Source organism: Scandinavium sp. M-37, from assembly GCF_043558715.1.
Classification (GTDB): Bacteria; Pseudomonadota; Gammaproteobacteria; order Enterobacterales; family Enterobacteriaceae; genus Scandinavium; species Scandinavium vulneris_A.
In genome coordinates, this window is sequence record NZ_JBIGIN010000016.1 from 57504 (window position 1) to 109149 (window position 51646).

72 protein-coding genes (2 of these 72 only partly in view) are annotated in these 51646 nt (G+C 51.2%); 50 read left to right on the top strand and 22 right to left on the bottom strand.

Translation table 11 applies throughout. The features are described 5' to 3' along the window. On the bottom strand, positions 1–93 hold the start of the coding sequence (locus ACG0Z5_RS13205; protein WP_394448002.1) for a YccS/YhfK family putative transporter. It extends 1980 nt beyond the left edge of the window; the window shows 93 of its 2073 coding nt (coding positions 1–93); it begins with the start codon at positions 91–93; the stop codon falls past the left edge of the window. Between the two features lie 55 nt (positions 94–148). Next, a complete protein-coding gene (gene crp / locus ACG0Z5_RS13210; RefSeq protein ID WP_000242758.1) occupies positions 149–781 on the bottom strand; it encodes a cAMP-activated global transcriptional regulator CRP in 633 nt (210 codons plus the stop codon). Positions 782–1087: 306 nt separating this feature from the next. Between crp and ACG0Z5_RS13215 the strand changes: the two genes are divergently transcribed. After that, on the top strand, positions 1088–1492 hold the full coding sequence (locus ACG0Z5_RS13215) for an OsmC family protein (protein WP_394448004.1): 405 nt from the start codon (positions 1088–1090) through the stop codon (positions 1490–1492). 53 nt (positions 1493–1545) lie between these two features. Here the strand turns inward: ACG0Z5_RS13215 and ACG0Z5_RS13220 are convergent, their stop codons facing one another. Genes ACG0Z5_RS13220 through ACG0Z5_RS13235 form a run of 4 tightly spaced genes read right to left on the bottom strand, consistent with a single transcriptional unit; the run spans position 1546 to position 5596 of the window. Continuing rightward, the gene (locus ACG0Z5_RS13220) at positions 1546–2415 is read right to left on the bottom strand and encodes a phosphoribulokinase (protein WP_394448006.1); all 870 of its coding nucleotides are present in this window, start codon (positions 2413–2415) and stop codon (positions 1546–1548) included. Between the two features lie 36 nt (positions 2416–2451). Then, positions 2452–2670 (bottom strand): YheU family protein, encoded by a 219-nt coding sequence (locus tag ACG0Z5_RS13225; protein ID WP_394448008.1) that lies wholly within the window; start codon positions 2668–2670, stop codon positions 2452–2454. Next, positions 2667–3689: a hydrolase gene (locus tag ACG0Z5_RS13230; RefSeq protein WP_394448010.1), complete on the bottom strand. Its 1023-nt coding sequence runs from the start codon at positions 3687–3689 to the stop codon at positions 2667–2669. The genes ACG0Z5_RS13225 and ACG0Z5_RS13230 overlap by 4 nt, the downstream gene beginning before the upstream one ends. A gap of 2 nt (positions 3690–3691) precedes the next feature. Next, positions 3692–5596 carry an ABC transporter ATP-binding protein gene (locus ACG0Z5_RS13235; protein WP_394448011.1) on the bottom strand — a complete coding sequence of 635 codons (1905 nt, stop codon included), beginning with the start codon at positions 5594–5596 and terminating at the stop codon, positions 3692–3694. 181 nt (positions 5597–5777) lie between these two features. On the opposite strand from ACG0Z5_RS13235, the gene kefG reads away from it, so the two are divergent. The 4 genes from kefG (at position 5778) to slyD (ending at position 9027) form a co-directional block, all read left to right on the top strand. Then, complete coding sequence (kefG, locus tag ACG0Z5_RS13240) at positions 5778–6329, top strand: glutathione-regulated potassium-efflux system ancillary protein KefG (RefSeq protein WP_394448102.1); 552 nt, start codon at positions 5778–5780, stop codon at positions 6327–6329. Further along, positions 6329–8134, top strand: coding sequence for a glutathione-regulated potassium-efflux system protein KefB (gene kefB / locus ACG0Z5_RS13245; protein ID WP_394448013.1), 1806 nt, complete (start codon positions 6329–6331; stop codon positions 8132–8134). The genes kefG and kefB overlap by 1 nt, the downstream gene beginning before the upstream one ends. A gap of 10 nt (positions 8135–8144) precedes the next feature. Next, positions 8145–8345, top strand: coding sequence for a YheV family putative zinc ribbon protein (locus tag ACG0Z5_RS13250; protein ID WP_319626989.1), 201 nt, complete (start codon positions 8145–8147; stop codon positions 8343–8345). Between the two features lie 94 nt (positions 8346–8439). Further along, the gene (slyD, locus tag ACG0Z5_RS13255) at positions 8440–9027 is read left to right on the top strand and encodes a peptidylprolyl isomerase (RefSeq protein WP_319626988.1); all 588 of its coding nucleotides are present in this window, start codon (positions 8440–8442) and stop codon (positions 9025–9027) included. A gap of 67 nt (positions 9028–9094) precedes the next feature. On the opposite strand, the gene ACG0Z5_RS13260 is transcribed toward slyD, so the two are convergent. Continuing rightward, positions 9095–9313 (bottom strand): protein SlyX, encoded by a 219-nt coding sequence (locus ACG0Z5_RS13260; RefSeq protein ID WP_319626987.1) that lies wholly within the window; start codon positions 9311–9313, stop codon positions 9095–9097. Positions 9314–9529: 216 nt separating this feature from the next. Here ACG0Z5_RS13260 and fkpA point away from each other — a divergent pair, with 216 nt between their 5' ends. The 12 genes from fkpA (at position 9530) to bfr (ending at position 20463) form a co-directional block, all read left to right on the top strand. Beyond that, on the top strand, positions 9530–10381 hold the full coding sequence (gene fkpA, locus ACG0Z5_RS13265; protein ID WP_394448016.1) for an FKBP-type peptidyl-prolyl cis-trans isomerase: 852 nt from the start codon (positions 9530–9532) through the stop codon (positions 10379–10381). Between the two features lie 170 nt (positions 10382–10551). Then, positions 10552–11274, top strand: a complete 723-nt coding sequence (locus ACG0Z5_RS13270) for a transcriptional regulator (protein WP_013364437.1) — start codon at positions 10552–10554, stop codon at positions 11272–11274. Then, positions 11274–11660: a sulfurtransferase complex subunit TusD gene (tusD, locus tag ACG0Z5_RS13275; protein ID WP_394448019.1), complete on the top strand. Its 387-nt coding sequence runs from the start codon at positions 11274–11276 to the stop codon at positions 11658–11660. The genes ACG0Z5_RS13270 and tusD overlap by 1 nt, the downstream gene beginning before the upstream one ends. Further along, the gene (gene tusC, locus ACG0Z5_RS13280) at positions 11660–12019 is read left to right on the top strand and encodes a sulfurtransferase complex subunit TusC (RefSeq protein ID WP_394448021.1); all 360 of its coding nucleotides are present in this window, start codon (positions 11660–11662) and stop codon (positions 12017–12019) included. Before tusD ends, tusC begins: the two co-directional genes overlap by 1 nt. Before the next feature lie 7 nt (positions 12020–12026). Next, positions 12027–12314, top strand: coding sequence for a sulfurtransferase complex subunit TusB (gene tusB / locus ACG0Z5_RS13285; protein ID WP_319785587.1), 288 nt, complete (start codon positions 12027–12029; stop codon positions 12312–12314). A 122-nt stretch (positions 12315–12436) separates the two neighbouring features. Next, complete coding sequence (gene rpsL / locus ACG0Z5_RS13290) at positions 12437–12811, top strand: 30S ribosomal protein S12 (protein WP_297196705.1); 375 nt, start codon at positions 12437–12439, stop codon at positions 12809–12811. A gap of 90 nt (positions 12812–12901) precedes the next feature. Beyond that, a complete protein-coding gene (rpsG, locus tag ACG0Z5_RS13295; protein WP_004106370.1) occupies positions 12902–13372 on the top strand; it encodes a 30S ribosomal protein S7 in 471 nt (156 codons plus the stop codon). Between the two features lie 97 nt (positions 13373–13469). Then, a complete protein-coding gene (gene fusA, locus ACG0Z5_RS13300) occupies positions 13470–15584 on the top strand; it encodes an elongation factor G (RefSeq protein ID WP_319626982.1) in 2115 nt (704 codons plus the stop codon). A 70-nt stretch (positions 15585–15654) separates the two neighbouring features. Then, entirely contained in the window at positions 15655–16839 is a 1185-nt protein-coding gene (gene tuf, locus ACG0Z5_RS13305) for an elongation factor Tu (RefSeq protein WP_319633072.1), read from the top strand. Positions 16840–17325: 486 nt separating this feature from the next. After that, the gene (locus tag ACG0Z5_RS13310) at positions 17326–19560 is read left to right on the top strand and encodes a glycosyl hydrolase family 18 protein (protein ID WP_394448025.1); all 2235 of its coding nucleotides are present in this window, start codon (positions 17326–17328) and stop codon (positions 19558–19560) included. A 157-nt stretch (positions 19561–19717) separates the two neighbouring features. Continuing rightward, on the top strand, positions 19718–19912 hold the full coding sequence (gene bfd / locus ACG0Z5_RS13315) for a bacterioferritin-associated ferredoxin (protein WP_319629250.1): 195 nt from the start codon (positions 19718–19720) through the stop codon (positions 19910–19912). Positions 19913–19986: 74 nt separating this feature from the next. Continuing rightward, positions 19987–20463 (top strand): bacterioferritin, encoded by a 477-nt coding sequence (gene bfr, locus ACG0Z5_RS13320; protein ID WP_319629249.1) that lies wholly within the window; start codon positions 19987–19989, stop codon positions 20461–20463. Between the two features lie 63 nt (positions 20464–20526). Here bfr and ACG0Z5_RS13325 read toward each other — a convergent pair whose 3' ends face one another. From ACG0Z5_RS13325 to ACG0Z5_RS13380, 12 genes are read right to left on the bottom strand one after another with little or no spacing between them, the layout of a single operon-like run. After that, positions 20527–21297 carry a prepilin peptidase gene (locus ACG0Z5_RS13325; protein ID WP_394448028.1) on the bottom strand — a complete coding sequence of 257 codons (771 nt, stop codon included), beginning with the start codon at positions 21295–21297 and terminating at the stop codon, positions 20527–20529. Beyond that, positions 21290–21760, bottom strand: coding sequence for a type II secretion system protein GspM (gene gspM / locus ACG0Z5_RS13330; RefSeq protein ID WP_394448030.1), 471 nt, complete (start codon positions 21758–21760; stop codon positions 21290–21292). Before gspM ends, ACG0Z5_RS13325 begins: the two co-directional genes overlap by 8 nt. Continuing rightward, positions 21757–22905: a type II secretion system protein GspL gene (gene gspL / locus ACG0Z5_RS13335; RefSeq protein ID WP_394448032.1), complete on the bottom strand. Its 1149-nt coding sequence runs from the start codon at positions 22903–22905 to the stop codon at positions 21757–21759. Before gspL ends, gspM begins: the two co-directional genes overlap by 4 nt. Beyond that, on the bottom strand, positions 22902–23906 hold the full coding sequence (gene gspK, locus ACG0Z5_RS13340) for a type II secretion system minor pseudopilin GspK (RefSeq protein ID WP_394448034.1): 1005 nt from the start codon (positions 23904–23906) through the stop codon (positions 22902–22904). The genes gspL and gspK overlap by 4 nt, the downstream gene beginning before the upstream one ends. After that, positions 23903–24520 (bottom strand): type II secretion system minor pseudopilin GspJ, encoded by a 618-nt coding sequence (gene gspJ, locus ACG0Z5_RS13345; RefSeq protein ID WP_394448036.1) that lies wholly within the window; start codon positions 24518–24520, stop codon positions 23903–23905. The genes gspK and gspJ overlap by 4 nt, the downstream gene beginning before the upstream one ends. After that, positions 24504–24878 carry a type II secretion system minor pseudopilin GspI gene (gspI, locus tag ACG0Z5_RS13350; protein WP_394448038.1) on the bottom strand — a complete coding sequence of 125 codons (375 nt, stop codon included), beginning with the start codon at positions 24876–24878 and terminating at the stop codon, positions 24504–24506. The genes gspJ and gspI overlap by 17 nt, the downstream gene beginning before the upstream one ends. Next, a complete protein-coding gene (gene gspH / locus ACG0Z5_RS13355; RefSeq protein ID WP_394448040.1) occupies positions 24875–25372 on the bottom strand; it encodes a type II secretion system minor pseudopilin GspH in 498 nt (165 codons plus the stop codon). Before gspH ends, gspI begins: the two co-directional genes overlap by 4 nt. 2 nt (positions 25373–25374) lie before the next feature. Beyond that, positions 25375–25818 (bottom strand): type II secretion system major pseudopilin GspG, encoded by a 444-nt coding sequence (gspG, locus tag ACG0Z5_RS13360; protein WP_319629241.1) that lies wholly within the window; start codon positions 25816–25818, stop codon positions 25375–25377. 10 nt (positions 25819–25828) lie between these two features. After that, entirely contained in the window at positions 25829–27040 is a 1212-nt protein-coding gene (gene gspF / locus ACG0Z5_RS13365) for a type II secretion system inner membrane protein GspF (protein WP_394448042.1), read from the bottom strand. Further along, positions 27037–28548, bottom strand: coding sequence for a type II secretion system ATPase GspE (gene gspE / locus ACG0Z5_RS13370; protein WP_394448044.1), 1512 nt, complete (start codon positions 28546–28548; stop codon positions 27037–27039). The genes gspF and gspE overlap by 4 nt, the downstream gene beginning before the upstream one ends. An 18-nt stretch (positions 28549–28566) precedes the next feature. Continuing rightward, positions 28567–30576, bottom strand: coding sequence for a type II secretion system secretin GspD (gspD, locus tag ACG0Z5_RS13375; protein WP_394448046.1), 2010 nt, complete (start codon positions 30574–30576; stop codon positions 28567–28569). A gap of 18 nt (positions 30577–30594) precedes the next feature. Next, a complete protein-coding gene (locus ACG0Z5_RS13380) occupies positions 30595–31395 on the bottom strand; it encodes a type II secretion system protein N (protein WP_394448048.1) in 801 nt (266 codons plus the stop codon). A 195-nt stretch (positions 31396–31590) separates the two neighbouring features. On the opposite strand from ACG0Z5_RS13380, the gene ACG0Z5_RS13385 reads away from it, so the two are divergent. From ACG0Z5_RS13385 to ACG0Z5_RS13545, 33 genes are all read left to right on the top strand, one after another. After that, positions 31591–33129, top strand: a complete 1539-nt coding sequence (locus ACG0Z5_RS13385) for a peptidoglycan-binding protein (protein ID WP_394448050.1) — start codon at positions 31591–31593, stop codon at positions 33127–33129. Continuing rightward, positions 33126–33587 carry a hypothetical protein gene (locus tag ACG0Z5_RS13390; RefSeq protein WP_394448052.1) on the top strand — a complete coding sequence of 154 codons (462 nt, stop codon included), beginning with the start codon at positions 33126–33128 and terminating at the stop codon, positions 33585–33587. The genes ACG0Z5_RS13385 and ACG0Z5_RS13390 overlap by 4 nt, the downstream gene beginning before the upstream one ends. A 249-nt stretch (positions 33588–33836) precedes the next feature. Then, positions 33837–34148, top strand: coding sequence for a 30S ribosomal protein S10 (gene rpsJ / locus ACG0Z5_RS13395; RefSeq protein WP_001181005.1), 312 nt, complete (start codon positions 33837–33839; stop codon positions 34146–34148). A 32-nt stretch (positions 34149–34180) separates the two neighbouring features. Then, the gene (rplC, locus tag ACG0Z5_RS13400) at positions 34181–34810 is read left to right on the top strand and encodes a 50S ribosomal protein L3 (RefSeq protein WP_016538466.1); all 630 of its coding nucleotides are present in this window, start codon (positions 34181–34183) and stop codon (positions 34808–34810) included. Between the two features lie 10 nt (positions 34811–34820). Next, positions 34821–35426 (top strand): 50S ribosomal protein L4, encoded by a 606-nt coding sequence (gene rplD / locus ACG0Z5_RS13405; protein ID WP_319629234.1) that lies wholly within the window; start codon positions 34821–34823, stop codon positions 35424–35426. Next, positions 35423–35725 (top strand): 50S ribosomal protein L23, encoded by a 303-nt coding sequence (rplW, locus tag ACG0Z5_RS13410; protein ID WP_038158532.1) that lies wholly within the window; start codon positions 35423–35425, stop codon positions 35723–35725. Before rplD ends, rplW begins: the two co-directional genes overlap by 4 nt. A gap of 17 nt (positions 35726–35742) precedes the next feature. Then, positions 35743–36564 carry a 50S ribosomal protein L2 gene (rplB, locus tag ACG0Z5_RS13415; RefSeq protein WP_248239223.1) on the top strand — a complete coding sequence of 274 codons (822 nt, stop codon included), beginning with the start codon at positions 35743–35745 and terminating at the stop codon, positions 36562–36564. A 16-nt stretch (positions 36565–36580) separates the two neighbouring features. After that, on the top strand, positions 36581–36859 hold the full coding sequence (gene rpsS / locus ACG0Z5_RS13420; RefSeq protein WP_001138115.1) for a 30S ribosomal protein S19: 279 nt from the start codon (positions 36581–36583) through the stop codon (positions 36857–36859). A 14-nt stretch (positions 36860–36873) separates the two neighbouring features. Further along, the gene (rplV, locus tag ACG0Z5_RS13425; protein ID WP_000448832.1) at positions 36874–37206 is read left to right on the top strand and encodes a 50S ribosomal protein L22; all 333 of its coding nucleotides are present in this window, start codon (positions 36874–36876) and stop codon (positions 37204–37206) included. A 17-nt stretch (positions 37207–37223) separates the two neighbouring features. Continuing rightward, positions 37224–37922: a 30S ribosomal protein S3 gene (gene rpsC, locus ACG0Z5_RS13430; RefSeq protein ID WP_006817277.1), complete on the top strand. Its 699-nt coding sequence runs from the start codon at positions 37224–37226 to the stop codon at positions 37920–37922. Between the two features lie 12 nt (positions 37923–37934). After that, on the top strand, positions 37935–38345 hold the full coding sequence (gene rplP, locus ACG0Z5_RS13435; protein WP_002919759.1) for a 50S ribosomal protein L16: 411 nt from the start codon (positions 37935–37937) through the stop codon (positions 38343–38345). Continuing rightward, complete coding sequence (rpmC, locus tag ACG0Z5_RS13440) at positions 38345–38536, top strand: 50S ribosomal protein L29 (protein WP_097164997.1); 192 nt, start codon at positions 38345–38347, stop codon at positions 38534–38536. Before rplP ends, rpmC begins: the two co-directional genes overlap by 1 nt. Then, a complete protein-coding gene (rpsQ, locus tag ACG0Z5_RS13445; protein ID WP_097164998.1) occupies positions 38536–38790 on the top strand; it encodes a 30S ribosomal protein S17 in 255 nt (84 codons plus the stop codon). The genes rpmC and rpsQ overlap by 1 nt, the downstream gene beginning before the upstream one ends. Positions 38791–38954: 164 nt before the next feature. Further along, positions 38955–39326, top strand: coding sequence for a 50S ribosomal protein L14 (rplN, locus tag ACG0Z5_RS13450; protein ID WP_000613954.1), 372 nt, complete (start codon positions 38955–38957; stop codon positions 39324–39326). A gap of 10 nt (positions 39327–39336) precedes the next feature. Then, on the top strand, positions 39337–39651 hold the full coding sequence (rplX, locus tag ACG0Z5_RS13455; protein WP_159776919.1) for a 50S ribosomal protein L24: 315 nt from the start codon (positions 39337–39339) through the stop codon (positions 39649–39651). A 14-nt stretch (positions 39652–39665) separates the two neighbouring features. Continuing rightward, complete coding sequence (rplE, locus tag ACG0Z5_RS13460) at positions 39666–40205, top strand: 50S ribosomal protein L5 (RefSeq protein WP_110512466.1); 540 nt, start codon at positions 39666–39668, stop codon at positions 40203–40205. Between the two features lie 14 nt (positions 40206–40219). Then, complete coding sequence (gene rpsN / locus ACG0Z5_RS13465; protein WP_074780832.1) at positions 40220–40525, top strand: 30S ribosomal protein S14; 306 nt, start codon at positions 40220–40222, stop codon at positions 40523–40525. Positions 40526–40558: 33 nt separating this feature from the next. Further along, positions 40559–40951 (top strand): 30S ribosomal protein S8, encoded by a 393-nt coding sequence (gene rpsH / locus ACG0Z5_RS13470; protein ID WP_042396027.1) that lies wholly within the window; start codon positions 40559–40561, stop codon positions 40949–40951. Positions 40952–40963: 12 nt separating this feature from the next. Next, positions 40964–41497 (top strand): 50S ribosomal protein L6, encoded by a 534-nt coding sequence (gene rplF / locus ACG0Z5_RS13475; RefSeq protein ID WP_319629233.1) that lies wholly within the window; start codon positions 40964–40966, stop codon positions 41495–41497. 9 nt (positions 41498–41506) lie between these two features. Beyond that, entirely contained in the window at positions 41507–41860 is a 354-nt protein-coding gene (rplR, locus tag ACG0Z5_RS13480) for a 50S ribosomal protein L18 (RefSeq protein WP_006817270.1), read from the top strand. Between the two features lie 14 nt (positions 41861–41874). Further along, on the top strand, positions 41875–42375 hold the full coding sequence (gene rpsE / locus ACG0Z5_RS13485) for a 30S ribosomal protein S5 (protein ID WP_002438697.1): 501 nt from the start codon (positions 41875–41877) through the stop codon (positions 42373–42375). Between the two features lie 6 nt (positions 42376–42381). Then, a complete protein-coding gene (rpmD, locus tag ACG0Z5_RS13490; protein WP_319629232.1) occupies positions 42382–42561 on the top strand; it encodes a 50S ribosomal protein L30 in 180 nt (59 codons plus the stop codon). Positions 42562–42564: 3 nt separating this feature from the next. Beyond that, positions 42565–42999: a 50S ribosomal protein L15 gene (rplO, locus tag ACG0Z5_RS13495; RefSeq protein WP_319629231.1), complete on the top strand. Its 435-nt coding sequence runs from the start codon at positions 42565–42567 to the stop codon at positions 42997–42999. A gap of 7 nt (positions 43000–43006) precedes the next feature. Then, a complete protein-coding gene (gene secY, locus ACG0Z5_RS13500; RefSeq protein ID WP_319629230.1) occupies positions 43007–44338 on the top strand; it encodes a preprotein translocase subunit SecY in 1332 nt (443 codons plus the stop codon). A 30-nt stretch (positions 44339–44368) separates the two neighbouring features. Continuing rightward, on the top strand, positions 44369–44485 hold the full coding sequence (rpmJ, locus tag ACG0Z5_RS13505) for a 50S ribosomal protein L36 (protein WP_000868187.1): 117 nt from the start codon (positions 44369–44371) through the stop codon (positions 44483–44485). A gap of 147 nt (positions 44486–44632) precedes the next feature. After that, complete coding sequence (gene rpsM / locus ACG0Z5_RS13510; RefSeq protein WP_097165006.1) at positions 44633–44989, top strand: 30S ribosomal protein S13; 357 nt, start codon at positions 44633–44635, stop codon at positions 44987–44989. 16 nt (positions 44990–45005) lie between these two features. After that, positions 45006–45395: a 30S ribosomal protein S11 gene (gene rpsK / locus ACG0Z5_RS13515; protein WP_043081126.1), complete on the top strand. Its 390-nt coding sequence runs from the start codon at positions 45006–45008 to the stop codon at positions 45393–45395. Positions 45396–45428: 33 nt separating this feature from the next. Beyond that, on the top strand, positions 45429–46049 hold the full coding sequence (gene rpsD, locus ACG0Z5_RS13520) for a 30S ribosomal protein S4 (RefSeq protein WP_097165007.1): 621 nt from the start codon (positions 45429–45431) through the stop codon (positions 46047–46049). 25 nt (positions 46050–46074) lie between these two features. Continuing rightward, a complete protein-coding gene (locus ACG0Z5_RS13525; RefSeq protein WP_002209013.1) occupies positions 46075–47064 on the top strand; it encodes a DNA-directed RNA polymerase subunit alpha in 990 nt (329 codons plus the stop codon). 40 nt (positions 47065–47104) lie between these two features. Beyond that, positions 47105–47491, top strand: a complete 387-nt coding sequence (gene rplQ / locus ACG0Z5_RS13530) for a 50S ribosomal protein L17 (RefSeq protein ID WP_001216372.1) — start codon at positions 47105–47107, stop codon at positions 47489–47491. Between the two features lie 105 nt (positions 47492–47596). Beyond that, positions 47597–47968, top strand: a complete 372-nt coding sequence (locus ACG0Z5_RS13535; RefSeq protein ID WP_394448070.1) for a DUF1992 domain-containing protein — start codon at positions 47597–47599, stop codon at positions 47966–47968. Next, complete coding sequence (gene zntR / locus ACG0Z5_RS13540; RefSeq protein WP_394448072.1) at positions 47968–48393, top strand: Zn(2+)-responsive transcriptional regulator; 426 nt, start codon at positions 47968–47970, stop codon at positions 48391–48393. Before ACG0Z5_RS13535 ends, zntR begins: the two co-directional genes overlap by 1 nt. A 57-nt stretch (positions 48394–48450) precedes the next feature. Then, positions 48451–48666, top strand: a complete 216-nt coding sequence (locus ACG0Z5_RS13545) for an alternative ribosome-rescue factor A (RefSeq protein WP_394448074.1) — start codon at positions 48451–48453, stop codon at positions 48664–48666. On the opposite strand, the gene mscL is transcribed toward ACG0Z5_RS13545, so the two are convergent. From mscL to rsmB, 3 genes are all read right to left on the bottom strand, one after another. Beyond that, positions 48667–49077 carry a large-conductance mechanosensitive channel protein MscL gene (gene mscL, locus ACG0Z5_RS13550; RefSeq protein ID WP_394448076.1) on the bottom strand — a complete coding sequence of 137 codons (411 nt, stop codon included), beginning with the start codon at positions 49075–49077 and terminating at the stop codon, positions 48667–48669. A 143-nt stretch (positions 49078–49220) separates the two neighbouring features. Continuing rightward, complete coding sequence (trkA, locus tag ACG0Z5_RS13555; protein WP_319629225.1) at positions 49221–50597, bottom strand: Trk system potassium transporter TrkA; 1377 nt, start codon at positions 50595–50597, stop codon at positions 49221–49223. A 21-nt stretch (positions 50598–50618) separates the two neighbouring features. Further along, a protein-coding gene (gene rsmB, locus ACG0Z5_RS13560) for a 16S rRNA (cytosine(967)-C(5))-methyltransferase RsmB (protein WP_394448078.1) crosses the window boundary here: on the bottom strand, positions 50619–51646 show its 3' portion. It continues 262 nt past the right edge of the window; the window shows 1028 of its 1290 coding nt (coding positions 263–1290); its start codon lies beyond the right edge, outside the window; the stop codon is at positions 50619–50621.

Sequence of the window (51646 nt, forward strand, 5' to 3'; positions counted from 1 at the left end):
CAGAGCCAGACCGATAGCCACGGGTAAACAGAGCACCAGCGTTTGTCGCAGTGCGTAGTTAATTTCCGGGTGATAAATCAGCCTGCGCCACATGAGGGGAGAGACAAAAACGGCGTACTGCCCCAGGGCAATACGCCGTTAATCTGGCTTAGCGGGTACCGTAAACCACGATAGTTTTACCGTGGGCGGAGATCAGATTCTGATCTTCCAGCATTTTCAGAATACGGCCCACGGTTTCACGTGAGCAGCCAACGATCTGACCGATTTCCTGACGGGTGATTTTAATTTGCATACCGTCCGGGTGGGTCATAGCATCAGGCTGTTTTGCCAGGTTCAGCAGCGTCTGCGCGATACGACCGGTTACGTCGAGGAACGCCAGGTTGCCCACTTTTTCAGAGGTGACCTGCAGGCGACGCGCCATCTGGGAGGAGAGGCGCATCAGAATATCCGGGTTCACCTGGATAAGCTGACGGAATTTTTTGTAGGAGATTTCGGCCACTTCACAAGCGGTTTTCGCCCGAACCCAGGCACTACGCTCCTGACCTTCTTCGAACAGGCCAAGCTCACCGATAAAGTCGCCCTGGTTAAGGTAAGAGAGGATCATCTCTTTACCTTCTTCATCCTTGATGAGTACTGCAACGGAGCCTTTCACGATGTAGTACAGCGTTTCTGCTTTTTCACCCTGGTGAATCAGCGTGCTCTTCGATGGGTACTTATGAATGTGGCAATGAGACAAGAACCATTCAAGGGTAGGGTCTGTTTGCGGTTTGCCAAGCACCATGCGCGGTTATCCTCTGTTATAAGCTGTCTCCAGTGGCAGATAAGACACTGCCGCTGGCTTTGCAATCGTATCCTTCCCTGTGCCTGGGAAGTCGGCTGTCGGATTTTACTGCAGCCTGTAGTGTGATGTCCTCTGCATACATGCAGTACTTCAATGTATTACTGTAGCATCCCGACTGTTTTAGCATAGCTTTTGCCGCGTGTCTCCTGGTGTCTCGCTTCAGCATGACGCACGTCGCCTTCCGTTGCGAGAATTGTTATGTGCGCGTAATCTGTCAGGAAAATTGCAACTCTGGAGTTAACAATTATGCAAGCGCGTGTGAAATGGGTTGAGGGTTTAACCTTCCTGGGCGAGTCTGCTTCTGGCCACCAAATCCTGATGGACGGTAACTCTGGTGACAAAGCGCCAAGCCCGATGGAAATGGTGCTGATGGCCGCGGGAGGATGCAGCGCGATTGACGTGGTATCGATTCTGCAAAAGGGGCGTCATGACGTGACCGATTGCGAGGTGAAGTTGACCTCTGAGCGTCGTGAAGAAGCTCCGCGTTTGTTTACCCACATTAATTTGCACTTCATCGTGACCGGGAAAGAGCTGAAAGAAGCCGCGGTGTCGCGTGCGGTGGATTTGTCCGCTGAGAAATACTGCTCGGTGGCGCTGATGCTGGAGAAAGCGGCGAAAATTACCCATTCGTTTGAAGTGGTCGAAGGGTAAGCCGCCTGCCCGGTGGCGCTGCGCTGACCGGGCCTACTGTTTTTCGGATGACATCAACCTATCTTTTTGCCTTCCATCAACCGCTCGACCAGCGGCGACATAATCAGCTCCATAGCCAGCCCCATCTTCCCGCCCGGCACCACTAATGTATTCATGTGAGAAATGAATGAACCCTGTAGCATCGCCAGCAGCCAGGGGAAATCAATATCGCCCAGATTCTGGAAATGGATGACCACAAAGCTTTCATCGAGCGAGGGGATCCCTTTCGCCGCGAACGGGTTGGAGGTGTCCACGGTGGGTACGCGCTGGAAGTTAATGTGGGTACGTGAGAACTGCGGGGTGATGAAGTTGATATAGTCTTCCATCGAACGCACCACTGAATCCATGACTGCTTCCCGGGAATGTCCGCGTTCGCTGGTGTCACGCGTCAGCTTTTGGATCCATTCGAGGTTCACAATCGGCACCACGCCGACCAGCAAATCGACGTGTTTTGCCACGTCGTGCTGCGGGGTTACAACCCCGCCGTGCAGGCCTTCATAAAACAGCACATCGGAGGGTTCAGGCAGCGGTTGCCACGGCGTAAACGTCCCAGGCACCTGATTCCACGGCACCGCCTCGTCGTAGGTATGCAGGTATTTACGCGACTGCCCGCTGCCGTCCAGGCCATAGGTCAAAAACGTCTGTTCGAGTAGGCCGAAATCGTTGGCGTCCGGGCCAAAATAACTGATGTGTCGACCCATATCGCGCGCTTTGCGGATGGCCATGTCCATTTCTGGGCGGGTGTAACGGTGGAAACTGTCGCCTTCCACTTCCGCAGCGGTCAGATTGAGTTGGGCAAAGATTTTACGGAAGGCGAGGCTGGTGGTGGTGGTTCCCGCGCCGCTGGAGCCGGTCACGGCGATCACCGGATGTTTGGCAGACATAACTACTCCCTGAAGCAGTAATATTTTTGAGTATAGTCAGCCGTGGAATTGGGTACGGGGCATTAGGTTCACCGTCTCGTGCAGTTCGGACCACACCAGGACGACGTCCCCGCTTTTCAATTGTTGTTTTACGTCGGCGACCTTGTCTTCTAGCGAACGTTCATGTTCACCATAATCGGTACCTTCGCGCAACACAAAGCTTTCAATCAGATTTTCGAGCGTTTCGGGAGCCAGGTTTTCCCAGGGAATAATCATTGTATTGCTCCTAACCATTGTGTCAGCCAGGCCGGGATGCGTTTTTCGAGCCACATTTCCGGATGGCGCAGCGTACCGCCGACAAAACCGACGTGGCCGCCATGCTCGGTCAGCTGATACTGAATGTTTGCCGGAAGCTCTTCCTGAGCGGGAATCGAGTGATGATCCATAAAGGGGTCATCTTTAGCATGAATGATCAGCGTCGGTTTGGTTATCTGACTCAGCACCGACATCGCGCTACACTGGCGGTAGTAATCTATCGCATCGGCAAATCCGTGGATTTTCGAGGTGATCAAATCGTCGAACTCACGAATGCGGCGCACGCTTTTCAGGCGCTTCAAATCAACGGGTAAGGTCCCCGGATAGGCTTTCAGCTTGCGCGAGGCGTTGGCTTTCAGCAGGTTCAGGAGATAGCGCTGATAAACGCGCGAGAAGCCTTTATCCATATGGTAGCTGCAGGCTTCGAGCATGAACGGTGCAGAGACGATAACCGCCGCGTCGAGCGGGGTGCTGTCGCCCTCTTTGGCTAGCAGGCAGCCGAGCATATTACCCCCGAGCGAATAGCCCACCGCGGCGGTCGGTACGTTGCCAAATTCCCGGCGCAGCCAGGAAAGGAACCAGGTGCCGTCTTCGGTTTCACCCGAATGGTAGATACGCTGATTGCGGTTCGGTTCCCCACTGCAACCGCGAAAATGCATCACGACTCCGAGCCAACCGCGCTGCTGTGCCGCGTGGATAAGACCGTGGGCGTATGGGCTGTACAGGCTGCCTTCCAGACCGTGGAACACCACCAGACGGGGCTTATGCCGTGCCTGGTTGGGATCTTCACTCCACGCCAGATCGACAAAGTCCCCGTCCGGAAGCTCAAGACGCTGCCAGTGCGGCGTGAATAGCACTTTGCGACGGATAAGACGTGGCAGCATGGTTTGCAGATGGCAGTTGCGCACGCCCTTCATCGGCACAAAGGTGTCGTTCTCTCCTGGTGGTACTTCAAAGTCTACTGGGGTTACCTGAGCCATACTCACTCTTCCTGCAGCATCTGTTCCAGTTGCTCGTGCGCATCCAGCCACGCCATTTCACACTCTTCCAGCCCGGATTTGGCGGTGGCCTGCTGTTGCAAACATTCGGTCAGTTCGGCTTTACGCGCCTGCTCGTACAGGCCGCTGTCGCCAAGCTTTTCTTCTGCGGCGGCCAGTTTGGCATTGAGTTTTTCCATCTCTTTTTCCAGACGGGTAATCTCTTTGCGCAGCGGCTGCGTCAGGGTACGAAGTTCTGCTTCGCGACGTTTCTGATCTTTACGTGCCTGGGCGCTGTTGGCGTTGTCTTTAGGCGCCTCGTCAGCCTGGTTTTCCTGCTTCTGCACATCGCTCAGCCACTGCTGATAATCTTCCAGGTCGCCATCGAACGGCTCGACTTTCGCATCATGAACCAGATACAGATCGTCGGTGGTGGAACGCAGCAGGTGACGGTCGTGCGAAACCACAACCAGCGCGCCTTCAAACTCGATCAACGCTTCAGTTAAGGCCTGACGCATGTCGAGGTCAAGGTGGTTAGTCGGTTCATCGAGCAGCAGCAGATTCGGACGTTGCCAGACGATCAGCGCCAGCACCAGCCGGGCTTTTTCCCCGCCGGAGAAGCGACGCGTTTCTTCACTGACCTTATCGCCATGGAAGCCGAAGCCACCGAGGTAATCACGCAGCTGCTGTTCAAGCACCTGTGGGGCCAGACGAGACAGATGCTGTAGAGGGGATTCATCGGCGCGTAAAAATTCCAGCTGATGCTGGGCGAAATAGCCAAGCTTGATGCCTTTCGCCAGACCAATCTCGCCGCTCTGTGCCGCTAGTTCACCGGCCAGCAGTTTGATCAGCGTCGATTTACCCGCGCCGTTACGGCCCAGCAGGCCGATGCGTGACCCGGGCACCAGGTTGAGTTTGATTGAATCCAGAATGGTGCGATCGCCATAACCGGCGCTCACTTTTTCCATTTTAAGCAATGGATTCGGCAAGCTTTCCGGTTCGCGGAAGCTGAACTGGAACGGGTTGTCGACGTGCGCCGGGGCAATCAGTTCCATGCGTTCCAGCATTTTCACGCGGCTTTGTGCCTGTTTGGCTTTCGACGCTTTGGCTTTAAAGCGGTCGATAAAGCTCTGCAGGTGCGCCACTCTTTGCTGTTGGCTTTCATACATCGACTGCTGCTGCGACAGGCGCGTCGCGCGCTGAATTTCAAACGACGAGTAGTTGCCGGTGTACTCAAACATCGACTGCTGTTCGATATGAATGATTTTCCCTACTACCGGATCGAGGAAGTCACGGTCATGGGAAATCAGGATCAGCGTCCCCGGATAGCTTTTCAGCCATTTCTCCAGCCAGATAACGGCATCGAGGTCGAGGTGGTTGGTCGGTTCATCGAGCAGCAGCAGGTCGGAGCGGCAAATCAGCGCCTGCGCCAGGTTGAGGCGCATTCGCCAGCCGCCGGAAAAACTGCTGGTCGGGCGTTCAAGCTGTTCGTTGCTGAAGCCCAGGCCGTGCAGCAGGCTGGAGGCGCGAGCGCGAATGGTCCATGCGTCGATGGCGTCCAGCTTGCCGTGTACGGTGGCGATGGCATGACCGTCGTTGCGCTCATTTGCCGCATTGAGTTCGGCTTCGAGCTGACGGTATTCGCGGTCGCCATCAATAACATAGTCGAGAGCGGGCTGCGGCAACGCCGGGGTTTCCTGATTCACCCACGCCAGCTGCCAGTTTCCCGGATAGGTGAAACTCCCGCCGTCGGCGCTAATCTCGTTCTTAAGCAACGACAGCAGCGTGGATTTGCCGCAGCCGTTTTTTCCCACCAGACCGACTTTTTGTCCAGGGTTAATAGTGGCTGTGGCGTTATCCAGTAGGACACGCACGCCGCGACGAATTTGTAACGAGGAGAAAACAATCATAAGGCGCCGTATGTTCAGACTATGTTAAATTGTCATTATGATAATGTAGTGTGGTGAACCCAACGCTACACCGGGCGGCAATGGTAGCCCAAAACAACAACGATAGACAAAAGCATTCAGGCGCATCCAGAAACTCAGGGGTGCGAATTAGCCTGTCTGTTCACCTACCGGGAGGGGAATGATGTCAGAGACAGCAAAAGTTTTGCTGCTGTATGCCCATCCGGAATCTCAGGACTCGGTGGCCAACCGGGTTTTGCTTAAGCCGGCGCAACAACTTGAAAACGTGACCGTACATGACCTGTACGCGCACTATCCTGATTTCTTTATCGACATTCCGCGCGAGCAAAAGCTGCTCCAGGAACACGACGTGATTGTGTTCCAGCACCCGCTTTATACCTACAGCTGTCCGGCACTGTTAAAAGAGTGGCTCGACCGCGTGCTGAGCCGCGGCTTTGCCAGCGGTCCGGGGGGGAATCAGCTCGCGGGAAAGTACTGGCGGAGCGTCATTACAACCGGTGAGCCAGAAAGTGCCTATCGCCATGACTCGCTGAATCGCTATTCGATGAGCGATGTCCTGCGTCCGTTTGAGCTCACGGCGGCGATGTGCCGCATGCACTGGATGAATCCAATCATTGTTTACTGGGCGCGTCGTCAGCCGCCGGACGCGCTGGCGAGTCATGCCAGAGCCTACGGTGACTGGTTGGCGAACCCTGTCGCCCCGGGAGGTCGCTAATGGAAGGTACGGATTTGCTATTAGCAGGGGTGCTGTTCCTGTTTGCGGCGGTGGCGGCGGTGCCGCTGGCCTCACGTCTGGGCATCGGCCCGGTGCTGGGTTATCTGCTGGCGGGGATTGCTATCGGCCCGTGGGGCTTAGGCTTCATCAGCGATGTGGATGAAATTCTGCACTTCTCCGAGCTCGGGGTGGTGTTCCTGATGTTCATCATCGGGCTGGAACTGAATCCGGCGAAGCTCTGGCAACTGCGGCGGTCTATTTTTGGCGTTGGAGCCGCGCAGGTGTTGCTCAGCGCGGCGGTGCTCACCGGCCTGTTGATGCTGACGCAATTCTCGTGGCAGGCAGCGGTGATCGGCGGGATTGGCCTGGCGATGTCGTCCACCGCGATGGCGCTGCAGCTGATGCGCGAAAAAGGCATGAATCGCAACGAGGCCGGACAGCTCGGTTTTTCGGTACTGCTGTTTCAGGACTTAGCGGTGATCCCGGCGTTAGCGCTGGTGCCGTTGCTGGCAGGCACGGGCGACGACCATCCGGACTGGGTAAAGCTGGGTCTGAAGGTGTTGGCATTTGTTGGGATGCTGATCGGCGGGCGCTATCTGCTGCGGCCGGTGTTCCGCTACATCGCGGGATCCGGAGTGCGGGAAGTGTTTACCGCCGCCACGCTGTTGCTGGTGCTTGGCTCGGCGTTGTTCATGGATGCACTTGGCCTGTCGATGGCGCTCGGCACGTTTCTGGCCGGGGTGCTGCTGGCAGAAAGCGAATACCGACACGAGCTTGAAACCGCAATCGAACCGTTTAAAGGGCTGTTGTTGGGGCTGTTCTTTATTTCCGTCGGCATGGCGCTGAATCTGGGCATTTTGTACACCCATCTGTTGCTGGTCCTGGCCGGTGTGATTGTGCTGGTGGCGGTGAAAGGGGCGGTTCTTTACGGCCTGGCGCGCGTATACGGTCTGCGCCGCTCTGAACGGCTGCTGTTCGCCGGGGTGCTGAGCCAGGGCGGGGAGTTTGCCTTCGTGCTGTTTTCCACGGCCTCGTCGTCGCGCCTTTTCCACCACGACCAAATGGCGCTGCTATTAGTGACGGTCACGCTGTCGATGATGACCACGCCGCTGTTGATGAAAATCATCAACAAGATCCTGTCGCGGCGCATTAACGGCCCGGAAGAAGAAGATGAAGCTCCATGGGTGGAGGATGATAAACCGCAGGTGATTGTGGTCGGGTTTGGTCGTTTCGGGCAGGTGATTGGCCGTTTGCTGATGGCGAACAAAATGCGCATCACCGTGCTGGAACGCGATATCAGCGCGGTTAACCTGATGCGCAAATATGGGTATAAAGTTTACTACGGCGATGCCACGCAGATAGAGCTCTTACGCTCGGCGGGTGCGGATGATGCCGAGTCGATTGTGATCACCTGTAATGCGCCGGAAGACACCATGAAGCTGGTGGAACTGTGCCAGCAGCACTTCCCACATCTGCATATTCTGGCCCGCGCCCGTGGGCGTGTGGAAGCCCATGAGCTGTTGCAGGCGGGGGTGAAGCAATTCTCGCGTGAAACATTTTCCAGTGCGCTGGAGCTGGGGCGCAAAGCCCTGATAACCCTGGGAATGCATCCACATCAGGCCCATCGCGCACAGCAGCATTTCCGTCGGCTGGATATGCGTATGCTGCGTGAACTGATGCCAGTGCATTCCGATACGCAGCAAATTTCCCGTGTGCGGGAAGCCCGACGTGAACTGGAAGAGATCTTCCAGCGCGAAATGCAGCAGGAACGGCGTCAGCTTGATGGCTGGGACGAATTTGAATAGAAGGTGACCAATGGCAGTCCGTAAACGTTTTATTGCAGGGGCAAAATGCCCGTCGTGTCAGGCCCAGGATTCGATGGCGATGTGGCGGGAGAACAATGTCGATATTGTTGAATGTGTTAAGTGTGGTCATCAGATGCGCGAGGCGGATAAACAGGCCCGCGAGCACGTTCGCAAAGACGAGCAGGTGATTGGTATTTTTCATCCCGAGTAGCGATCCTTGCCGTCTTTTTTTAAGCTAAGGGGTACACGGGTGCAGAATTCCGCTACAATCTGCGCCACTATTCTTCCCATGCTCAGGAGATATCATGAAAGTAGCAAAAGACCTGGTGGTTAGCCTGGCCTATCAGGTACGTACAGAAGACGGTGTATTGGTTGATGAGTCTCCGGTGAGTGCGCCGCTCGACTACCTGCATGGTCACGGTTCCCTGATCTCTGGCCTGGAAAATGCGCTGGACGGTCACGAAGTTGGCGATAAATTTGACGTTGATGTGGGCGCCAATGACGCTTACGGTCAATACGACGAAAACCTGGTACAGCGCGTACCGAAAGACGTCTTCATGGGCGTTGACGAGCTGCAGGTTGGCATGCGTTTCCTGGCTGAAACTGACCAGGGTCCAGTGCCGGTTGAAATCACCGAAGTTGAAGACGACCACGTTGTTGTCGACGGCAACCACATGCTGGCTGGCCAGAACCTGAAATTCCACGTTGAAGTTATCGCGCTGCGTGAAGCAACCGAAGAAGAACTGGCTCACGGCCACGTTCACGGTGCGCACGATCATCACCACGATCATGACCATGAAGGCGGTTGCTGCGGCGGCCACGGTCATGACCACGGCGATCACGAACACGGTAAAGGTGGTTGTGGCGGTAACGGCGGTTGCGGTTGCCACTGATCATCTGTCTCAGATGAAAATAAAAAAGCGTGCCTGGCACGCTTTTTTTTCATCTCTGGATGTTGGCTCAGTAATGCGGTGGCGGCGTTTCTTCTTCCGGAGACGCCATGTGAGAAGGTTGGCTGGACTTCAGCTTCTCTATCATCAGGCGCATATTATCGCGCATCTTGGCCATTTCCATTTCGTGGGCGGTCACCGTCCGGTTGAGGTCTTCAATGGTGATTTCCTGAAACGCCAGTCGGCTTTCCAGCTCTGCCAGACGCGCTTCTAATGTTATCTCGCTCATTACCCACCTCTTAATGTCATTTCGTGGCGGATTCTACTGGAGTTTGCGCAAACGCGCAGCCTTATCACGAGATGAAGGAAACTTATTTACACAAAAATGGTCTCAAAAGATTCGCGATTACAGATCGTTCGTATGTAGATTTGTTCTGCAACGTTTTATAGTACGCTACACATTTACTAAACCCTGGGGTGAGATGCCCCGGCCCTGGAGAAATGGATGAAATCACTGTTTAAAGTAACGCTTCTGGCGACAACGATGGCCGTTGCCCTGAATGCTCCGCTGACTTTCGCTGCAGATGCTACTGCTGCCAAAGCGGCTCCGGCTGCTGACGCTGCGAAAGCGGCACCAGCAGGTCTGAATGCAGCATTCAAAAATGACGACCAACAATCAGCTTACGCCCTGGGCGCATCGCTGGGTCGTTACATGGAAAATTCCCTGAAAGAACAGGAAAAACTGGGCATCAAGCTGGATAAAACTCAGCTGATCGCCGGTGTTCAGGACGCGTTTGCAGACAAGAGCAAACTCTCCGATCAGGAAATCGAGCAGACTCTGCAGACATTTGAAACTCGCGTAAAAACCGCTGCTCAGCAGAAAATGGAAAAAGACGCGACTGATAACGAAGCGAAAGGCAAAGCCTTCCGTGACACCTTCGCTAAAGAGAAAGGCGTTAAAACCTCTTCTACTGGCCTGATGTACAAGGTTGAGAAAGCCGGTACTGGCGATGCGCCGAAAGACAGCGATACCGTCGTTGTTAACTACAAAGGTACTCTGATCGACGGTAAAGAGTTCGACAACTCTTACACCCGTGGCGAGCCGCTGTCATTCCGTCTGGACGGTGTTATCCCTGGCTGGACTGAAGGCCTGAAAAACATCAAGAAAGGCGGCAAAATCAAGCTGGTCATCCCACCGGAACTGGCTTACGGCAAAACCGGCGTTCCGGGTATCCCGGCTAACTCCACTCTGGTCTTCGACGTTGAGCTGCTGGACATCAAACCAGCCGCGAAAGCGGACGCAGCACCAGCTGCCGCTGCAGATGACAAAGCGGCTGCTGATACCAGCAAAAAATAAGCGTGTGCAAACCGCCGTCCGAAAGGGCGGCGGTTTTTTATTGGGCGCAATATAATAAACACTGGAAAGCGCCTGATGTGCGTATTACCTTAGATGCCTCAATTTTGATGATGATAATGAGCCTGCCCTGACAACTAACGACAGGCTCCTGAAAAGGAGTGCTTTTTTTCATGTCCAGGTCGCTTTTAACCAACGAAACCAGTGAACTTGATTTACTGGATCAACGTCCTTTCGACCAGACCGATTTTGATATTCTGAAATCTTACGAAGCGGTTGTGGACGGGTTAGCGATGCTCATTGGCTCCCATTGCGAAATCGTGCTGCACTCGTTGCAGGATCTCAAATGTTCCGCCATCCGTATTGCCAACGGTGAACACACCGGCCGTAAAATCGGCTCGCCAATTACCGACTTAGCGCTGCGCATGCTCCATGATATGACCGGGGCCGACAGCAGCGTCTCCAAATGCTATTTCACCCGCGCAAAAAGCGGCGTGCTGATGAAGTCTGTGACCATTGCCATTCGTAACCGCGACCATCGGGTTATCGGCCTGCTGTGCATCAACATGAACCTTGATGTGCCATTCTCACAAATCATGAGCACCTTTATTCCGCCGGAAACGCCGGAAGTGAATTCCCAGGTCAACTTTGCCTCTTCTGTGGAAGACCTGGTCACCCAGACGCTGGAGTTCACTATCGAAGAGGTCAACGCCGATCGGAACGTTTCGAACAACGCTAAAAATCGTCAGATCGTGCTTAACCTTTACGAAAAAGGGATCTTCGACATCAAAGACGCCATTAACCAGGTGGCTGACCGTCTGAATATCTCCAAACACACCGTTTACCTCTACATTCGCCAGTTCAAGAGCGGCGATTTCCAGGGGCAAGATAAGTAATGCGCTTTGCCCTGATGGTCACGGGTCCGGCCTATGGTACCCAGCAGTCCAGCAGCGCGTGGCAGTTTGCCAATGCGGTGCTGGCGGAAGGGCACGAGATTGCGAGCGTGTTCTTCTACCGTGAAGGGGTCTACAACGCTAATCAGCTCACCGCTCCGGCCAGTGATGAGTTCGACCTGGTGCGGGCATGGCAATCTCTACATGAACAGCATGGCGTGGCGCTGCATATTTGTGTCGCGGCAGCTTTGCGCCGTGGCGTGACCGATGAAACCGAAGCCAAGCAATTGGGGCTTACGGGCTTTAATCTGCAGCCTGGCTTTATGTTAAGCGGGTTGGGCGCGCTGGCAGAAGCCTCGCTGACCTGCGATCGCATGGTGCAATTCTGATGAAACGTGTTGCCTTCGTTTTCATGACCGCCCCGCACGGCAGCAGCGCGGGCAGGGAAGGGCTTGATGCGTTGCTGGCCACTTCGGCGCTGACGGAAGAAATTGGCGTCTTTTTCCTGGGCGATGGCGTGTTCCAGCTCCTCAGCGAGCAAAAGCCTGCGACAATTCTGGCCCGTGACTACATCCCAACGTTTAAACTGATGGCGCTGTACGACATTGAACACTGCTGGATGTGTGCGGCGTCGCTGCGTGAGCGCGGGCTGAGTGCGTCTTCTTCATTTATTATCGAATCTGAGATCCTCGAGCCGGACGCGCTACGGCAGCAACTCGATGATTACGACGTGATTTTACGATTCTGAGGTGACGATGCTGCATACTCTTAGCCATTCTCCCTGGCAACATGACATCAGCGCCCAGCTTCGTTTAGTGAAGGCGGGTGACGACCTGTTGCTGCTGTCCGATGGCGTGATAGCGGCGCTGGAAGGCAGCCGCTACCTTGATATTCTTCGCGCCGCCCCCATATCTCTGTACGCGCTAAATGAAGACATTGAAGCCCGCGGCCTCGCTGGTCAAATTTCGAGCGGTGTCGTCAGGGTTAGCTATAATGACTTCGTCAGACTCACGATCAAACACACCAGGCAACTCACCTGGTAGCAGAGATCGTTGTATATTTCTTGACACCTTTTCGGCGTGGCCCTAAAATTTCGCGTCCTCATATTATATGAGGCGATTTATTACGTGTTTACGAAGCAAAAGCTAAAACCAGGAGCTATTTAATGGCAACAGTTAACCAGCTGGTTCGCAAACCACGCACTCGCAAGGTTGCTAAAAGCAACGTGCCAGCGCTGGAAGCCTGCCCGCAGAAACGTGGTGTATGTACCCGTGTATATACCACCACTCCTAAGAAACCAAACTCCGCACTGCGTAAAGTATGCCGTGTGCGTTTGACTAACGGTTTTGAAGTCACCTCCTACATCGGTGGTGAAGGTCACAACCTGCAGGAACACTCCGTGATCCTGATCCGTGGCGGTCGTGTTAAAGACCTTCCGGGTGTTCGTTACCACACCGTTCGTGGTGCACTTGACTGCTCCGGCGTTAAAGACCGTAAGCAATCTCGTTCCAAGTATGGCGTGAAGCGTCCTAAGGCTTAATGGTTTCCGTTAAGTAAGGCCAAACGTTTTAACTAAATGTCAAACTCACTAGAGTTTTGGACAACCCTGAATTAACAACGGAGTATTTCCATGCCACGTCGTCGCGTCATTGGTCAGCGTAAAATTCTGCCGGATCCTAAGTTCGGATCAGAGCTGCTGGCTAAATTTGTAAATATCCTGATGGTAGATGGTAAAAAATCTACTGCTGAAGCAATCGTATACAGCGCGCTGGAGACCCTGGCTCAGCGTTCTGGTAAAAATGAACTGGAAGCTTTCGAAGTCGCTCTCGACAACGTGCGCCCGACTGTAGAAGTTAAGTCTCGCCGCGTTGGTGGTTCTACTTATCAGGTTCCAGTTGAAGTTCGTCCGGTTCGTCGTAATGCCCTGGCAATGCGTTGGATCGTTGAAGCTGCTCGTAAACGCGGTGATAAATCTATGGCTCTCCGCCTGGCGAACGAACTTTCTGACGCTGCAGACAACAAAGGTACTGCAGTTAAGAAACGTGAAGACGTTCACCGTATGGCAGAAGCCAACAAGGCGTTCGCTCACTACCGTTGGTAATCCCTTCGGAGTGTTAGTCCCCAGACGAGCGCTTCAGGTAAGCTGCTCGTTCTGGGTCACTTAATCTGAACGTCTCAAGAATTAAACGAGGAATCAAATGGCTCGTACAACCCCCATCGCACGCTACCGTAACATTGGTATCAGTGCGCACATCGACGCCGGTAAAACTACGACTACCGAACGTATTCTGTTCTACACCGGTGTAAACCACAAAATCGGTGAAGTACACGACGGCGCCGCAACCATGGACTGGATGGAGCAGGAGCAGGAGCGTGGTATTACCATTACCTCCGCAGCGACTACCGCATTCTGGTCTGGTATGGCGAAGCAGTATGAACCGCATCGCGTAAACATCATCGACACCCCGGGCCACGTTGACTTCACCATCGAAGTTGAACGTTCCATGCGTGTTCTTGACGGTGCAGTAATGGTTTACTGCGCAGTTGGTGGTGTTCAGCCACAGTCTGAAACCGTATGGCGTCAGGCGAACAAATATAAAGTTCCACGCATCGCGTTCGTTAACAAAATGGACCGCATGGGTGCTAACTTCCTGAAAGTTGTTGGTCAGATCAAATCCCGTCTGGGCGCGAACCCTGTTCCGCTGCAGCTGGCAATTGGTGCTGAAGAAGGTTTCACCGGTGTTATCGACCTGGTGAAAATGAAAGCCATCAACTGGAACGATGCTGATCAGGGCGTTACCTTCGAATACGAAGATATCCCAGCTGATATGCAGGACCTGGCTGACGAATGGCACCAGAACCTGATCGAATCCGCTGCGGAAGCGTCTGAAGAGCTGATGGAAAAATACCTGGGCGGCGAAGAGCTGACCGAGGAAGAAATCAAGACTGCTCTGCGTCAGCGCGTGCTGAACAACGAAATCATCCTGGTAACCTGTGGTTCTGCGTTTAAGAACAAAGGTGTTCAGGCGATGCTGGATGCGGTAATCGATTACCTGCCAGCTCCGACTGACGTTCCTGCGATCAACGGTATGCTGGATGACGGTAAAGACACCCCATCTGAGCGTCACGCTAGCGATGACGAGCCGTTTGCTGCTCTGGCATTCAAAATCGCTACCGACCCGTTCGTGGGTAACCTGACCTTCTTCCGCGTGTACTCTGGTGTTGTTAACTCCGGTGATACCGTGTACAACCCGGTTAAATCCGCTCGTGAGCGTTTTGGCCGTATCGTACAGATGCACGCTAACAAACGTGAAGAGATCAAAGAAGTTCGCGCGGGCGACATTGCTGCGGCAATCGGCCTGAAAGACGTGACCACAGGTGACACCATCTGTGATCCGGACAACGTGATCATTCTTGAGCGTATGGAATTCCCAGAGCCGGTAATTTCCATCGCTGTTGAACCGAAAACCAAAGCTGACCAGGAAAAAATGGGTCTGGCTCTGGGTCGTCTGGCTAAAGAAGATCCATCATTCCGCGTATGGACTGATGAAGAATCTAACCAGACCATCATCGCTGGTATGGGTGAACTGCACCTCGACATCATCGTTGACCGTATGAAGCGTGAATTCAACGTTGAAGCGAACGTCGGTAAACCTCAGGTTGCTTACCGCGAAGCGATTCGTGCGAAAGTTACCGATGTTGAAGGTAAACACGCCAAGCAGTCTGGTGGTCGTGGTCAGTACGGTCATGTTGTTATCGACATGTACCCACTGGAGCCGGGCTCAAATCCGAAAGGTTACGAGTTCATCAACGACATCAAAGGTGGTGTAATTCCTGGCGAATACATCCCTGCCGTTGATAAAGGCATCCAGGAGCAGCTGAAGGCAGGTCCTCTGGCTGGTTACCCGGTAGTTGATCTCGGCGTGCGTCTGCACTTCGGTTCTTACCATGACGTTGACTCCTCTGAACTGGCGTTTAAACTGGCCGCTTCTATCGCCTTTAAAGAAGGCTTTAAGAAAGCGAAACCAGTTCTGCTTGAACCTATCATGAAGGTTGAAGTAGAGACTCCGGAAGAGAACACCGGTGACGTAATCGGTGACCTTAGCCGTCGTCGTGGTCAGCTGAAAGGTCAGGAATCTAACGCTACTGGCGTTCAGATCCATGCTGAAGTTCCGCTGTCTGAAATGTTCGGTTACGCAACTCAGCTGCGTTCTCTGACCAAAGGTCGCGCATCTTACTCCATGGAATTCCTGAAGTATGATGATGCGCCGAACAACGTTGCTCAGGCCGTTATCGAAGCTCGTGGCAAATAAGCCGCAAGTTAAAAACTAATGTCCCGTGCTCTCTCCTTGAGGGGAGAGCACTATAGTAAGGAATATAGCCGTGTCTAAAGAAAAATTTGAACGTACAAAACCGCACGTCAACGTTGGTACTATCGGCCACGTCGACCATGGTAAAACTACCCTGACTGCTGCAATCACTACCGTACTGGCTAAAACCTACGGCGGTGCTGCTCGTGCTTTCGACCAGATCGATAACGCACCAGAAGAAAAAGCTCGTGGTATCACCATCAACACTTCCCACGTTGAATATGACACCCCGACTCGCCACTACGCACACGTAGACTGCCCAGGCCACGCCGACTATGTTAAAAACATGATCACCGGTGCTGCTCAGATGGATGGCGCGATCCTGGTTGTTGCTGCGACTGATGGCCCTATGCCTCAGACTCGTGAGCACATCCTGCTGGGTCGTCAGGTAGGCGTTCCTTTCATCATCGTGTTCCTGAACAAGTGCGACATGGTTGATGACGAAGAGCTGCTGGAACTGGTAGAAATGGAAGTTCGTGAACTTCTGTCTCAGTACGATTTCCCAGGCGACGACACCCCAATCGTTCGTGGTTCTGCGCTGAAAGCGCTGGAAGGCGAAGCAGAGTGGGAAGCAAAAATCATCGAACTGGCTGGCTTCCTGGATTCTTACATCCCAGAACCAGAGCGTGCGATTGACAAGCCGTTCCTGCTGCCTATCGAAGACGTATTCTCCATCTCCGGCCGTGGTACTGTTGTTACCGGTCGTGTAGAGCGCGGTATCGTTAAAGTAGGTGAAGAAGTAGAAATCGTTGGTATCAAAGAAACTGCGAAAACTACCTGTACTGGCGTTGAAATGTTCCGCAAACTGCTGGACGAAGGCCGTGCTGGTGAGAACGTTGGTGTTCTGCTGCGTGGTATCAAACGTGAAGAAATCGAACGTGGCCAGGTTCTGGCCAAGCCGGGTTCAATCAACCCGCACACCAAGTTCGAATCTGAAGTGTACATCCTGTCCAAAGACGAAGGCGGCCGTCATACTCCGTTCTTCAAAGGCTACCGTCCACAGTTCTACTTCCGTACTACTGACGTGACTGGTACCATCGAACTGCCAGAAGGCGTTGAGATGGTAATGCCGGGCGACAACATCAAAATGGTTGTTACCCTGATCCACCCAATCGCGATGGACGACGGTCTGCGTTTCGCAATCCGTGAAGGCGGCCGTACCGTTGGCGCGGGCGTTGTTGCTAAAGTTCTGAGCTAATCAATAGTACCCTGCTTAAGGGATATTGATAATCAATGCCAGCCACTGAAAAGTGGTTGGCATTTTTTTTACACAAACAGTTACGTCCCCCTATTTCCTGTTACAGACTCATTATTGGTTTTCAAAAACTTGTCTCATTCGTGTGATTAATATATTCTCACCTAAATATAATTATTAATTTGAATCTCAACGTCGAATATAGACTTCGCTTATATAATTGCAGTGCTGCGTTGTAATTAGGGGTGATTTATATTTTCATTAAACATATTAACTTTCAATATTGATTTGAGGTTATCCTTAAAGTTGGTCTCGCTTAATGACTTTTTAAGTGACGGTACATTGACAATATATATACATACTGCCAGCATTCCACATTAGAAGTACAGTTCAACGTTTACTTCTACTGCATTATCACTTCTCTTTAATCATCAGTATTTTATATATAAGTAATTTGTTCCGGTTTATACATTTAAGAAGGAATTTAAAATGCATTTCAAAAAACAGACGCTCGCGGTGTTAATGGCGCTCGCCTTAGCACCCTTTGCTGCGTCAGCGGCTACATTAACGGCAGACGATCAAAGCAATACCATTACTGGCCTGGATTCAAGCCAGATGATCTCAAAAGACAATGGTAATACCTGGCTGGCTTATACCAGCGAAACCCAGAATAATTTCCCAGGTACTGAAACGGTGGTGGTTGCCGTCAAAGATAATTTGGCGATCACGTCCGAAAATTATGACCCAACGCTGTCTTATCCGACCGCGGGGACTGTTGTTCGCTATAACGGCTATTACTGGACCAGCAAATGGTGGGTGAATCCTGCTGAAGTACCGGGCAGTAATGAAGTCTGGCAAAAAGGTGCGGCAATCAATATTCAGACATTGGGCACTTTTGAATTCCTGCCATACACCGGTCAGGCAGCAATCGATTTCCAGAACGATCAGAAAGCGAAGCTGGCCGCGATGCGTAAAATCATCGGTTATTTCCCAGAGTGGGGTGTGTATGATGCCCACAATAACTTCACGCCAGATAAAATTGACTACTCTACGCTGACCGAAATTAACTATGGTTTCGCGGTGGTCAAAAATGGCGAAGTCACCATGCATGATACCGAAAAAGGTCCGGGCCTCATTAAAGAATTGAATGAGCGTACCGAAGCTACAGGTGTCAGACATATCATTTCTGTAGGTGGCTGGAATAACTCTGAAGAGGGCGTATTCGAAGCGGCAACGGCAACCCAGGAAGGCACTGAGAAACTTGCCAGCAGCATGGTGGCATACATGCTGAAGTGGGACTTTGACGGCATTGACATTGACTGGGAATATCCGGATACCGATGCTGAAAAAGAGAGCTTCACAAATCTCGTTCAGTTGGTTCGCGCTAAGCTTGATGACGAGGGTAAGAAAGATGACAAATACTATTCACTTTCTGCTGCAGTCACCACTAACCACAATAAAATTGAGTTTATCAATCCTGCGGTAACCACTCCGCTGCTTGATACCGTCAACGTGATGGCATATGACATCCACGGTGCCTTCGAACCCGTTACCGGCCACAACGCGCCACTGAACGCGAACAGCAAAGATGAAGATCAGTTGCTGAACGTTGCCGCGACCATGACAGAGTATGTTAATACCTGGAACGTGCCAAAATCCAAACTGCTGATGGGTATTCCATACTACGGCCGTGGCTGGGGTGATGTTGAACCCACCGAAATTGTTAAAGGTCTGCCTGGCTTGTTTGCTCCGGGTACCGCAACGGTACACGGCACTTGGGATGATCCTGATCAGAACACCGGTACCCATCCGTGGTATGTGCTGAAAGAGAAACTGGCCAGCGGCGAGTACGTACGCTACTGGGATAGCGAATCCGGTGTGCCTTATCTGTACGGTCCGCAGAACAAAGAGTTCCTGACCTACGACGATCCACAGTCTGTGAAAGAGAAAGTCGACTACATCAATCAGCAAGGTTTTGCTGGCGCGATTGTCTGGGATATCAGCGGCGATACGCCAGATCATGAACTGGGGAATATCGTTAAAGAAATTAAAACGACCCCGGCACAAGATCCTGATATGAAGGGGTTATTCGTTACTTTGCAAAATGGCGGACGTCGCGTTGTCTTCAATTTGCCTGCCGATAAACTGACCTCAGGACATGCTTATCGTGTCGAGGTTGATGGTAAATATTTATTCTCAACGGAGGGCGTGCAGCCTTATTACGCTTATGCCGGTTATTTGGGTAACGAGGTTTCATTAAACTCTGGTGATGTAAGCAGTAAAATCCCTGTCGGTAGCGTTATTACCGTTAAACGCACAACGCCAGATGCGGCGGTAATTGGGCAAATTACCGTCACTCAGGATATGCTTGATGGTAAGAAATCCGTCATCAATGATGGCTCTGTTAAGTCTTTGACTGTACAGAAAATTAACAACGTACCTTATGCCATTGTTGAGTTTGCAAAAGATAAATTACAAAGCAAAGATGGCTCCTCGTATGTCGCTAAGGTGATTGACGATGACCAGCAAATAGGCAATACCATTTTCTATTGTGACAATGGTAAATGCAGCTACGCGAATGCCAGCGATCAGGGCGATAACACCATCCTCGTGAAATCAGACGAAAAAGCGATTTCTGTTGGTGAGACTATTGTCATTGAACGTACCTCCCCGAATCCGGCATATGTCGCTGAAGTGGTTGTTACCGCTGACATGCTGAAATAATAGTTCTGAACACAGACTAAACTTACTTAAAGCGCACCTGAGTACATGCTGGTGCGCTTTTTTTGTGCAGCATGATTTTCTCACGACGGTATGCAACGCTATTGAAATCATAACCATTCTCATTTACACTTTGATCAGAAATTGTACGGGAGTCGATATGTACGTTTGTCTGTGTAATGGTGTTAGTGATAAGAAGATCCGCCAGGCTGTGCGCCAGTTCAGTCCTCAGTCTTTTCAACAACTCAGAAAGTTTGTCCCTGTCGGGACGCAATGCGGGAAATGTATTCGTGCCGCGCGCGAAATCATGCAGGATGAATTGACCCAACTCCCTGAATTTAAAGAAATCGCCTGATAACACCACAATTCGCGTTTATTTTTTCTTCGCTTCTACTACGCTTGTTAGAGTGGAAGCGGAGGGACTATATAATGAAAGGTGATGTTAAAATCATAAGTTATCTCAATAAGTTATTGGGAAATGAGCTTGTCGCAATCAACCAGTATTTCTTACATGCACGTATGTTTAAAAACTGGGGATTAAAACGTCTCAACGATGTCGAATACCATGAATCCATCGATGAAATGAAACATGCCGATATTTATATCGAGCGTATTCTGTTTCTCGAAGGGATCCCCAACCTTCAGGATCTAGGCAAGCTTCAAATTGGCGAAGATGTTGAGGAGATGTTGCAGTCTGACCTCAGGCTGGAGCTGGAGGGGGCGAAGGACCTGCGGGAAGCTATCGCCTATGCCGATAGCGTCTTTGATTACGCCAGTCGCGATATGATGATCAAGATTTTGACCGAGGAAGAACATCACATTGACTGGCTGGAAACCGAGCTGGATTTGATTCAGAAAATGGGCATACAAAATTACCTGCAGGCCCAGATTCGCGAAGAGAACTAACGGTTTTAACGTTGCGCATTCAGAGCGGTAAGCATACTTTTGCCGCTCTGCATGTCAGTGCTGCTAGCCGTTCCAGGTTTGCCACACAAAACTCAGCCAGCCCGCTACGCTTAGCCACGGACCGAAGGCGATGTGTGGTTGTTTGTTGCCGTGTAAGATAAGGCGGCCCAGGGCATAAATTAGTGCCAGCACCGAGGACAGTAACAAGATGCTCGGTAAGGCCTGCCACCCACACCATGCTCCCAGCGCGGCGAGTAATTTAAAATCACCAAAGCCCATCCCTTCTTTACCCGCCAGCAGTCGAAACGCCTGATAAACCAGCCACAGCGCCAAGTAGCCTGCTATCGCGCCAAGTACAGCGTCGCGTAGGTCGATCCCCATAAAAAAACAGTGATACAGCAGGCCCAGCCACAATAACGGCAACGTTAGTTTGTCTGGCAGTAAACAATGCTGCGCGTCGATTTGCGTTAATGCCAGTAGGAACCAAAACAACAGGCAGATGGCCAGAGCGTCAGGAAGCAGTGGAAACACGCTGGTAATCAGCGCAAACATCAATCCGCAAACGGCTTCCGTCAAAGGATAACGCAGAGAGATCGGCGAGTGGCAATCACGACAACGTCCCTGCAGACAGAGCCAACTGAGGAGTGGAACGTTGTCTCTGAAGCGAATCGGATGCTGACAATGAGGGCAACAGGATCCGGGCCAGGCAATGTTGCTGAGGGGTGAGCTGCTATCTTTAATACCTCGGGGCATGCGATAGACGACCACATTCATAAAACTGCCGATAAGCAAACCCAAGACGCCCATCAGGACTATCTCAATAACCTTATCCATGGGTCTTCACCTGGCGCAGCTTGAGCGTGATGACTTTCACATTGTTCTTCCCCGCAGAGTGAGCGGAAAATTCGAGTTGTGTGACCTGTAAACCGCTACGCTGTAAAGCCTGAAGCCAGGTGAACAGCGTATTGGCGGGTAATGGCGAGAGAGAGACCGACAAGGTCTGAGGATCGGCTTTTTGGCTTTTATACTGAATGCCACTCTGCCTGGCGGTATTCGCCAGCAGTTGCTCCATCGTTGCCGTCGTGGGATTTGCCGGAACAATACCCTTACGATGAGCGGCATTTTCCAGCCATACAATTTCATCTGCGAGGCGTCTGTTCTCATCGGATAGGCGTGCGATACCCTTGTTCAACGGCGTAACGATGCCATACATGATACCCGCCATTAAACAGCAGCCTGCCAACAGAAGGATGAAAACTTTTTCCCGGAGCGTTTTGCCCTGCCACCAGTTGATCATGGTTTAGCTCCGCTGGTTAACACCATCAGACCAGCGGTCTCACTTGGTTGCACGGAAAAATTAAGATCGTCATGGGTACGTTGTATGAATTGTGCCATCTGGGCAGGATCTTCAACTTTCAGAGTTAACCTCAAGGCGTGTTTGTCCTTGTCATATGCGAACTGACGAATCTTAAGCTTCGGGAAATCCTGCAGGTTTTGCGAAACCAGTGACAGGCGAGACATGACGTCAGGCCAGGTTTGTCCGGAGGCGGATTCGAAGAAGAATTTAAAGTTACTGCTCCGCGTGTCACCGGGGAAATAGCGGCTCCACAGGGCCTTACCTTGTGCTTTCAGGTCTGCGTTTTGCTGGCTAACTTGCCAGAGAACCAATCCCTTTGCGCTTAACCAGAGTAAAAGCGCCAACAACAGCGCGCCGCCGACGAGCTTTTTGTAAAACGGCTTAACCGCTACAACTGGCGGTCGCACGCGAAACGGGCCGTGAAGCAGGTTGATGTTTGCGACCGTCGTCGGCTGTTGATGCCAGTCTGTGTGCCTGTCTTGTGCGGGCAGAATTTCTGTCGGTTCATGGGCGACGGGTAGGGGATTAAAACTGAGTATTTTTTGTGCCGGATGACACATCAATAAATGTTCAAGCAGGGCGGTGTTGAGCACAGAAAATTTGTGTTCCGCATAGCGCATGAGCCAGCTGCTCTCGTGCTGAAGGAGTGTCCAGGCCTGAGGCTCAAAGGGCAAATCATAACCATCAGGCAGTGCCCGTCTGACTGTGACGCCCGCCAGACTGAGGCTGTACAGAATATCAGTCAGGACCACTTTGCGGATGCCCGCGAGTTGTAAGCTGCCTTCATTGCGCGCCAGAATACTCCAGTGGAGATCGTCTGGGTTTTCTGCCACCGCATCTTCCGTTAACCAGCCAAGGGTTTGCGCCGTCATGCTGTAGTCCTCCGCCGGAGGGGTCACTTCACGGAAGTAAAAATGCTCTGGGGAGAGTAGCAACAGGGCGCTGTCCTTCCCGGGTAAATCACACAAGCAGTTGGGCTCAGTGATGTCAGCGAACTGCTGCATGACCGGCTCTCCGTGCTCATTATGATAACGACACTCAAGTGTGTTTACGCCGGGGCGCAAAATTAACGATTCCATTTTCATCGACTTCCCTTCATGTGTTCGTATACGCCGACGGTGCGGGTTACGATTAACACTTTTTTCTCTTTTTCATCGTATTCAAGCTGGCTGGTAAAATATTGCCGTCCATCGTCCTGCTGAATGTTTGTTTCCAGCCTGAAAAAATGGCTAAAGGTGGTAAGAATGCCTTTGGCTGCGGCAAAATCTTGGTCATGTCCTGGAAAGGTTTTCTTCAGATAGCCCGCCAACTGAACCGTGTTTTGCCAGGTTTGCGACGACCGGTTGGCAAACAGTGTTTCAACCTCTCTGGCTGATATCACGTTGTTAAATATGGCGGCCAGCAGGGACGCATGCCGGGCGGTCAGGGTGCTGACATTGATTCGCAATTCGGTTGTGGGTAACGCACACAGATTGGGGGCCAGGCGTTGATAAAGCGCCTGGCTCATGCCCTGAACGCTTTTGAGCTCAGAGACGCTTACGAACAGGGTGTTTGCATTGTCATGTGGGATCTCCCGGGTGTGGTAATACTCACTTTCTGCCCCGGCACGACGTGGAATATCGTCGCTGTCGATAAAGTCCGCAATTGAATCAATAATGGTGTCTGCTTGGGCGCCTTCCGCACCGCTGTTGGCCAAAAGGGCGCGGAATGTTTTTACGCTGTACGGTTCATCAGCCATTGAATCTACGGGCACGGCAGACAGGACATTGAGGTTAAAACAGTTTTGCGCATCTTCCAGGTGCCAATGCACGTTGCGTTCGTCGGACAATTCAATGTCATGTGGCTGGGCCCAATACTGATCCGGCGAGGTATATTTGGCATTGTCCTTAAGGTCCTGTTGCAAAATACGCACAGCCTGTTGTTCTGCTATTCCAACGAGTTCATTTTTCGCCAGACGGGAGGCGGTATAACCGGTGCGTTTCAGGTTCACCTGAAAACGTAATGTCATTTCTGTCGCCAGCGCTGCCATGATTGCCAGAATCATCAGCACAACCAGTAGCGCCATGCCTTGTTGCTGTCGTTTCATTGTTGTTTTTCCGGAGACTCAGGTGCGCTCATCCCTGGCTGGAGATGATATTCCGGCAGGCGAACGAGTCGCATGACAGGGCCCGGATCGACCAGCCCAAAAGTAAACTCAACTGCCTGCGGTAGCGTTTTGCCGGCGTCATTCTTATCAAGGAAAGCCCCTTGCGCGTAATAGCGCAGCGTAAAACTGTCTACGTTATCAAGCATAGGCATCACCAGTGTCGGTTTTACGGCATCCGGATATTGCCAAACCTCACGATAAAGCACGCCTTTTTTCAGATACCAATGGACCCGCTGGATGGCGGGTGTACAGCAGGCATTCAATACGTCATCCGCACGTGCGGTAGTCAGCGTTAAGTCGGTTTGGCCGGCTTCAATCACTTGGGTACTATTCCTGAGTGGGCGTGGCACAAACTGCCTGATGTCTTTTTCGAGCTGGTTGACGGTGCGTAATAATGCGCTGAAGCGTTGCTGGTGCTTTTTGGTCGTTTCGTTACTGTTGATAGACGCCGTCAGGAGCTGGCCCGTCATTAGCGTGAGCACGGCAAACAGAACAATGGCTATCAAGACTTCCAATAAGGTAAAACCTGATTGACTTTTAGGGCTGTGTGGCATTTTCTGGCTCCATCACATAGCGTTCGAGCTGAACGTGTTGGCCGTTTTCCAGCGGGACCTTCACCTGCCAGCGGGTCATGTCCTCTACTTCACTTTGCCCCACCGCAAGCGTCCATTCCCACTCGCTACCACCCATTAACATGCTGCCGTGTTGCGTCTTTGCTTCACTACTGTTCGCCAACGCGAATGTGGTCAGTACGTTGTCTGCCACCCACGTGGCGAAGACGTTGTCCCGCATCGCCGTCGTGGCTGAAAGTTGCCCATTGATGCTGGAAATTAACGTCATGCTGACTGCCGCGAAAATCACCATCGCTAACAGAACCTCCAGGATAGTGAATCCGTCATGCTCCGTTTTCATCGACCTTTCCCTGGTGTGAAATGCAGCGGTAAACCGCCCTGACTTGTGAGGGTGAAAAGGGTTTTGCCACTGTCCCGGTCTTCGACCTGCAAGGTAAACGGGGTGATTTCTCCATCAGGAGTGACGACGATTTGCGGCGACTGACTGGAGCGCTGTTTGAGTGAGGCGGGTAAGAGCCGAATATGCCATGACTCATCCCACTCGCCTTTCGATGGCAGGCGGTACAGGGTGTCTGGCTCTTGCCACTCTTTTCCTTCAGACACCACAAACTGCCAGTCTGCATCCTGGATCCTCAGACCAATAAGCCTGTTTTCCATGGTCGCCCAGTCTGCTGCATACTCAATAAGAACATTGAGTTGCTCACCGGTTTTTGCCGCTTTTCCCTGTGAGCCATTCAGTTGGCCAGTCGTCAACATGACCGTCGATGCGCTCAATGCGATTACGACCAGCACCAGCAGCATCTCCAGTAGGGTGAAACCCTTCGACGCATTCATGGTTATTTTTTCGCTTTATCCAAATCCCAGTTGTTGATGTCATCCGCCGTACCGGCTTCGTTGTCATCACCTGCGGAAATCAGATCGAATGCACCATGCTCCCCAGGGCTGACCAGCAAATAATCATTTCCCCATGGGTCTTGTGGTAACCGTTTGATATAACCCGATTCGTTGTAATTAGTCGGAACCGGATTGGTCGTCGGTTTAGTCACCAGGGCGACCAGACCCTGACTGGTGGTGGGATACTTATGGTTATCAAGCTTGTACATATCGAGCGCGTTTTCGAGTGCAACGATATCACTGACCGCTTTCTGTCGGTCGGCACGCTCTTTGTTGCCCATTAGATTGGGCACCACCAGGCTGGCTAATACGCCCAGAATGACAATGACCACCATGAGTTCCATCAGGGTAAAGCCTTGCTGATGATTATGCTTATTAAGTTCCATTTTATGATTCCTAACTTATCAATGAGTTGAGTTGCAAAATAGGTTGTAAGACCGCCATGATGATGAACAGCACAATGAATGACATCGAGACCACCAGAGCGGGTTCAAACAGGGCTAACCCTAGCGTGATGCGGTTTTGCAGCAGGGTCTCTTGCTGGTCGGCTGCACGTTCCATGAGTTCCCCCAGTTGTCCACTTTTCTCACCTGAGGCGACCATATACAGCGTCATCGGTGGGAACAGATCGCACTTTTCCAGCGCGGTATGGAATCCTGAGCCCTGACGAACCCGGTCTGCCGCTGCCGTTAGCCGCTGGCGGATTTCACTGTTGCCTATCCCTTCACCGGACAATGTCATGCCCTCGAGTAGTGGCACACCGCTGGCTTGTAAGATGCTCAACGTACGCAGATAACGTGCGCAGTTAATCGCCCGGATGAGCCCGCGAAACAGAGGTAAATCGAGCAGTTTGCGATCCATCCGATGGCGATTGAGTGGTCGGCGACGCCAATAGATAAATCCGGCGGTCACCATCAGCATCAGCACTACTGCGGCGAAACCATAGCTCTGCAATGAGTCACTGATGGCCAACAAAATGCGTGTGGTTAACGGCAGTTGCTGCTTCATATGGACAAATTGTTCGACTACTTTCGGCACCACCGCGGTGAGCAGGATTGTGACAACGATGATCGCGACGCTGGTTAACATGGCGGGATAAACCAGGGCCTGAATCAGTGAGCTACGGGTTTTCTGGCGTATTTCGTTGTAATCCGCCAGTTTTTCCAGCACCAGTCCGAGCTGACCACTTTTTTCGCCGGCTTTAACCAGCGTGCGGTAAATGCTGTCGAAAACATGTGGCCATACTGCAAGGGCATCCGACAGGGGATGACCGGAAAGAATATGTTCGCGCAGGCTCGCTAAGATCTTACCCAAGCTGTTGTTTTTGTTTTGCCGGGCGATAACATGCAACGCTTCTTCCAGTGGAAGGGAGGCGTTGGCAAGGGTGGCAAGTTGGCGAGTAAAGAGTGAAAGTTCATGACCCTTGAGCTTCAGACGCGGTCGAAACAGACCGGATTGTCTGAGCGATAGCCCTTTTTTCTCATCAATGGCAACCGGGATTAAACCTTGCTCTCGCAATGTTTCCCGGGCGGCTTTAAGACTGGTGGCTTCGAGGGTGCCTTGTTTTTTGGCCCCTTTTGCATCGAGGGCGCGCCATTGATACATCATGGTGCAGTCACCTCGGGATCGTGTTGAGCGGCCGTGACCCGCATCACTTCCTCAAGCGTGGTTTCGCCTGCAATGGCTTTTAACAAACCATTTTCCTGCAGGCTAGAAGACGTTCGGCGCAGACACGCTTCAATGGCGTGTTCGTCCGCATCGTGATGGATGATGGTACGTAACGCACTGTCCACCACCATGATTTCATGGATAGCCAGGCGGCCGGAATAGCCGCTACCCCGACACTGCGGGCAACCAGCGGCCTGCCAGACGGTTTTAACGTCAGGTGCCACCTTAATCAGCAGCGATTGTTGATCGGGGCGCACATCTACCTGCGTCCGGCACGCGGTGCATAACTTGCGCACTAGTCGTTGCGCGATAACGCCCGACAATGAGGAAGAGAGCAGAAAAGGTTCGACCCCCATGTCTCGCAAACGCGTGACCGCCCCGCTGGCGCTGTTGGTATGCAGCGTGGAGAGCACCAGATGGCCGGTTAAAGACGCCTGTACGGCAATTTGCGCGGTTTCGTTATCGCGAATTTCCCCGACCATCACGATGTCAGGGTCCTGACGCAGGATGGCACGTAATCCACGTGCAAACGACATATCCACTCTGCTGTTAACTTGCGTTTGACCAATGCCTTCGAGTTCATATTCGATAGGATCTTCAACGGTCAGAATGTTGCGTTGCGGCGCGTTTAATTCTGACAGCAGTGCATACAGAGTGGTGCTTTTACCGGAGCCTGTAGGGCCTGTGACCAGGATGATGCCATGCGGCTGTTGAGTCAAAAAATGCAGACGCGCGGCTTCCGTGTTATTCAGACCCATTTTGTCGATGGATAGCCGCAGACTGGATTTATCCAGCAAACGTAGCACGGCGCGTTCACCGTATTGGGAGGGAAGGGTGGAAACACGTACATCAATGTTTCTGCGCCCCAGCCTGAGTGAAATTCGCCCATCTTGCGGTAAACGTTTTTCGGCGATGTCCAGACGCGCCATAACTTTGATGCGCGAGAGCAACAGCGGCGCTAACTTTTTGCCTGGCTGAAGGACTGGCCGCAGAACACCGTCCACACGAAAACGGATAACCAGTGACTTTTCAAAAGTCTCGATGTGAATGTCTGATGCGCCTTCTTTGACCGCTTCGTGCAGAATGGCGTTAATCAGGCGAATAACCGGGGCGCTGTTTTCTTCACTAAGGAGATCGGCGTTATCGGGTAACTCCTCCGTCAGTGCTGCAAGGTCAATATCCTGATCAAGATCCTGGGCAATTTGCTGAGACTCACCGCTGCTCTGATGGAAAATCTGCTCCAGGCGCTCTTCAAAGGGCTGGCGTTCTAGCGCTGTAAAAAGCGCGCATTCGCCGTTTAGGTGATGCAGGTCCAGCACATTTTCGAGTGCAGTATCGACGCAGTACACCAATTCGTGACCGACTCTGACCGCACCATATTTGGCCGCCAGCGCATAGCTTGGCGGGACGATTCGTTCCGCCTGTTCCTGCTCAATAGGTTGCTCCATCACTGATTCCATTCTCCGTTATTGCCGAAAAGGATTACGTGGAGCGGCAGGGGTCGATGCAGCTTGAGGCGCCGGATTTGTTGGGGCGGCAGGTATTTTAGGCGCGTCAAAATCGACTTCCTTCAACACCGGACGTTCTTCGTCATCGATACCCACTAACCCGCTGCGCGAATCATCAATACGTTGTTTCTGTAATGAGCGGAAACGGGTGTACTTATCTTTTGATAAGGAGCGATAGACCTCATCGTCGCGAATAATCGTTGGCCGGATGAAGACCATCAGATTGCGTTTAGAGATATCGGTAGAGGTGTATCGGAACAGCTGGCCAATGACCGGGATATCACCCAGCAGAGGAACCTTTGAAACCTGTTCTTTCGAGGAGTCATCAAGCAACCCGCCGAGTACTACCGTTTCGCCGGTTTTCACCAGCACGGCGTTTTGGATGGTGCGGGTATTAAACGTCGGGCCGAGATCGCTCGAGGTACCTGAGGTGGTATCGACGCTGGAAACTTCTTGCTCGATTTCCATCAGTACGGCATCACCCTCGTTAATTTGTGGCGTGACTTTTAACTTAGTCCCGACGGTTTTACGTTCAACGGTATTGAAAACGTTGTCACCGGAAGTCGTTTGCGATCCTGAGAGCACCGGCACATCTTGCCCAACGTTGAAGGACGCTTCTTTATTGTCCAGCGTGACGATGCTAGGCGTGGCGAGAATATCGTTTTTATTATTCGAGGAAAGCGCCGTCAGCAGTACGCTCCAGTCGCCTTCGAAGAAGCCCGTTGCCAGGCCATTAAAACTACTGAGCGCACTGGCCATTGGATTGTCAGTACCCATGGAACCGCTCTTTTTAAACTGTCGCGCTCCCTGGGCTACATCAAAAATGGGTAATCCAGACTTGGTAAATTGTTGCCCACCCACCTCGCTGTTAGACCACTGCACTCCGAGATTGAGGCCATTTCCATCCTGCACTTCGACAATAATGGCTTCGACTAATACTTGTGCACGACGGATATCGAGCCGAGCGATGACATTTTCGAGTTCCTGCATGGTGCTTTGATCGGCAGTAATCACCACCGAGTTAGTCTGCTCGTCGGCGTTGATCGAAACATCCTCTCGGTTACTGCCCTGAGACGATGATTTCTTATCGGTCGCAATTTTTTCTGATACCCCGGTTAGAACTTCAACGATTTTGGCAGCTTTTGCATATTTAAGATAAAAAACGCGGGTATTACCCTGGGTGCTCTGCTCAACGTCGAGTCTGCTCACCAGCGACTTAAGCTTGTTGCGTATCTTCTCGGAACCACTAATGACCAGGGAATTGGTGCGTTTATCAGCAACAATTTTGGGTAAGAGAATTTGTGTAGGGCTCTCTTTGGATTCTTCACGTACCAGATTGTTGATGACTTCAGCGAGGTCGACTGCGGAAGCGTAATGCAGTTTAAGTACTTCACGCGCCTGCGTGCCATTGACGTCGACGCGCTTTATCACTTCGAGAATGCGATTGACGACGTTCGCTTTGCCGGTGATCAGCAACACGTTAGAGGGGTCGTAGTGCACGACATTGCCAATGCCACCGCTGTCCATCATCTGCCGCAGCAGGGGGGCCAGTTCACGTACTGGTACGTTCTGTAAAGAGACGACGCGAGTAATGAATTCATCGCCCACTGACGGCGTCGCGGTGTCTTTGATCTCACCCGGGGCTGTTTTTAGTGAGGCTGAGCGCACCACTTTGACCAGTCCATTATCGAGATTGACGACTGAAAAACCATAAATATCAAGTACGCTAAGAAAGAACTGATAGTATTCTTCGTCATTAAAATTATCATAACTGCGTACTGATATATTTCCCTGAACGGAAGGTTCAACCAGAATTGTTTTACCTGTGTTCTTACTTACCGCGGCGATAAACTCGCGAATATCCGCATTTTTGAAGTTGGCAGAATACTGTGCAGCGTAAGTCGGGCTTGTCGGTGTAATAATTTGTAATGCCAAAATAAATGCGAGATATTTACGAGAGAGTTTCATACTGTTTACTTCCTTGACCTATTCAACATCCATTGTTGAGGCATTGATTAACTTTTCATTACTGTTACGTAACACAGTGAACTGTGCAGAACCGAGTGTGCTGAGCTCATTTAAAGCGGCTTTCATTCCTTCAGGCTCGCTTAAAATGTGGTTGTTGATTTTCAAGGCAATATCTCCAGACTTGAAGCCTAGTCTGGTAAAACGGCTCGCGGCACCACGAGGGTATAACTTAACCCCGGTTAGTTTCTCATTCTCATAGACCGGGTTACTGATGATGAAATCACTCAGGAAGCGTGTTTTTTTCGTCTGCTCCGGTGCCTTACTTGGTGGAGTGGGATCTTCATCAAGTAGAGTCATTAGCTGAGACGTGCCATTGTTGTTAATGCGGACCGTGTTGATGTCTATTTTTTCAATGAAAACACCCGATAAGCCTTCAATGTACTCCCCCTGATTGTAATTTCGTGGGCCACCCTGACTGGTAATGATGGCTTGAGAAAATACGCGATCGTCACTGGCGATAATACCCGTTAAGGTTAGAGCGAGTGAGACGGGAGCAACTGTGGTGGCCGCAGACTTAGCGACGGCCAGACTTCCTTCGTGACTCCCATCATCCATGTTGAGATTAACATTCACTTTATCTGCAATCGCAGGCACTAAAGTCGATGAAACATTTGTGTCACGCATAGATTCACAATATGTATTCACAGTGCAAATAAACAATAACAATGTAGGCAAGATCACTCCCGCACACAGCATTTGCTGGCTATGTTTATGTAGCCAAATAATCAGGCTATCGATATCAATAATCATTTTTTTCATGGGAGGGGCTTATCGAAAAAACGAAGGATAGTGTATGTTCTTTTTTAATTTCATTCAATCTGGTCTATGGTTACCATTTGTGTGGTTGACATTTGTTGGGGGGTCCTACAGTATAAATATCAATGAAGTGTTTTTGGTTTTCTCTATTTGATCCCCAAGCATTTTGAATGGCAAAATATTAAAGGTATTGTAAAAATGTCAGGGAGTTACGAGTTCACTCAGCCCGGATTGATCTCCGAGTGGGTGGTAAACGCGCCGTGGTCAGGTGAGGTCGCTGTTTTGTTCGGTAATAAGGGTGTTGGTAAATCAACTCTTATTAATAAATTAAGCAAAACTAAATCAGATGCGTTATTAGTTTTTACAGCTATTCATCTTGGCGATAATATTCACTTAATGTCCACACGCGAACATGAGAAAGAACATGTTACCTATGCCCATGATCGTTTTTGGCTCGATATATTATCGCTGATTAATGACAAAACCTCGGAAAGTCTCATTGTCATTGACAATGCGGATTTACTGGCAGGACACCTTGATAGCTTCATTCAATCCTTTACGCAGCTCATCCCTGCGATAGGTGTCAGCGTCAAGCTGCTGCTTGTCGGGAGTGTGAAACTCAAAAACGCTAAATCGCTCAGCCAACGTCTTCCTTTATATGTCTGTCTGGATCCGCCTTCCGAAATGGAGTGCAGTGAGTATATGAACGCAATGCAGGCCGAAGACCCGTCAGGGGACGATGTTGTCTTTCGTCCAGGATTTGTACGCCATGTCTGTTTGGCCACAAAGGGCAATCTAAAGGTGATGAAAAGGATTGCCGTGATTGCTAAGCAGTTAGCTGTAGCGGAACACTCGACAAAATTAAGCGCGCGCCAGGAGAGACTGGTGATGGCTGCCGTGGGCCTGCCATACAAATCCAGGCCCAGCGCCTTTTTACTGGTTACTTACGCGGTGCTGGCGTTAGCAATTGGCTGGGGTGGGGCAGATATGATCAAATTGCCTTTCCCGACCCCACAATGGCTGAATGTGACTAAACCGACGGTCAAAGAGGCTGAGCCCGCAAAAATCACTGATGTTACATCCAATGTTCACGATGCCATGGAGCAATTGTATGCGACCTGGGGCTATGACGTGTCTGCGGAAGAGGCGTGGTGCGAACAAGCCGACCGTGCTGATTTGGTTTGCGAAAGCGGTAATGAAACGGTGAGTCATTTGGCGAGCAACGGTTTGCCCTGGATTGCACGACTCACTGTGGAGAAGCATCCACTTTATGCGGTAGTTATGCGTGTTTCAGACAATGACCTCGATCTTCTCATCAATAAAAAAACATGGACGGTCACTCGTTGCTGGTTTGATACCCACTCCGAAGGACACTACACCATGATGTGGCCACCGGCACCTGACGGTAAAAATCGCGTCACCAATAAAAGTAGCGCCGAAAGCATTATTTGGCTGGATGCAATGCTCAGCCGCGCACTGGGACTTCCGGTTGATGAAAGTGGGGACTGGACGGCAACGCTAACCGAAAAGGTAAAACTCTTTCAACGCAATGAGAAACTGCAGGCGGATGGTGTGCCGGGTAAGAATACGCTGATTAGATTGCGTCAGGCGCTGGGTGAGGCGCCAAGGTTAGTTAATGAAATGACTTCAGGCACGGACTTATCAGAATGGCTGACGGCTCAATTGCCCCTGAACTCAGATATGCCAGGCGATGCGTCGAAGGAGAACGCGAAATGATGCGGATTTACTCAGCCTTTGTGGCTCATCGTGCTAGTGACACTCCCCAGCATGTTGCGAGAGCGGGAAATGCCATAGCGCGAAATGCGTGGGTGTGGCTGTGCTTACTGGTGTGGATAGCCTGCGCACTGCTCATCGGTTATTACGCACATTATTACTGGCTACAGCGCCACCCGCGAGTGAACAGCGAAGTAACGGTAAAGGCGGTAGAGGATTATCATCTCTCCGATATGCACTATGTCTTTAAGAAGCAACCGCTACCGACAAGACTCTCGCCTGATGTCCCTGATGATCAGCCTGTCGATGAGGATGCTGAAACTCCGGCATACGATAATGTTGATGATATGCCTAACGATGACACGGCGAGCGAGGATGGCGATATGCCATCAGAAGAACAAGTGCGTAAAGATGCACTGCGTGAACAAGTCCAAAAAGCATTGGCTGAAATAGGCGACTGATGCAGGGCAAACCCCTGCCGATGCCTGAGCAATTTTAAACCATAAGAACTTGCATTTGGGCTATATGCAAGTATAATGCGCGGGCTGTCTTTAGTGACGGCGAGTTCGATAAGAGCTCCGACAACGCATTTTGTTGTCGACAATGTTCCCAATTGCGGAACTACGTAAGAACGGCTGCGCTCCCCCATCAATCGTAATGGGTGTGAGGAGTAGCCATTTCGTTTATAAAATAATTGGAGCTCTGGTCTCATGCAGAACCAAAGAATCCGTATCCGCCTTAAAGCGTTTGATCATCGTCTGATCGATCAATCAACCGCGGAAATCGTCGAGACTGCCAAGCGCACTGGTGCGCAGGTTCGCGGTCCGATCCCGCTGCCGACCCGCAAAGAGCGCTTTACCGTTCTGATCTCTCCGCACGTTAACAAAGACGCGCGTGATCAGTACGAGATTCGCACTCACAAGCGTCTGGTTGACATCGTTGAGCCAACCGAGAAAACCGTTGATGCTCTGATGCGTCTGGACCTGGCTGCCGGTGTAGACGTGCAGATCAGCCTGGGTTAATCAGGTCATCGAGCGATTGAGAGGTTGATACAATGATTGGTTTAGTCGGTAAAAAAGTGGGCATGACCCGCATCTTCACTGAAGATGGCGTATCTATCCCAGTAACCGTAATCGAAGTTGAAGCAAACCGTGTTACTCAGGTTAAAGACCTGGCTAACGACGGCTACCGTGCAGTTCAGGTTACCACCGGTGCTAAAAAAGCTAACCGTGTAACCAAGCCGGAAGCTGGTCACTTCGCTAAAGCTGGCGTAGAAGCTGGCCGTGGTCTTTGGGAATTCCGTCTTGCAGAAGGCGAAGAGTTCACCGTAGGTCAGGACATTAGCGTTGAGCTGTTTGCTGAAGTTAAAAAAGTTGACGTAACCGGTACCTCTAAAGGTAAAGGTTTCGCCGGTACCGTTAAGCGCTGGAACTTCCGTACCCAGGACGCTACCCACGGTAACTCCTTGTCTCACCGCGTTCCGGGTTCTATCGGTCAGAACCAGACTCCGGGCAAAGTGTTTAAAGGCAAGAAAATGGCAGGTCAGCTGGGTAATGAGCGCGTAACCGTTCAGAGCCTGGACGTAGTACGTGTTGACGCTGAGCGCAACCTGCTGCTGGTTAAAGGTGCTGTTCCCGGTGCTACCGGTAGCGACCTTATCGTTAAACCAGCTGTGAAGGCGTAAGGGGATAGCAATGGAATTAGTATTGAAAGACGCGCAGAGCGCGCTGACTGTTTCCGAAACTACCTTCGGTCGTGATTTCAACGAAGCGCTGGTTCACCAGGTTGTTGTTGCTTATGCAGCTGGTGCTCGTCAGGGCACTCGTGCTCAGAAGACCCGTGCTGAAGTAACTGGTTCCGGTAAAAAGCCGTGGCGCCAGAAAGGTACCGGCCGTGCGCGTTCAGGTTCTATTAAGAGCCCGATCTGGCGTTCCGGTGGCGTAACCTTCGCTGCACGCCCGCAGGACCACAGTCAAAAAGTTAACAAAAAGATGTACCGCGGCGCGCTGAAAAGCATTCTGTCCGAACTGGTACGTCAGGATCGTCTGATCGTTGTCGAGACGTTCTCTGTTGAAGCACCGAAAACCAAGCTGCTGGCACAGAAACTGAAAGACATGGCTCTGGAAGATGTGTTGATCATCACCGGTGAGCTGGACGAGAACCTGTTCCTGGCCGCACGTAACCTGCACAAGGTTGACGTACGTGACGCGAATGGTATCGACCCGGTTAGCCTGATCGCCTTCGACAAAGTCGTAATGACTGCTGATGCTGTTAAGCAAGTTGAGGAGATGCTGGCATGATTCGTGAAGAACGTTTGCTGAAGGTGCTTCGTGCACCGCACGTTTCTGAAAAAGCGTCTACCGCGATGGAAAAAACCAATACCATCGTTCTCAAAGTTGCTAAAGACGCGACTAAAGCAGAAATCAAAGCTGCTGTGCAGAAACTGTTTGAAGTCAAAGTTGATACCGTACGCACCCTGGTTGTTAAAGGCAAGGTGAAGCGTCACGGACAGCGTATCGGTCGTCGTAGCGACTGGAAAAAAGCTTACGTCACCCTGGAAGAAGGCCAGAATCTGGACTTCGTTGGCGGCGCTGAGTAAGTCGGAGGAGTAATACAATGGCAGTTGTTAAATGTAAACCGACATCTCCGGGTCGTCGCCACGTAGTTAAAGTGGTCAACCCTGAGCTGCACAAGGGCAAACCTTTTGCTCCGCTGCTGGAAAAAAACAGCAAATCCGGTGGTCGTAACAACAATGGCCGTATCACCACTCGTCACATTGGTGGTGGTCATAAGCAGGCTTATCGTATTGTTGACTTCAAACGCAACAAAGATGGTATCCCGGCAATTGTTGAGCGTCTTGAGTACGATCCGAACCGTTCCGCGAACATCGCGCTGGTTCTGTACAAAGATGGCGAACGCCGTTACATCCTGGCCCCTAAAGGCCTGAAAGCTGGCGACCAGATTCAGTCTGGCGTTGATGCTGCAATCAAAGCAGGTAACACCCTGCCGATGCGCAATATCCCGGTTGGTTCTACTGTTCATAACGTAGAAATGAAACCAGGTAAAGGCGGTCAGCTGGCACGTTCCGCTGGTACTTACGTTCAGATCGTTGCTCGCGATGGTGCTTATGTCACCCTGCGTCTGCGTTCTGGTGAAATGCGTAAAGTCGAAGCAGACTGCCGTGCAACCCTGGGCGAAGTTGGCAATGCTGAGCATATGCTGCGCGTTCTGGGTAAAGCAGGTGCTGCACGCTGGCGTGGTGTTCGTCCTACCGTTCGCGGTACTGCGATGAACCCAGTCGATCACCCACATGGTGGTGGTGAAGGTCGTAACTTTGGTAAGCACCCGGTAACTCCGTGGGGCGTTCAGACCAAAGGTAAGAAGACCCGCAGCAACAAGCGTACTGATAAATTTATCGTACGTCGCCGTAGCAAATAATATTAGAGGATAAGCCATGCCACGTTCTCTCAAGAAAGGTCCTTTTATTGACCTGCACTTGCTGAAGAAGGTAGAGAAAGCGGTGGAAAGCGGTGACAAGAAGCCCCTGCGCACTTGGTCCCGTCGTTCAACGATCTTTCCTAACATGATCGGTTTGACCATCGCTGTCCATAATGGTCGTCAGCACGTTCCGGTATTTGTTTCCGACGAAATGGTCGGTCACAAACTGGGTGAATTCGCACCGACTCGTACTTATCGCGGCCACGCTGCTGATAAAAAAGCGAAGAAGAAATAAGGTAGGAGGAAGAGATGGAAACTTTAGCTCAACATCGCCATGCTCGTTCTTCTGCTCAGAAGGTTCGCCTTGTTGCTGACCTGATTCGCGGTAAGAAAGTGTCGCAGGCCCTGGATATTCTGACCTACACCAATAAGAAAGCGGCTGTACTGGTCAAGAAGGTTCTGGAATCTGCCATTGCTAACGCTGAACACAACGATGGCGCTGACATCGACGATCTGAAAGTTACGAAAATCTTCGTAGACGAAGGCCCAAGCATGAAGCGCATTATGCCGCGTGCGAAAGGTCGTGCAGATCGCATCCTGAAGCGCACCAGCCACATTACTGTGGTTGTGTCCGATCGCTGAGACTCTGGAGACTAGCAATGGGTCAGAAAGTACATCCTAATGGTATTCGCCTGGGTATTGTAAAACCTTGGAACTCTACCTGGTTTGCGAACACCAAAGAATTCGCTGACAACCTGGACAGCGATTTTAAAGTACGTCAGTACCTGACTAAGGAACTGGCAAAAGCGTCCGTATCTCGTATCGTAATCGAGCGTCCTGCTAAGAGCATCCGTGTGACTATTCACACTGCTCGCCCGGGTATCGTTATCGGTAAGAAAGGCGAAGACGTAGAAAAACTGCGCAAGGTCGTAGCGGATATCGCTGGCGTCCCTGCACAGATCAATATCGCCGAAGTTCGTAAGCCAGAACTGGACGCAAAATTGGTTGCTGACAGCATCACTTCACAGCTGGAACGTCGCGTTATGTTCCGTCGTGCTATGAAGCGTGCTGTACAGAACGCAATGCGTCTTGGCGCTAAAGGGATTAAAGTTGAAGTTAGCGGCCGTCTGGGCGGCGCGGAAATCGCACGTACCGAATGGTACCGCGAAGGTCGCGTACCTCTGCACACTCTGCGTGCTGACATCGACTACAACACCTCTGAAGCGCACACCACTTACGGTGTAATCGGCGTTAAGGTATGGATCTTCAAAGGCGAGATCCTGGGTGGTATGGCTGCTGTTGAACAACCGGAACCGGCTGCTCAACCTAAAAAGCAGCAGCGTAAAGGCCGTAAATAAGGAGCGTCGCTGATGTTACAACCAAAGCGTACAAAATTCCGTAAAGTGCACAAAGGCCGCAACCGTGGTCTGGCGCAAGGTACGGATGTTAGCTTCGGCACTTTCGGTCTGAAAGCTGTTGGCCGTGGTCGTCTGACTGCACGTCAGATCGAAGCAGCACGTCGTGCTATGACCCGTGCAGTTAAGCGTCAAGGTAAGATCTGGATCCGTGTATTCCCGGACAAACCGATCACCGAGAAGCCGCTGGAAGTTCGTATGGGTAAAGGTAAAGGTAACGTGGAGTATTGGGTTGCCTTGATTCAGCCGGGTAAAGTCCTGTATGAAATGGACGGCGTACCGGAAGAGCTGGCCCGTGAAGCCTTCGGCCTGGCAGCAGCGAAACTGCCTATCAAAACCACCTTTGTAACTAAGACGGTGATGTAATGAAAGCAAATGAGCTGCGTGAAAAGAGCGTTGAAGAGCTGAACACCGAGCTGCTTAACCTGCTGCGCGAGCAATTCAACCTGCGTATGCAGGCTGCAAGCGGCCAGCTGCAACAGACTCACCTGCTGAAGCAGGTTCGTCGTAACGTTGCACGTGTTAAGACTTTACTGACTCAGAAGGCGGGTGCGTAATGACCGATAAAATCCGTACTCTGCAAGGTCGCGTTGTCAGCGATAAAATGGAGAAATCCATTGTTGTTGCCATCGAACGTGTTGTGAAGCACCCGATCTACGGGAAATTCATCAAGCGTACGACCAAACTGCACGTACATGACGAGAACAACGAATGTGGTATCGGCGACAAGGTTGAAATCCGTGAATGCCGTCCACTGTCCAAGACTAAGTCCTGGACGCTGGTTCGCGTTGTAGAGAAAGCGGTTCTGTAATACAGTAGCCTTTCTCAAATGGATAAACGGCTCAGAAATGAGCCGTTTATTTTTTCTACCCATATGTTGAGAGCGGTGTTATAATGCCGCGCCCTCGATATGGGGCTTTTTAACGACTCTGATTTTAGAGTCTCAGTAGTAGTTGACATTAGCGGAGCACTAAAATGATCCAAGAACAGACTATGCTGAACGTGGCCGACAACTCCGGTGCACGTCGCGTAATGTGTATCAAGGTTCTGGGTGGCTCGCACCGTCGCTACGCAGGCGTCGGCGACATCATCAAGATTACCATCAAGGAAGCAATTCCACGTGGTAAGGTGAAGAAAGGCGATGTGCTGAAAGCGGTAGTGGTGCGCACCAAGAAGGGTGTTCGTCGCCCGGACGGTTCTGTCATTCGCTTCGATGGTAATGCATGCGTTATTTTAAACAATAACAGCGAGCAGCCAATCGGCACGCGTATTTTTGGGCCGGTAACTCGTGAACTGCGTAATGAAAAGTTCATGAAAATTATCTCTCTGGCACCAGAAGTACTCTAAGGAGCGAATCATGGCAGCGAAGATCCGTCGTGATGACGAAGTTATCGTGTTGACCGGTAAAGATAAAGGTAAACGCGGTAAAGTTAAGAATGTCCTGTCTTCCGGCAAGGTCATTGTTGAAGGTATCAACCTGGTTAAAAAACATCAGAAGCCGGTTCCGGCCCTGAACCAACCAGGCGGCATCGTTGAGAAAGAAGCTGCGCTTCAGATCTCTAACATTGCAATCTTCAATGCGGCAACCGGCAAGGCTGACCGTGTAGGCTTTAGATTCGAAGACGGCAAAAAAGTCCGTTTCTTCAAGTCTAACAGCGAAACTATCAAGTAATTTGGAGTAGTACGATGGCGAAACTGCATGATTACTACAAAGACGAAGTAGTTAAGAAACTCATGACTGAGTTTAGCTACAATTCTGTCATGCAAGTCCCTCGGGTCGAGAAGATCACCCTGAATATGGGTGTTGGTGAAGCGATCGCTGATAAGAAACTGCTGGATAACGCAGCAGCTGATTTGACAGCTATCTCCGGTCAAAAGCCGTTGATCACCAAAGCACGCAAATCAGTTGCAGGCTTCAAAATCCGTCAGGGCTATCCGATCGGCTGTAAAGTAACTCTGCGTGGCGAACGCATGTGGGAGTTCCTTGAGCGCCTGATCACTATTGCTGTACCGCGTATTCGTGACTTCCGTGGCCTGTCCGCTAAGTCATTCGATGGTCGTGGTAACTACAGCATGGGTGTCCGTGAGCAGATCATCTTCCCAGAAATCGACTATGACAAAGTCGACCGCGTTCGTGGTTTGGATATTACCATTACCACTACTGCGAATTCTGACGAAGAAGGCCGTGCTCTGCTGGCTGCCTTTGACTTCCCGTTCCGCAAGTAAGGTAGGGTTACTTAATGGCTAAGCAATCAATGAAAGCACGCGAAGTTAAACGCGTAGCTTTAGCTGAAAAATACTTCGCGAAACGCGCTGAACTGAAAGCGATCATCTCTGATGTAAACGCTTCTGACGAAGATCGTTGGAACGCAGTTCTCAAGCTGCAAAGTCTGCCGCGTGATTCCAGCCCGTCCCGTCAGCGTAACCGCTGCCGCCAGACTGGTCGTCCACATGGTTATGTGGGCAAGTTCGGGTTGAGCCGTATCAAGCTTCGTGAAGCCGCAATGCGCGGTGAAGTACCTGGCTTGAAAAAGGCTAGCTGGTAATTGTCACCAATTGAATCACGGGAGTAAAGACAGATGAGCATGCAAGATCCGATCGCGGATATGCTGACCCGTATCCGTAACGGTCAGGCCGCGAACAAAGCTGCGGTCACCATGCCTTCCTCCAAGCTGAAAGTGGCAATTGCCAACGTGCTGAAGGAAGAAGGTTTTATTGAAGAATTTAAAGTTGAAGGCGACACCAAGCCGGAACTGGAAGTGACTCTTAAGTACTTCCAGGGTAAAGCTGTTGTAGAAAGCATTCAGCGTGTCAGCCGCCCAGGTCTGCGCATCTATAAGAAAAAAGATGAGCTGCCGAAAGTTATGGCGGGTCTCGGTATCGCAGTTGTTTCTACCTCTAAAGGTGTTATGACTGATCGTGCAGCGCGCCAAGCTGGTCTTGGTGGCGAAATTATCTGCTACGTAGCCTAATCGGAGGAAAAAATGTCTCGTGTTGCTAAAGCACCGGTCGTTGTTCCTGCCGGCGTTGATGTAAAAATCAACGGTCAGGTTATTACGATCAAAGGTAAAAACGGCGAGCTGACTCGTACTCTCAACGATGCTGTTGAAGTTAAACAAGCTGATAATGCACTGACCTTCGGTCCACGTGATGGTTTCGTGGATGGTTGGGCTCAGGCTGGTACCGCGCGTGCCCTGCTGAACTCAATGGTTATCGGTGTTACCGAAGGCTTCACTAAGAAGCTGCAGCTGGTTGGTGTAGGTTATCGTGCAGCGGTTAAAGGGAATGTAGTAAACCTGTCTTTAGGTTTCTCTCACCCAGTTGACCATCAGCTGCCAGCAGGTATTACTGCAGAATGTCCGACTCAAACTGAAATCGTGCTGAAAGGCGCTGATAAGCAGGTGATCGGTCAGGTTGCAGCAGATCTGCGCGCCTACCGTCGTCCTGAGCCATATAAAGGCAAGGGTGTTCGTTACGCCGACGAAGTCGTGCGTACCAAAGAGGCTAAGAAGAAGTAAGGTAACACTATGGATAAGAAATCTGCTCGTATCCGTCGTGCGACCCGCGCACGCCGCAAGCTCCAAGAGCTGGGCGCAACTCGCCTGGTGGTACATCGTACCCCGCGTCATATTTACGCACAGGTAATTGCACCGAACGGTTCTGAAGTTCTGGTAGCTGCTTCTACTGTAGAAAAAGCTATCTCTGAACAACTGAAGTACACCGGTAACAAAGACGCTGCAGCAGCTGTGGGTAAAGCTGTCGCTGAACGCGCTCTGGAAAAAGGCATCAAAGATGTATCCTTTGACCGTTCCGGGTTCCAATATCATGGTCGTGTCCAGGCACTGGCAGATGCTGCCCGTGAAGCTGGCCTTCAGTTCTAAGGTAGAGGTGTAAGATGGCTCACATCGAAAAACAAGCTGGCGAACTGCAGGAAAAGCTGATCGCGGTTAACCGCGTATCTAAAACCGTTAAAGGTGGTCGTATTTTCTCCTTCACAGCTCTGACTGTAGTAGGCGATGGTAACGGTCGCGTTGGTTTTGGTTACGGTAAAGCGCGTGAAGTTCCAGCAGCGATCCAGAAAGCGATGGAAAAAGCCCGTCGCAACATGATTAACGTCGCGCTGAACCACGGCACCCTGCAACACCCTGTAAAAGGTGTTCACACGGGTTCTCGTGTCTTCATGCAGCCGGCTTCTGAAGGTACCGGTATCATCGCCGGTGGTGCAATGCGCGCCGTCCTGGAAGTCGCTGGAGTTCATAACGTTCTGGCTAAAGCGTATGGTTCCACCAACCCGATTAACGTGGTTCGTGCAACTATCGATGGCCTGGAAAATATGAATTCTCCAGAAATGGTCGCTGCCAAGCGTGGTAAATCCGTTGAAGAAATTCTGGGGTAATTGACCATGGCAAAGACTATTAAAATTACACAAACCCGCAGTTCAATCGGACGTCTGCCGAAGCATAAAGCGACTCTGAATGGCCTGGGTCTGCGTCGCATTGGCCACACCGTTGAGCGTGAAGACACGCCTGCTGTACGCGGTATGGTTAACGCGATTTCCTACATGCTTAAAGTGGAGGAGTAAGAGATGCGTTTAAATACTCTGTCTCCGGCCGAAGGGTCTAAACACGCTTCTAAGCGTTTGGGTCGTGGTATCGGTTCTGGCCTCGGCAAAACCGGTGGTCGTGGTCACAAAGGTCAGAACTCTCGTTCTGGCGGTGGCGTACGTCGCGGTTTCGAGGGTGGTCAGATGCCTCTGTACCGTCGTCTGCCGAAGTTCGGTTTCACTTCACGTAAAGCAATGATCACAGCCGAAGTTCGTCTGTCCGATCTGGCTAAAGTAGAAGGCGACGTAGTTGACCTGAACACGCTGAAAGCGGCTAACATTATCGGCATCCAGATTGAATTCGCGAAAGTGATTCTGGCTGGTGAAGTAACTCGTCCGGTAACTGTTAACGGCCTGCGCGTGTCTAAAGGCGCTCGTGCTGCTATCGAAGCTGCTGGCGGTAAAATTGAGGAATAAGTAGCAGATGGCTAAGCAACCGGGATTAGATTTTCAAAGTGCCAAAGGTGGGTTCGGCGAACTGAAACGCAGACTTCTGTTTGTGATCGGTGCGTTGATTGTGTTCCGAATTGGCTCTTTTATTCCGATCCCTGGTATCGATGCCGCTGTACTTGCCAAACTGCTTGAGCAACAGCGAGGCACCATCATTGAAATGTTTAACATGTTCTCTGGTGGTGCTCTCAGCCGTGCTTCTATCTTTGCTCTGGGTATCATGCCGTACATATCGGCATCGATCATTATCCAGCTGCTGACGGTGGTTCACCCGACGCTGGCAGAGATTAAGAAGGAAGGGGAATCTGGACGTCGTAAGATTAGCCAGTACACCCGCTACGGCACTCTGGTGCTGGCAATATTCCAGGCGACCGGTATTGCTACCGGTCTGCCGAATATGCCTGGTATGCAAGGCCTGGTAATTAATCCGGGCTTTGCATTCTACTTCACCGCTGTTGTAAGTCTGGTCACAGGAACGATGTTCCTGATGTGGCTCGGCGAACAGATTACTGAACGTGGTATCGGTAACGGTATCTCGATCATTATCTTCGCCGGTATCGTTGCGGGTCTCCCGCCGGCCATCGCCCATACTATCGAGCAAGCGCGTCAAGGTGACCTGCACTTCCTCCTGTTGCTGTTGGTTGCAGTATTAGTATTTGCCGTGACCTTCTTTGTTGTGTTTGTTGAACGTGGTCAACGCCGCATTGTGGTAAACTACGCGAAACGCCAGCAAGGTCGTCGTGTCTATGCTGCACAGAGCACACATTTGCCGCTGAAAGTGAATATGGCGGGGGTAATCCCAGCAATCTTCGCTTCCAGTATTATTCTGTTCCCGGCGACCATCGCGTCATGGTTCGGGGGCGGTACTGGTTGGAACTGGCTGACAACAATTTCGCTGTATTTGCAGCCTGGGCAACCGCTTTATGTGTTACTCTATGCGTCTGCAATCATCTTCTTCTGTTTCTTCTACACAGCGTTGGTTTTCAACCCACGCGAAACAGCAGATAACCTGAAGAAGTCCGGTGCATTCGTGCCAGGAATTCGTCCGGGAGAACAAACGGCGAAGTATATCGATAAAGTAATGACACGCCTGACTCTGATTGGTGCGTTGTACATCACTTTTATCTGCCTGATCCCGGAGTTCATGCGTGATGCAATGAAAGTGCCGTTCTACTTCGGTGGGACCTCGCTGCTTATTGTTGTCGTCGTGATTATGGACTTTATGGCTCAAGTGCAAACTCTGATGATGTCTAGTCAGTATGAGTCTGCATTGAAGAAGGCGAACCTGAAAGGCTACGGCCGTTAATGGTCGCCTGAGAAGTTACGGAGAGTAAAAATGAAAGTTCGTGCTTCCGTCAAGAAATTATGCCGTAACTGCAAAATCGTTAAGCGTGATGGTGTCATCCGTGTGATTTGCAGTGCCGAGCCGAAGCATAAACAGCGCCAAGGCTGATTATTTCGCATATTTTTCTTGCAAAGTTGGGTTGAGCTGGCTAGATTAGCCAGCCAATCTTTTTGTATGTCTGTGCGTATCCATTTGAGTATCCTGAAAACGGGCTTTTCGGCATGGTGCGTACATATTAAATAGTAGGAGTGCATAGTGGCCCGTATAGCAGGCATTAACATTCCTGATCAGAAACACGCCGTGATCGCATTAACTTCGATCTTCGGTGTCGGCAAAACTCGTTCCAAAGCCATTTTGGCTGCGGCGGGCATTGCTGAAGATGTTAAGATCAGTGAGCTGTCTGAAGAACAAATCGACACGCTGCGTGACGAAGTTGCCAAATTTGTCGTTGAAGGTGATCTGCGCCGTGAAATCAGCATGAGCATCAAGCGCCTGATGGATCTTGGTTGCTATCGCGGTTTGCGTCATCGTCGTGGTCTGCCAGTGCGCGGTCAGCGTACGAAGACCAACGCACGTACCCGTAAGGGTCCGCGCAAACCGATCAAGAAATAATCGGGGTGATTGAATAATGGCAAAGGCACCAGTTCGTGCACGTAAGCGTGTAAGAAAACAAGTCTCTGATGGCGTGGCTCATATCCATGCTTCTTTTAACAACACCATCGTTACCATCAGCGATCGCCAGGGTAACGCACTGGGTTGGGCAACAGCCGGTGGTTCCGGTTTCCGTGGTTCACGCAAATCCACTCCGTTTGCAGCTCAGGTTGCAGCAGAGCGTTGCGCTGAAGCCGTAAAAGATTACGGTATCAAGAATCTGGAAGTTATGGTTAAAGGTCCGGGTCCAGGTCGCGAATCTACCATTCGTGCTCTGAACGCCGCTGGTTTCCGCATCACTAATATTACTGATGTGACTCCGATCCCTCATAACGGTTGTCGTCCGCCGAAGAAACGTCGCGTATAACGCTACGTTTTCCAGGTTAGTTGGAGAAAGAAAATGGCAAGATATTTGGGTCCTAAGCTCAAGCTGAGCCGTCGTGAGGGCACCGACTTATTCCTTAAGTCTGGCGTTCGCGCGATCGATACCAAGTGTAAAATTGAACAAGCTCCTGGCCAGCACGGTGCGCGTAAACCGCGTCTGTCTGACTATGGTGTGCAGTTGCGTGAAAAGCAAAAAGTTCGCCGTATCTACGGTGTGCTGGAGCGTCAGTTCCGTAACTACTACAAAGAAGCAGCACGTCTGAAAGGCAACACCGGTGAAAACCTGTTGGCTCTGCTGGAAGGTCGTCTGGACAACGTTGTATACCGTATGGGCTTCGGCGCTACTCGTGCTGAATCACGTCAGCTGGTTAGCCATAAAGCTATCATGGTAAACGGTCGTGTTGTTAACATCGCTTCTTATCAGGTTAAAGCGAATGACGTTGTCAGCGTTCGTGAGAAAGCGAAAAAGCAATCTCGCGTGAAAGCCGCTCTTGAGCTGGCTGAGCAGCGTGAAAAGCCAACCTGGCTGGAAGTTGATGCTGGCAAGATGGAAGGCACGTTCAAGCGTCAGCCTGAGCGTTCTGATCTGTCTGCGGACATTAACGAACACCTGATCGTCGAGCTTTACTCCAAGTAAAGCTTAGTACCAAAGAGAGGACACAATGCAGGGTTCTGTGACAGAGTTTCTAAAACCGCGCCTGGTCGATATCGAGCAAGTGAGTTCGACGCACGCCAAGGTGACCCTTGAGCCTTTAGAGCGTGGCTTCGGCCATACTTTGGGTAACGCACTGCGCCGTATTCTGCTCTCATCGATGCCGGGTTGCGCGGTGACCGAGGTTGAGATTGATGGTGTACTTCATGAGTACAGCACCAAAGAAGGCGTTCAGGAAGATATCCTTGAAATCCTGCTCAACCTGAAAGGGCTGGCGGTGAGAGTTCAGGGGAAAGATGAAGTTATTCTTACCCTGAATAAATCTGGCATTGGCCCTGTGACTGCAGCCGACATTACCCACGACGGTGATGTCGAAATCGTCAAGCCGCAGCATGTGATCTGCCACCTGACCGATGAGAACGCATCTATCAATATGCGTATCAAAGTTCAGCGCGGTCGCGGTTATGTGCCGGCTTCTGCCCGAATTCATTCGGAAGAAGATGAGCGCCCAATCGGCCGTCTGCTGGTCGACGCCTGCTACAGCCCTGTAGAGCGTATTGCCTACAATGTTGAAGCAGCGCGCGTAGAGCAGCGTACCGACCTGGACAAGCTGGTCATCGAAATGGAAACCAATGGCACAATCGATCCTGAAGAGGCGATTCGTCGTGCGGCAACCATCCTGGCAGAACAACTTGAAGCTTTCGTTGACTTACGTGATGTACGTCAGCCGGAAGTGAAAGAAGAGAAACCAGAATTCGATCCGATCCTGCTGCGCCCTGTTGACGATCTGGAATTGACTGTCCGCTCTGCTAACTGCCTTAAGGCAGAAGCTATCCACTATATCGGTGATCTGGTACAGCGTACCGAGGTTGAGTTGCTGAAAACGCCGAACCTGGGTAAAAAATCTCTTACCGAGATTAAAGACGTGCTGGCTTCTCGTGGTCTGTCTCTGGGCATGCGCCTGGAAAACTGGCCGCCGGCAAGCATTGCTGACGAGTAACCGGATCACAGGTTAAGGTTTTACTGAGAAGGATAAGGTCATGCGCCATCGTAAGAGTGGTCGTCAACTGAACCGCAACAGCAGCCATCGCCAGGCTATGTTCCGCAATATGGCAGGTTCACTGGTTCGTCATGAAATCATCAAGACGACCCTGCCTAAAGCGAAAGAGCTGCGTCGCGTAGTTGAGCCGCTGATTACTCTTGCCAAGACTGATAGCGTTGCTAATCGTCGTCTGGCATTCGCCCGTACTCGTGATAACGAGATCGTGGCAAAACTGTTTAACGAACTGGGCCCGCGTTTCGCGAGCCGTGCCGGTGGTTACACTCGTATTCTGAAGTGTGGTTTCCGTGCAGGCGACAACGCGCCGATGGCTTACATCGAGCTTGTTGATCGTTCAGAATCGAAAGCAGAAGCAGCTGCAGAGTAATCTGCAGTGATTTGAAAAAACCCGCTTCGGCGGGTTTTTTTATACCCTCCGTTCCACCATTTCACTACAATAGCTGTATTCTTTTTGTTCACCTGGACGTGCACTATGTGGTTACTTGACCAGTGGGCTGAACGTCATATCCGTGACGCACAAAACAGAGGTGACTTCGATGCACTGCCTGGAAGCGGTGAACCGCTCATCCTTGACGATGATGTGCATGTCCCTCCTGAATTGCGTGCAGGTTACCGATTATTGAAAAATGCAGGCTGCCTTCCCCCGGAACTTGAACAGCGCAAAGAAGCTGTACAGTTGGCCGATTTATTAAAAGGCATTCGGGAAGACGATCCCCGGTATGAAGAACTTCACCGTCGTTTAACGCTCCTTGAGTTCAAATTGCGGCAAGCAGGTCTCAATACTGATTTTCTACGCGGCGAATATGCTGATAAGTTACTCAATAAAATTAATGAGGAATCATAATGTTCCGCATTGGCGAACTGGCTAAGCTTGCTGGGGTGACACCCGATACCATCCGCTATTATGAAAAGCAGCTGATGATGGATAATCCTGCACGGACCGAAGGTGGGTTTAGACTTTATACGGATAGCGATTTACAGCGTTTGCGCTTTATACGCCATGGTAGTCAGTTAGGCTTTACGCTTGAAGCGATCCGTGAACTGCTGTCTATCCGTGTTGATCCAGAAAGCCACACCTGTCAGGAGTCGAAGAGCATCGTGCAGGCCCGCTTAAGTGAAGTGGAAGCCAGAATTTCACAATTGGAGACCATGAGAAAGTCTTTACAGCGTCTGAATGACGCCTGCTGCGGAACCGCGCACAGCAGCGTTTATTGCTCAATCCTCGAAGCGCTTGAACAAGGTTCAGAAACAGAGAAAGCAGGATGTTGATTTCCTGAGCGGCCGGGACTACACTCCCGCCGTCTTAAACACCAAACTGGAGAATTTATGAGCCGCTATCAGCACACCAAGGGGCAGATTAAGGACAACGCCATTGAGGCGCTACTACATGACCCGCTTTATCGTCAGCGCGTTGAGAAAAGTAAGAAAGGAAAGGGAAGTTTTCAGCGTAAAGGAAAACATGGTAACAGAGGTAACTGGGAGGCCAGTGGCAAAAAAGTCATTCACTTTTTTACCACTGGCCTTCTGCTTTCTGTGGTGTGATTAAGAACGGGTATTTTGTTCTTTCAGCAGATCGCGAATTTCAGTCAGCAGTACTTCTTCTTTAGATGGTGCAGGTGCTGCAGCTGGTTCTTCTTTTTTACTATTCAGTTTATTGATCAGTTTGATTGCCATAAAGATAGCTAATGCCACGATCACGAAATCAAAAATATTCTGAATGAATACACCATAATGCATGACTACGGCTGGAACATCGCCCTGCGCAGCGCGTAACGTCACTGCAAACTGCTTAAAGTCGATACCGCCAATCAATAAGCCCAGCGGCGGCATAATAATATCGGCAACCAATGACGATACAATTTTACCGAATGCCGCACCGATAATGACACCCACAGCCAAATCAACAACATTTCCGCGCATCGCGAATTCGCGAAACTCTTTAATCATTCCCATTTTATTCTCCTTGTGCCAACTGACGTTTATAAGTTTAACAAATGTTTAGTCGATTTCCATTAAAGCGCGGATATCAAATGGAATAAATAAACCTTAATTTATAAAGGGTTAATAAAAAGCGCTCGTTTGAGCGCCTTTGCCGATCAGAGGAAAAAGGGACTTGGCTGGAAAAGCCGTTCTACATCGGTGATAAACTTTTTATCCGTCAGGAACATAATTACGTGATCGCCCTGTTCGATTCGCAAATTGTCATTGGCAATCAGCACTTCGTTGCCGCGTACGACGGCTCCGATAATGGTACCCGGCGGCAATTTTATATCATCGATGACGCGGCCTACGACGCGAGAGGTGCTTTCATCGCCGTGGGCAACGGCTTCAATAGCTTCTGCGACGCCGCGGCGTAAGGAAGAAACACCGACAATATCGGCTTTACGCACATGGCTTAACAACGCAGAAATGGTAGCCTGCTGTGGGGAGATCGCAATATCAATCACGCTACCCTGAACCAGGTCGACATAAGCGCGACGCTGGATCAGTACCATCACCTTTTTGGCACCCATACGTTTAGCGAGCATGGCCGACATGATGTTAGCTTCGTCGTCATTGGTGACAGCAATAAACAGATCGACCTGATCAATATGTTCTTCGGCCAGCAGTTCTTGATCCGATGCATCACCATAAAAAACGATCGTATTCTGCAGCTTTTCTGCCAGTTCGGCGGCGCGCTGCTGATCGCGTTCGATCAGTTTGACGCTGTAATCTTTTTCGAGCTGACGGGCCAAGCCTGCGCCAATATTACCGCCGCCAACCAACATAATGCGCTTGTAGGGTTTTTCCAGACGCTGGAGTTCACTCATTACCGCACGGATATGCTGGGATGCTGCAATGAAGAACACTTCATCCCCGGCCTCGACAATCGTTGAGCCCTGAGGGCGAATCGGCCTGTCATGACGGAAGATTGCCGCCACACGGGTGTCGATATGTGGCATATGTTCGCGCATGGTGGACAACGCGTTGCCGACCAGCGGGCCGCCGTAATAGGCTTTCACTACCGCCAGGCTGACTTTTCCTTCTGCAAAGTTCACCACCTGCAATGCGCCCGGATATTCAATCAGACGGTGAATACTGTCGATCACTAACTGTTCCGGGGCTATCAGGTGATCGATAGGCACGGCTTCAGAATGGAAAAGTTTATCCGCATCCCGGACGTAATCTGGCGAACGAATTCGAGCGATACGGTTTGGCGTGTTAAATAATGAGTAGGCAACCTGACAGGCCACCATGTTTGTTTCATCAGAACTGGTTACGGCGACTAGCATGTCGGCGTCATCAGCACCCGCTTCACGTAAAACGCGCGGATGAGAGCCATGACCTTGCACGACACGCAGATCGAATTTATCCTGCAGACTGCGCAAACGGTCGCCGTTAGTGTCTACCACGGTGATATCGTTGTTCTCGCCGACCAGGTTTTCTGCCAGCGTACCGCCAACCTGTCCGGCACCGAGTATGATAATTTTCATCAGTCGCGATCCGTTATTTCATCACTGTTTGATTAGCTTAGCGTAAAAGAAGCCATCGCCTTCTTCTGCCGCTGGCAGATTCTGCACCCCAGGATGTTCTGCATTACCCGTTTCGTGCAGCGAGGCGTCAGGGGTACGTTTCAGAAACGCGGAAATTTGCTCGCAGTTTTCTTCTGGCAGAATGGAGCAGGTCGCATATACCAGTGTGCCGCCGGGTTTGAGGTGTGCCCAGGTCGCATCAAGAATTTCGGCCTGCAGCTGTGCCAATTCAGCGATATCACGATCGCGGCGCAGCCATTTGATATCCGGATGGCGGCGAATCACGCCAGTTGCCGAGCAAGGCGCATCAAGCAAGATCCGATCGAATTGCTTTTCGCCGCACCACTGTGAAGGATAACGCCCGTCGCCCTGTTTCACTTCAGCTTTCATGCCAAGCCGTTTGAGATTTTCGTACACCCGGGACAAGCGTTGTTCGTCGACGTCTACGGCCAGCACGTTCGCTTCAGGGGCAACCTCCAGGATATGCGTTGTTTTACCGCCTGGAGCCGCACATAAATCGAGGATCACTTCGCCGTTTTTCGGGGTCAAATAATTCATGCAGCCCTGAGCAGAAGCATCCTGCACGGTTACCCAGCCCTCGTCAAAACCTGGCAACGCAAAAACGGGAGCCGGTGTTTCCAGGCGGACAGCATCAGAATAAGCTTCATGTGCGAAGCCTTTCATGCCTGCCTGCTCCAGTAATGTTAGCCACTCGTCGCGGGTATGATGATTACGATTCACACGTAGCCACATCGGCGGACGCTGATTGTTGGCATCGAGTACTGATTGCCATTGCTTCGGATAAGCTTTCTTGATGCGTTTTACCAGCCAGGCCGGGTGCAAGAAACGGTTCTCTGTCGCGGCAAATTCTTCCAGCAGAGACTCCTGATTGCGCTGGAACTGGCGTAGCACCCCGTTAATCAGTCCTTTGAGCTGCGGACGTTTAATCGCCACCGCACCTTCCACCGTTTCAGCCAGGGCGGCATGAGGCGGAATACGGGTATGTAGTA

What these genes read in the sequence shown, in the direction of transcription:
- secY (WP_319629230.1), top strand. Translation starts at nt 43,007, where the DNA reads ATGGCTAAGCAACCGGGATTAGATTTTCAAAGTGCCAAAGGTGGGTTC.
- gspE (WP_394448044.1), bottom strand. Translation starts at nt 28,548, where the DNA reads ATGGAGCAACCTATTGAGCAGGAACAGGCGGAACGAATCGTCCCGCCA.
- gspF (WP_394448042.1), bottom strand. Translation starts at nt 27,040, where the DNA reads ATGATGTATCAATGGCGCGCCCTCGATGCAAAAGGGGCCAAAAAACAA.
- rpmD (WP_319629232.1), top strand. Translation starts at nt 42,382, where the DNA reads ATGGCAAAGACTATTAAAATTACACAAACCCGCAGTTCAATCGGACGT.
- rpsE (WP_002438697.1), top strand. Translation starts at nt 41,875, where the DNA reads ATGGCTCACATCGAAAAACAAGCTGGCGAACTGCAGGAAAAGCTGATC.
- bfr (WP_319629249.1), top strand. Translation starts at nt 19,987, where the DNA reads ATGAAAGGTGATGTTAAAATCATAAGTTATCTCAATAAGTTATTGGGA.
- rplP (WP_002919759.1), top strand. Translation starts at nt 37,935, where the DNA reads ATGTTACAACCAAAGCGTACAAAATTCCGTAAAGTGCACAAAGGCCGC.
- rplR (WP_006817270.1), top strand. Translation starts at nt 41,507, where the DNA reads ATGGATAAGAAATCTGCTCGTATCCGTCGTGCGACCCGCGCACGCCGC.
- rplW (WP_038158532.1), top strand. Translation starts at nt 35,423, where the DNA reads ATGATTCGTGAAGAACGTTTGCTGAAGGTGCTTCGTGCACCGCACGTT.
- kefB (WP_394448013.1), top strand. Translation starts at nt 6,329, where the DNA reads ATGGAAGGTACGGATTTGCTATTAGCAGGGGTGCTGTTCCTGTTTGCG.
- ACG0Z5_RS13250 (WP_319626989.1), top strand. Translation starts at nt 8,145, where the DNA reads ATGGCAGTCCGTAAACGTTTTATTGCAGGGGCAAAATGCCCGTCGTGT.
- ACG0Z5_RS13215 (WP_394448004.1), top strand. Translation starts at nt 1,088, where the DNA reads ATGCAAGCGCGTGTGAAATGGGTTGAGGGTTTAACCTTCCTGGGCGAG.
- fkpA (WP_394448016.1), top strand. Translation starts at nt 9,530, where the DNA reads ATGAAATCACTGTTTAAAGTAACGCTTCTGGCGACAACGATGGCCGTT.
- ACG0Z5_RS13380 (WP_394448048.1), bottom strand. Translation starts at nt 31,395, where the DNA reads ATGAAAAAAATGATTATTGATATCGATAGCCTGATTATTTGGCTACAT.
- gspI (WP_394448038.1), bottom strand. Translation starts at nt 24,878, where the DNA reads ATGAAAACGGAGCATGACGGATTCACTATCCTGGAGGTTCTGTTAGCG.
- rplN (WP_000613954.1), top strand. Translation starts at nt 38,955, where the DNA reads ATGATCCAAGAACAGACTATGCTGAACGTGGCCGACAACTCCGGTGCA.
- rpmC (WP_097164997.1), top strand. Translation starts at nt 38,345, where the DNA reads ATGAAAGCAAATGAGCTGCGTGAAAAGAGCGTTGAAGAGCTGAACACC.
- rplF (WP_319629233.1), top strand. Translation starts at nt 40,964, where the DNA reads ATGTCTCGTGTTGCTAAAGCACCGGTCGTTGTTCCTGCCGGCGTTGAT.
- rplQ (WP_001216372.1), top strand. Translation starts at nt 47,105, where the DNA reads ATGCGCCATCGTAAGAGTGGTCGTCAACTGAACCGCAACAGCAGCCAT.
- rpmJ (WP_000868187.1), top strand. Translation starts at nt 44,369, where the DNA reads ATGAAAGTTCGTGCTTCCGTCAAGAAATTATGCCGTAACTGCAAAATC.
- rpsG (WP_004106370.1), top strand. Translation starts at nt 12,902, where the DNA reads ATGCCACGTCGTCGCGTCATTGGTCAGCGTAAAATTCTGCCGGATCCT.
- ACG0Z5_RS13525 (WP_002209013.1), top strand. Translation starts at nt 46,075, where the DNA reads ATGCAGGGTTCTGTGACAGAGTTTCTAAAACCGCGCCTGGTCGATATC.
- rpsQ (WP_097164998.1), top strand. Translation starts at nt 38,536, where the DNA reads ATGACCGATAAAATCCGTACTCTGCAAGGTCGCGTTGTCAGCGATAAA.
- rpsS (WP_001138115.1), top strand. Translation starts at nt 36,581, where the DNA reads ATGCCACGTTCTCTCAAGAAAGGTCCTTTTATTGACCTGCACTTGCTG.
- tusD (WP_394448019.1), top strand. Translation starts at nt 11,274, where the DNA reads ATGCGCTTTGCCCTGATGGTCACGGGTCCGGCCTATGGTACCCAGCAG.
- ACG0Z5_RS13230 (WP_394448010.1), bottom strand. Translation starts at nt 3,689, where the DNA reads ATGGCTCAGGTAACCCCAGTAGACTTTGAAGTACCACCAGGAGAGAAC.
- rplC (WP_016538466.1), top strand. Translation starts at nt 34,181, where the DNA reads ATGATTGGTTTAGTCGGTAAAAAAGTGGGCATGACCCGCATCTTCACT.
- bfd (WP_319629250.1), top strand. Translation starts at nt 19,718, where the DNA reads ATGTACGTTTGTCTGTGTAATGGTGTTAGTGATAAGAAGATCCGCCAG.
- kefG (WP_394448102.1), top strand. Translation starts at nt 5,778, where the DNA reads ATGTCAGAGACAGCAAAAGTTTTGCTGCTGTATGCCCATCCGGAATCT.
- tusB (WP_319785587.1), top strand. Translation starts at nt 12,027, where the DNA reads ATGCTGCATACTCTTAGCCATTCTCCCTGGCAACATGACATCAGCGCC.
- rplE (WP_110512466.1), top strand. Translation starts at nt 39,666, where the DNA reads ATGGCGAAACTGCATGATTACTACAAAGACGAAGTAGTTAAGAAACTC.
- rpsD (WP_097165007.1), top strand. Translation starts at nt 45,429, where the DNA reads ATGGCAAGATATTTGGGTCCTAAGCTCAAGCTGAGCCGTCGTGAGGGC.
- gspH (WP_394448040.1), bottom strand. Translation starts at nt 25,372, where the DNA reads ATGAATGCGTCGAAGGGTTTCACCCTACTGGAGATGCTGCTGGTGCTG.
- rpsK (WP_043081126.1), top strand. Translation starts at nt 45,006, where the DNA reads ATGGCAAAGGCACCAGTTCGTGCACGTAAGCGTGTAAGAAAACAAGTC.
- ACG0Z5_RS13390 (WP_394448052.1), top strand. Translation starts at nt 33,126, where the DNA reads ATGATGCGGATTTACTCAGCCTTTGTGGCTCATCGTGCTAGTGACACT.
- rpsC (WP_006817277.1), top strand. Translation starts at nt 37,224, where the DNA reads ATGGGTCAGAAAGTACATCCTAATGGTATTCGCCTGGGTATTGTAAAA.
- gspL (WP_394448032.1), bottom strand. Translation starts at nt 22,905, where the DNA reads ATGAAAATGGAATCGTTAATTTTGCGCCCCGGCGTAAACACACTTGAG.
- ACG0Z5_RS13220 (WP_394448006.1), bottom strand. Translation starts at nt 2,415, where the DNA reads ATGTCTGCCAAACATCCGGTGATCGCCGTGACCGGCTCCAGCGGCGCG.
- rplB (WP_248239223.1), top strand. Translation starts at nt 35,743, where the DNA reads ATGGCAGTTGTTAAATGTAAACCGACATCTCCGGGTCGTCGCCACGTA.
- mscL (WP_394448076.1), bottom strand. Translation starts at nt 49,077, where the DNA reads ATGGGAATGATTAAAGAGTTTCGCGAATTCGCGATGCGCGGAAATGTT.
- rpsJ (WP_001181005.1), top strand. Translation starts at nt 33,837, where the DNA reads ATGCAGAACCAAAGAATCCGTATCCGCCTTAAAGCGTTTGATCATCGT.
- gspD (WP_394448046.1), bottom strand. Translation starts at nt 30,576, where the DNA reads ATGAAACTCTCTCGTAAATATCTCGCATTTATTTTGGCATTACAAATT.
- ACG0Z5_RS13325 (WP_394448028.1), bottom strand. Translation starts at nt 21,297, where the DNA reads ATGGATAAGGTTATTGAGATAGTCCTGATGGGCGTCTTGGGTTTGCTT.
- gspG (WP_319629241.1), bottom strand. Translation starts at nt 25,818, where the DNA reads ATGGAACTTAATAAGCATAATCATCAGCAAGGCTTTACCCTGATGGAA.
- rplV (WP_000448832.1), top strand. Translation starts at nt 36,874, where the DNA reads ATGGAAACTTTAGCTCAACATCGCCATGCTCGTTCTTCTGCTCAGAAG.
- gspK (WP_394448034.1), bottom strand. Translation starts at nt 23,906, where the DNA reads ATGAAACGACAGCAACAAGGCATGGCGCTACTGGTTGTGCTGATGATT.
- ACG0Z5_RS13235 (WP_394448011.1), bottom strand. Translation starts at nt 5,596, where the DNA reads ATGATTGTTTTCTCCTCGTTACAAATTCGTCGCGGCGTGCGTGTCCTA.
- slyD (WP_319626988.1), top strand. Translation starts at nt 8,440, where the DNA reads ATGAAAGTAGCAAAAGACCTGGTGGTTAGCCTGGCCTATCAGGTACGT.
- gspJ (WP_394448036.1), bottom strand. Translation starts at nt 24,520, where the DNA reads ATGCCACACAGCCCTAAAAGTCAATCAGGTTTTACCTTATTGGAAGTC.
- trkA (WP_319629225.1), bottom strand. Translation starts at nt 50,597, where the DNA reads ATGAAAATTATCATACTCGGTGCCGGACAGGTTGGCGGTACGCTGGCA.
- ACG0Z5_RS13260 (WP_319626987.1), bottom strand. Translation starts at nt 9,313, where the DNA reads ATGAGCGAGATAACATTAGAAGCGCGTCTGGCAGAGCTGGAAAGCCGA.
- ACG0Z5_RS13270 (WP_013364437.1), top strand. Translation starts at nt 10,552, where the DNA reads ATGTCCAGGTCGCTTTTAACCAACGAAACCAGTGAACTTGATTTACTG.
- rpsH (WP_042396027.1), top strand. Translation starts at nt 40,559, where the DNA reads ATGAGCATGCAAGATCCGATCGCGGATATGCTGACCCGTATCCGTAAC.
- ACG0Z5_RS13310 (WP_394448025.1), top strand. Translation starts at nt 17,326, where the DNA reads ATGCATTTCAAAAAACAGACGCTCGCGGTGTTAATGGCGCTCGCCTTA.
- rpsN (WP_074780832.1), top strand. Translation starts at nt 40,220, where the DNA reads ATGGCTAAGCAATCAATGAAAGCACGCGAAGTTAAACGCGTAGCTTTA.
- ACG0Z5_RS13545 (WP_394448074.1), top strand. Translation starts at nt 48,451, where the DNA reads ATGAGCCGCTATCAGCACACCAAGGGGCAGATTAAGGACAACGCCATT.
- crp (WP_000242758.1), bottom strand. Translation starts at nt 781, where the DNA reads ATGGTGCTTGGCAAACCGCAAACAGACCCTACCCTTGAATGGTTCTTG.
- rpsL (WP_297196705.1), top strand. Translation starts at nt 12,437, where the DNA reads ATGGCAACAGTTAACCAGCTGGTTCGCAAACCACGCACTCGCAAGGTT.
- rplX (WP_159776919.1), top strand. Translation starts at nt 39,337, where the DNA reads ATGGCAGCGAAGATCCGTCGTGATGACGAAGTTATCGTGTTGACCGGT.
- rplD (WP_319629234.1), top strand. Translation starts at nt 34,821, where the DNA reads ATGGAATTAGTATTGAAAGACGCGCAGAGCGCGCTGACTGTTTCCGAA.
- gspM (WP_394448030.1), bottom strand. Translation starts at nt 21,760, where the DNA reads ATGATCAACTGGTGGCAGGGCAAAACGCTCCGGGAAAAAGTTTTCATC.
- ACG0Z5_RS13535 (WP_394448070.1), top strand. Translation starts at nt 47,597, where the DNA reads ATGTGGTTACTTGACCAGTGGGCTGAACGTCATATCCGTGACGCACAA.
- rplO (WP_319629231.1), top strand. Translation starts at nt 42,565, where the DNA reads ATGCGTTTAAATACTCTGTCTCCGGCCGAAGGGTCTAAACACGCTTCT.
- tusC (WP_394448021.1), top strand. Translation starts at nt 11,660, where the DNA reads ATGAAACGTGTTGCCTTCGTTTTCATGACCGCCCCGCACGGCAGCAGC.
- ACG0Z5_RS13225 (WP_394448008.1), bottom strand. Translation starts at nt 2,670, where the DNA reads ATGATTATTCCCTGGGAAAACCTGGCTCCCGAAACGCTCGAAAATCTG.
- zntR (WP_394448072.1), top strand. Translation starts at nt 47,968, where the DNA reads ATGTTCCGCATTGGCGAACTGGCTAAGCTTGCTGGGGTGACACCCGAT.
- fusA (WP_319626982.1), top strand. Translation starts at nt 13,470, where the DNA reads ATGGCTCGTACAACCCCCATCGCACGCTACCGTAACATTGGTATCAGT.
- ACG0Z5_RS13385 (WP_394448050.1), top strand. Translation starts at nt 31,591, where the DNA reads ATGTCAGGGAGTTACGAGTTCACTCAGCCCGGATTGATCTCCGAGTGG.